The following is a 55,298-nucleotide window of genomic DNA, read 5'->3' as shown; positions in this document are numbered from 1 at the left end:
GACCCTGTTCTTCCTGCCGGCCCTCTACGTCGGCTGGTACCGGATCAAGGCTCCGGCGCTCAGGGGGCCGCCACCCGCGCCCGCGGCCTGACGGCGCCCGCGGCCGGGATGGCCTCCGGCACCACGGTCGCGCTCTCCGGCGACGCGCTCCTGGGGGGCGGGATCGCCACCGGCTTCTGGAAGGCCCGCAGGTTGCCGATGAGCTTGCGCAGCAGGCGGACCGCGGCCTCGGTTTCCTCGTGGCTCAGGGCGGCGAGGAAGTTCCGCTCGCGCTCCAGAGCCACCACGGTGATCCGCTCGTGCAGCTCGTGGCCGGCGGGCGAGAGGGCCACCAGCCGGCGCCGGGCGTCGGTCTCGTCGCCCTTCACCAGCACGAGGCCGCGCTTCTCCATCCAGGCCAGGCTGCGGCTGACCACGCCCTTGTCGAGCTGGGCCGCGCTGCAGATGTGGTGGGCCGTGACCCAGGGCTCGCCGGCAAGGCGGTACATGATCCGCCAGTCGGTGATGCCGATGCCGAAATTGCGCCGGTAGAAGGTCGAGGCGCTGCGGGTCAGGTTGTTGGAGAGGGTCGTCAGCAGGGCCGGCACGTACACGTCCGGGTCGATCGCGTCGGGCCTCGCCGCGCGGGCCTCGGTCCCGCGCGCCACTTTCGTCGCTCGACCCATCGATGAAACTCGCCCTTCGCGGCCGCACGCCCGCTGCGTCGGACACGCCTTGGTCAGAACATACTAGAGCAAATTTTGTTCATAAATCTGCGACTTTCAGGGCACACGCCGCGCGTCCCGCAAAAAGTGTCAAAATGCGGCAGCCGGATCGGCGCCGGCGCCTCAGCCCGAGGTTCCCGCCCGCTCCACGCGGGCTTCCGGGCGCGAATCGGTGCTCGCGTAGTAGGGCTTGATGTCGAGGAGCGGCGTCCCGTCGAGGCAGTCGAGGCCGCGCACCTGAAGGGTGTCGCCGTCGCGCCGGATCAGCTCCACCACCGAGAGGGCGACCGGGTTCGGCCGGGCCGGCGAGCGCAGCGAGAAGGTGCCTCGGCTGCCGTCCGCGTGGCGGGGCCGCTGGCGCACGAGGTTCCGCGCCGCCCGGTCCATCCAGTAGAGCAGGATCAGGTGGGTCGCGCCCTCGATGTTCTGGAGGGCCGGCACGTAGGCCGGGTCCACCCGCACCGTGCAGACGGCCTCCGTCTGCCGGCCGTTCTTCGGGCAGTCCGCGCGCCGCGTCCAGGGCGTGCCGATGCGGCCGATGAAGTAGAGGCCGGCGTCGAAGGCAGCCGGGAGCGTGACGGTCTCCTCGCCGGGTCGGCGCTCGAACCCGTCTTCCGTGCCCTCCGCCGCGCCGCGCTCGCCGTCCATCATGCCCTTTCGCTGCCGCTTGGCCGCCCTTCGGCCGCCCCTCGGCCGCGACGTCGCGTGGCCGGGACCCCGGTTTCGGGCAGGACGGGCCGCCGCGCAAGCCTCCGCTCCCGTGGGCGCTCCCGTGGGGGCTCCCGCGGGGGCGTCGCGTCGGGCCGCCGGGCGGTGTAGAGCCGGGAGGGGATTATCGAAGCCGGACGCGGAGGCCGCTGCGTGATCGACGACGAGTTGCGCCCGATGGAATCGGTGGCCGACCCCGCCGCGGCGGTCGACCGGCTGGCGGCGCTGCACGCCGGGGCGACGGACGCCCTGCGCGCGGCCCTCGACCGCTTCCTCGACGGCGGCCCGCCGCCGGACGCCGCCGAGCGGCTGCGCTTCCGCTACCCGGAACTGCGCGTCACCTACCTGCCTCGGGGGCCGGTGCCGCGGATCAGCCGGGCGACCGCGAAGCTTCAGGTTCCCGGCACCTACGCCACCACCGTGACGCAGCCCGACCATTTCCGGTCCTATCTCGAGGCGCAGCTCGAGCCGCTGGTGGCGGATTACGGCGTGAGCCTCGAGGTCGGCCTCAGCGCGCAGGAGATCCCGTACCCCTACGTGCTGGAGCCCGGCGCCGACCTGACCCGCGGCGGGATCGGCCCGGCCGAGCTCGCCACCTACTTCCCCGTGCCGCTTCTCTCCGTCGTCGGGGACGAGATCGCGGACGGGACCTGGCAGCAGGCGCCCGGCGCGCCGCGCCCGCTCGCGCTCTTCGACGCGATCCGGGTCGACTACTCCCTGCGCCGGCTCGTCCACTACACGGGCTGCGACTGGCGCCACGTCCAGCCCTGGATCCTGCTCACCAACTACCACCGCTACGTCGACCGCTTCGTGCGTCACGGCCTGGAGCGCCTCGCGGCGGGCGAGGCGGGGCTGGAGCAGATGATCCTGCCCGGCGGCATCGCGGTCGGCCGCGCCGAGGCGGCGGGCGCCGACCCGGCGGCCCTGATCGCCGCCTCGCCCTGGCACCGCTTCCAGATGCCCGCCTACCACCTCGTGGCGCGCCGGCCGGACGGAACGCTGGAGGGGACCACCCTCGTCAACATCGGCGTCGGCCCCTCGAACGCGAAGACCATCACCGACCATCTCGCGGTGCTGCGCCCGCATTGCTGGCTGATGGTCGGCCATTGTGGGGGCCTGCGCCAGTCGCAGCGGATCGGCGACTACGTCCTCGCCCACGGCTACCTTCGGCGCGACCGCATCCTCGACGAGCTGGTGCCGACGGACGTGCCGGTGCCGGCCCTCGCCGAGGTGCAGCTCGCGCTCCAGGCCGCGGCCGCCCAGGTGACCGGCGAGCAGGCCGAGGCGCTCAAGAGCCGCCTGCGCACCGGCACCGTCGTCACCTATGACGACCGCAACTGGGAACTGCGCTTCTCGCAGGAGCGGCGGCGCATCAATCTGTCGCGGGCCATCGGCGTCGACATGGAGAGCGGCACCATCGCCGCCCAGGGATACCGGCTGCGGGTCCCTTACGGCACGCTGCTCTGCGTCTCGGACAAGCCGCTCCACGGCGAGATCAAGCTGCCCGGCTCCGCCAACGCCTTCTACGAGCGCGCGGTGGCTGAGCACCTTTTGATCGGCCTCGCCGCCCTCGACGCGCTCCGCGCCGACCGCCAGGGCCTGCACTCGCGCAAGCTCCGCAGCTTCGACGAGCCGCCGTTCCGCTGAGCGCAACCCAAAGATGCCGACCTCGAGGCGAAAGACCTTCGCCGGCCGCTGGCCGAGCAGGTTTTTGACAAAAATCGCCCATATCTGAGTATTGTGTAATATTACTGAGCAAAAACCGGCTATCTAGACTGCATTAATCTCTCTTTGATCACTTCAGATCAGGATTCCGTCAGATTCGTCGAGTCGCGGCCCGCGCCGCGGCTCATTTGCATGAGGCGGAACTCCGATGCCCAAGCTCGCCAACCTGTCCATAGCCAGCAAGATCGGGGCGACGCTCGCCAGCCTGATCCTGGTCGGTCTCACGATCTGCGCGGTGTCCCTGCGCAACCTCTCGTCGATCGAGGAGACCGCCCGCTGGACCGCACACACCCACACCGTGATCCGAGCGGTGGACGACGCCGTCAAGTCGATGGTGGACCAGGAGACCGGGCTGCGCGGATTCCTGATCGCCGGGGACGAAGCCTTTCTCGCCCCCTACCGGAAGGGAGCGACCACCTTCGCCGAGGCGCTCGCGACGGCGCGCCGCCTCACCATCGACAACGCGGGGCAGCAGGCCCGCATCGCGGAGATGGAGACGCTGGGCCGGCGCTGGCGCGAGACGATCGCCGAGCCCGAGATCGCCCTGATGCGCGCGCCCGAGACCCGGGAGGACGCGCGGCGGATGGAGGCCGCCGGCGGCGGCAAGGCGGCCATGGACGCCCTTCGCAGCACGGCCGGGCAGGCGATGGCGGAAGAGCAATCCCTGCTCGGGGTGCGCGACGCGGCGGCCGCCGCGGCCGGCGCCTCCTCGCGGCTCGCCACCGCGATCGGGATCGTCGTGATGCTCGCCGCCGCCGCCGGCTCGCTCGTGCTGCTGCATCTCGGCATCAGCCGCCCGATCCGCGGCATGAACGCCGCGATGGGCCGCCTCGCGGCCGGGGACCTCGCCGCGGCGGTGCCGGGCGTCGGCCGCCGGGACGAGGTCGGCGCCATGGCCGACGCGGTGCAGGTGTTCAAGGACGGACTGATCCGGGCGCGGGCCCTGGAGGAGGAGACGGCGCTCGCGCGCGCCGGCGCCGAGGCGCAGCGCAAGGCGGCGATGCGCGACCTCGCGGACGGTTTCGAGCGGGCGATCGGCGGCATCGTCGAGGCGGTCTCGACGGCGGCGGGCGACCTCCAGGGCACCGCCCAAGCCATGAGCGGCAATGCGGCCGCCACCGCCGAGCAGTCGGCCAGCGCGGCGGCGGCGGCCGAGCAGGCCTCGGCCAACGTCTCCATGGTCGCCGCGGCGGCCGAGGAACTCGGCTCGTCGGTCAACGAGATCGGCCGTCAGGTGCAGGGCTCGGCGAGCCTCGCCGCCGCCGCCGCGGAGGAGGCCGCGACCACGGCCGACCTCGTCGAGGCGCTGAGTGCCGGCGCGACCCGGATCGGCGATGTGGTGGCGATGATCTCGACGATCGCCGGTCAGACGAACCTGCTCGCCCTCAACGCCACCATCGAGGCGGCCCGCGCGGGCGATGCCGGCCGCGGCTTCGCGGTCGTCGCGACCGAGGTGAAGGAACTCGCCGCCCAGACGGCCAAGGCCACCGAGGAGATCTCCCGCCAGATCGGCGAGATCCAGGGCGCGACCGGCCAGGCGGTGTCGGCGATCCGGGGGATCGCGGGCCGGGTCGGCGAGATGAACCGGGCGACCGGCACCATCGCGGCGGCGGTGGAGGAGCAGGGCTCGGCCACGCAGGAGATCGTGCGCAACGTCGGTCAGGCGGCCGGCGGCACCGGCGAGGTGACCCGAACGGTGAGCCGCGTGGCGGGCGCGGCGGGCGAGACCGGGGCGGCGGCCGGCCGCGTGCTGACCTCGGCCTCCGGCCTCAGCGCCCAGGCCGAGCACCTCGGCGCCGAGGTCAGGCGCTTCCTCGGCGAGGTCCGGGCGGCCTGAGCCTCGCGCTCAGCGCTCGCGCCGCCAGAGGCCGGCCCGCTCCGAGCGGGCCTGCTCCTCGGCGGAGAGGAGGTCCGCCGGCGCGTCCTCGCTGGCGCGGGCGCCGCCGGCCGCCAGGATCAGGGACGCGAGGTCGTCCCCGTCGATCCGGCAACGGAGGGCGGCGGAGCCGGCCGGCGCCTCGGAGCCGGGCGTGCAGATCACCTCCCGCCGGCGCAGGTAGCGGGCGAGCTGGCGGGCCAGCGCCCCGCCCTCGCCCTCGACGCCGAGGAGGCGCACCACGCGGCCCCGGAAGGCGAGGGTGCCGGTGTCGATCACTTCCGGCACGCCGCGCAGTTCCGCTCCCGGCGCGGCCGGAGCGGGGGCCGCGGGGGCGGGCTCTGCCCGCGCCGCGGAGGGCCGCTTGGCGCGGCCCTTGGCCATCTGCGCGGAGGCGCGCTGCACGAAGTCGCGGAAGATCGCGGCCGGCATGTCGCCGCCGCTGACCCGGTTCATCGCGGCGTTGTCGTCGTTGCCGACCCAGACGCCGACGACCATGTCGGGCGTGACCCCGACGAACCACGCGTCGCGGTACTCCTGCGTCGTGCCGGTCTTGCCGCCGACCGGCATCCCCGCGACGCGGGCCGCCTTGCCGGTGCCCCCGTCCACGACCGCCTGGAGCGAGTCGAGCATCATCGCGCGGGTGTCGCGGGGCAGGCCCGGCGCGGCCTTCGGGTCGGGGTGGACGTAGAGCGGCTGCGGCGCGCCCCCGCGGATCGCGTGGACGCCGTAGGCCTCGAGCGGCATCCGGTCGGCGAGCACGCCCGCGTAGGCGCGGGTCATCTCCAGGAGCGTCACCTCCGCCGAGCCGAGGGCGAGGCTCGGCACGTTCGGCAGGTCCGAGGCGACGCCGAGGCGGCGGGCCGTGTCGATCACCGCCGGCACGCCGACCTCGTCGGCGAGCTGCGCCGCGATCGTGTTGATCGAGAGGGCGAAGGCGGTCGAGAGCGGCACCGCGCCGCGGAAGCGGTTGTTGGCGTTCTGCGGCTCCCAGTCGCCGATCTGCACCGGGCGGTCGACGAGGACGCTCTCGGGCGAGAAGCCCTTCTCGTAGGCGGTGAGATAGACGAACAGCTTGAACAGCGAGCCCGCCTGGCGCTTCGCCTGGGTGGCGCGGTTGAACTGGCTGTCCTCGTAGTCGCGGCCGCCGACCATGGCGAGGATCGCCCCGTCCTTCGAGAGGGCCACCAGAGCCGCCTGGCCGGCCTTCTTCTTCGCACCCTCCGCGTCGAGGCGGCGGGCCACGACGCCCTCGGCGAGGCTCTGCAGGTCGAGGTTGAGGGTGGTGCGCACGGTCACGTCGCCCGGCGTGTCGGCGAGGCGCTTCACGTCGCCCGCCACCATGTCGAGGAAGTAGTTGGTGCCGGGCGGCGTCTCGGGGGGCGTGCGCAGCGTGATCGTCTGGGCGCGCGCCTTGTCGGCCGCCTCGGCGGTGATGGCGCCGGTCTCGACCATGGTCTGGAGCACCACGTCCGCCCGCTCCTTGGCGCCGCCGAAATTGCGGGTGGGCGCGAGCTGCGAGGGCGCCCGCACGAGGCCGGCCAGCATCGCCGCCTCGGGCAGGGTGAGCGCCTTGGCGGGCTTGCCGAAATAGCGCCGCGCCGCCGCGTCGATGCCGTAGGCGCCGGCCCCGAAATAGGCGGTGTTGAGATAGCCGAGCAGGATCTCGTCCTTCGACATCTCGCTCTCGACGCGCAGAGCCAGGAACGCCTCCTGGATCTTGCGGCGCAGCGTCTTCTCCTGGTTGAGCGAGGTCAGACGGACGTATTGCTGCGTGATGGTCGAGCCGCCCTCGCGCACGCCGCCGCCGAGCGCGTTGCGCCAGGCCGCCCGCAGGAGGCCGCGCAGGTCGACGCCCCAGTGGCCGTAGAAGCGCCGGTCCTCGATGGCGATGATCGCCTGGGCGAGGTGGGGCGGGAGGTCGGCGGCGGTCAGCTTCTGCCCGCGGAAGGCCCCGCGGGTCGCGAAGACGCGCCCGTCGTCGGCCTCGACGGTGAGCGCCCGCTGGCCCGGGTCGAGGGCCGCGCCGCCGAGCGGGGGCAGGGTGAGGAAGCTCGTGACGACGAGGAACAGGAGGCCGACGAGCGGCAGGGCGACGAGGAGCGCCGCCGCCGCGAGGACCGGCCGGCGCGCGAGCCTTGCCCGCCAGCCGCGGGCTTGGACCGGCGCGGCCGCGTCCCCGGCGTCCGGGGGGACGGCGCGGCCGGGCCCCGGGCGGCGCAGGCGCGCCGACAGGCCGCGCAGGAGCGGGCCAGTGCCGGCCGCAGCGGCCCGGGTCCGCGCCCCGGCGCCGCGGGCCGCGCCCGCCGCCAGGATGCCGAGCTGGCGCCCGAGGACGCGCGCCGCCGCGGCGGCCTCGCGGGCGGCGGCGCGGGTGTCAGGGGGGGCCTCTCCGCCCCGCGCGCGATCGTGATCCGTCGGGCCCATCGTGCTCCGGAAGCGGCCAGACCAGGGCCGCGGCGACCTTGTAGACCGGATCCTTCGCCCGAGGCTACGCGCGAACGCCTGTCCCGGCGGCGGCGAGACCGCGGCATCTCAGACGATGCCGAACTCCTCGCGCTTGTGATGGAAATTCGTCGCGCTGAGACCGCGCCGCATCGCCGCGATGTAGAGGGCGGCGTCGGCTGTCAGGATCTCCTCGCCCGGCGAGAAGATCCCGAGGATCGCCGCATCTGTCACGCCGAGCCGAAGGTATTCCGGCTGTTGCGTCACCAGCCGGCTGTGGATGTAGCGTTCCGGGTTCCGGCCAACGATCTCGCGGAACTTCTCCATGATGCGGCCTCGTTCGGGCTCGCGATGGTGCCGCAGGAGGTTCGCGGCCTCGGAGACGGTGTTGGGCAGGAGCAGGAGGTCAGGATCGGGGCCGAGCAGCAGGAGGAGCAGTTCGAAGTCCTCGCAGGTGAACTCGGTGAGATTTTTGTGCTTGGGGATGATGTCGGCCGAGGTCACGCCGACCGCCAGCAGGACGATGAGCTGGGTGTCGAGGATGATGCGCGGGCTCATTCCTCGGCAAATTCGCGGATCTTGATCGAGGGCACACCGTCACCGGAATTCGGCACCCGGACGATCTTGTAGCTGCGCTTGTAGGGCGCGCCGGCCGTGAGGGCCGCGATCTGGCCCACCTTCCCCGCCACGTTCGGGCGCACGAGGCCGAAGGTGATGAGCCAGGCCTCGTCGACCCTGTCGAATTCGACCTCCTCCAGCCTGATCTCGGAGATCGGCTCGTCCGAGAAGACCAGGGACAGGTATTCCCTGGCTTTCGCGACGGCTTCCTTGACGTCCACGTTTCGTCTCCGGTCAGAATCGGCGTCCGTCCGCGGCCGCCGATCAGCCTAGCACGCTGCTCGGTCGCGCCGAGAGGCGCAAGAGCCCCTTTTCAGCCCACTCGCGGCGCCGGCATCGGCCGGCCCGCCTCCTCGTGCCGGCCGCGCAGGCGGAAGGCGAGGATCAGGAGCATGATGCCGAAGGCGACCGCGTAGCCGCCCATCCACCACGTCAGCACCACCGCCGACATGCCCGGGTTGATGAGGAGGGCGATGCCGAACAGGATCGAGATCGCGCCGCCGAGGACGAGCCACCAGCGCCCGTAGTTCAGGTGGAGCTTGAACGCGGCCGCCACCATCAGGCCGCCGGCGATCAGCGCCCAGAGCGCGACGAGGTAGATGAAGGCCCAGACAGCGGCCGCCGGCATCAGGAAGGCGACGACGCCGACGACGATGTCGAGGAGCCCCCCAAGCAGCAGCATGCCCCAGCGCTCGTGCCGCTGCGCCGCCCGCACCGCGGAGACGATGCCGACCACGCCGTCCACCAGCATGTAGGCCGCGAAGAAGATCACGAAGGTGAGGATCGTGGGGAGCGGCGCCACGAGGCAGATCACGCCGAACAGGATCGCGCAGAGGCCGCGCAGAGCCACCAGCCACCAGTTGCGGGCCAGGACCGTGCTCATCGCATCGAGCCGGGCGATGCCGTCGAGCGGCAGGCCCGGAATTCCGGTGGCCGCCTGCGGTGGCGGGCCGGCCGGACGGGGAGGGTCGATCGGGGTGCCGGCTGTCATGGCGAAAGCTCCTCAGAGGTAGCGGGACGTTTGCCGCGCTGCGGAACCTCGGCCGTCGAACGCGCCGCCTGATCCGGTGTTCCCGCCGGCTCACCTGCGTCGAGGGCGTACGGAACCTTGCGGCAACTTCCGTCTTTGCAGCTGCGAGGCGGGTTATCGGGTGTTCCGGGTCGTTCGCGGCTCCGGAACGTTGGCGGACGCAGCATCCATGCTTGATGACCGGCTGGGCACGCGGCCCGAGGGCGGCGCGCGACCTCACGTTGCCGCGCCCGCAGGCGGCCGCGACGTGATCGAGGTCGGCGGCGCTGCCGAGGCGCGCGGGAAGCCGGACGGGCAGCCCGGCGACGCGCGGACTGCGGAGGCGGGCCGGGAGGGAAGCGACGCCGCAGCCAAGGAGGGCGGCGAGGAGGCGGAGCGCCCGGGCCTGATCCGGCGCCACCCCGTCCGGTTCGGCCTCGGCGCGCTCGCGCTCGTCGCGCTCGGCGTCGCCGGCTATCTCTACTGGCTCGTCTACCTGCACCCCTTCGAGTCGACCGACGACGCCTTCGTCGACGCGCGCCAGTTCACGGTCGCCCCCAAGGTCGCGGGCTACGTCGTCGACGTGCCGGTGACCGACAACCAGCACGTCGAGACCGGCGCCACGCTCTTCCGGATCGACCGGCGCGACTACGAGGTGGCGCTCGCCCAGGCCCAGGCCCAGATCGCCTCCGCCCGAGCCTCGATCCGGAACGTCGACGCGCAGATCGAGACGCAGACGGCGCAGATCGACGTCGCCAGGGCACAGGTGACCCAGACACAGGCCGCCCTCGACTTCGCCAAGGCGGACGCCGCCCGCTACAAGGACCTCGCGACGCGGGGCGCCGGCACGGTGCAGCAGTCGCAGCAATCGACCTCGAACCTGGAGCAGCAGGAGGCCGCGCTGCAGCGGGCGCAGGGGAGCGTGATCGCCGCGCAGAAGCAGATCGGCTCGCTCGAGGCACAGAAGGCGAGCGCCGAGGCGAGCCTCGCCACCGCCCGCGCCCAGGCCGCCCAGGCCGAGCTCAACCTCGGCTATACGACCGTGACCGCGGCGCAGGCCGGCCGGATCGTGCAGCTCTCCGGGGCCAAGGGCCAGTTCGCCCAGGCCGGCCAGGCGCTCGCCACCTTCGTGCCCGACGAGAAATGGGTGACCGCGAACTACAAAGAGACGCAGATCACCGACATGCGTCCCGGCCAGAGCGCGGACATCGAGATCGACGCCTACCCGAACCGCAGGATCCACGGCCGCGTCGACTCGGTGCAGCCCGGCTCCGGCACCGCCTTCAGCCTGCTCCCGGCCCAGAACGCCACGGGCAACTACGTGAAGGTGGTCCAGCGCATCCCCGTGAAGATCGTGGTCGAGGACTGGCCGGGCGACGTCTCGATCGGCCCCGGCATGTCGATCGTGCCGACGGTGCGCGTGCGATGAGCGCGGGCGCCGCCGCCTCGGACGGGGGCGGCTCGCGGGCGAGGTCCGGGTCGCTGCCGAAGGCCGCGGGCGGGCACAGCCCCTGGGCGATCGCCCTCGTCGTGTCGCTCGCCACCTTCATGGAGGTGCTCGACACCACCATCGCGAACGTGGCGCTCCGCTACATCTCGGGGGGCCTCGCGGTCGGGCCGGACGAGGCCGCCTGGGTGGTGACGAGCTACCTCGTCGCCAACGCCATCGTCCTCACCGCCTCGAGCTTCCTCGCCAAGCGCTTCGGCCGCAAGGCCTTCTTCATGTGGAGCGTGGCGCTCTTCACCGTGGCCTCGATCCTGTGCGGCTTCGCCTGGAACCTGCAGTCGCTCCTCGTCTTCCGGGTGCTGCAGGGGCTCGGCGGCGGCGGCATGGCGCCGCTCGCCCAGTCGATCCTGGCCGATTCCTTCCCGCCGCAGAAGCGTGGCCAAGCCTTCGCCCTCTACGGGCTCGCGGTGGTGGTGGCGCCCGTCGTCGGGCCGACCCTCGGGGGCTGGCTCTCCGACAACGTGTCCTGGCACTGGTGCTTCCTGATCAACGGGCCGATCGGCCTCCTGGCGCTCGGCCTGATGTACCTCCTCCTGGAGGATCCGGACTCGGCCAAGCAGGAGCGGCGCCGGCTGCGGCGCGAGGGCGTGCGCTTCGACCTGATCGGCTTCCTGCTCGTGGCCACCTTCCTCGGTTCGCTGGAGGTCGTGCTCGACGAGGGTCAGCGGAAGGACTGGTTCGGCTCGAACCTGATCGTCACCTTCGCGATCCTGAGCGTCGTCGCCTTCGTGCTGATGATCCCGTGGGAACTGACCCGCAAGAACCCGGTCGTGGACCTGCGGCTCCTCGGCAAGCGGCAGTTCGGTGCCTGCTTCCTCGTGATGCTCGCCACCGGCGCGATCCTGATCGCGACGACGCAGTTCATCCCGCAGATCGTGCAGGACTATTTCGGCTACACCGCGACCCTCGCCGGCCTCGCCCTGGCGCCGGGCGGCCTCGTCACCGTGTTCATGATGCTCGTGATCGGCCGCGTCTCGGGAACGGTCCAGCCGAAATACCTGATCGCCGCGGGCGCCACCATCGTCGCCCTCGCGATGTACGACCTCACCCGGCTCTACGGCGACAGCACGTTCTGGTTCTTCGCGTGGTCGCGCATCTACATCGGCATCGGCCTGCCGATGATCTTCATCTCGATCACGGCGGCCTCCTACGAGGGCATCGACAAGTCGCAGACGGACCAGGCCTCGGCGCTCATCAACGTCGCCCGCAACGTCGGCGGCTCGATGGGCGTCTCCCTCGCCCAGAACGTGCTGGCCTACCGCCAGCAGTTCCACCAGAGCCGGCTCGTCGAGCACGTCTCGCCGGCCGATCCCGCCTACCAGGAGACCCTCGCCCGTGCGACGCGTTACTTCGCCCAGCACGGGGCGGCCGGCGTCGACGCGCAGGGGCAGGCCACCGCCTGGATCGGCCAGCAGCTCGCCCGGCAGGTGGCGTTCTGGGCCTATATCGACGTGTTCTGGACGCTCGCCCTGGTCTCGGCCTCGGCGGTGCCGCTCGCCATGATCCTGAGCCGGGTCAGGCGCGAGGGCGGCCCGCCGGCCGCCCACTGAGCCCGGCGCGGATCGTCAGCGCGCCTCGGGCAGCGAGGCGTCGGTGACCTTCAGCCGCACCTCCGGCGCGGGCGCGGAGCGCTCGGCCGGCGCCTTCTCGGCCAGCGTCTCGGCCTGGGCGTTGAGCGTCTCGGCCAGGGCGGCCACGCCCTCGTACTGGTTGAGGCGGCGGTCGATCATGTCGTCGATCCGCTCGTAGACCTCGGCCACGGTCAGGCCGCGCCGGCCCTTGCCGGACTTCTCGGTGAACAGGCTGCGGTTCGCGCGGGCCGCGCTGCGGAACTCCTTGGCCGCCATCTTGCCGGGCTGCTCGGCGCTGAGCGCCAGGAAGCGGCCGGCGCTCGACGTGCCGAAGAAGTGGGCGAGGTAGAGCTCCGAGGTCTTGAGGTCGCGCCCGATCCGGGCCTCGATCCGGGCGCGGTCGCGCTTGATCAGCTCGGCCGCCATCAGGCAGGCCACGTAGGGGTCGCGCCGCAGCCGGAGCACCCGCTCGCGCATCCCGTCGCCCGCGACGGTGATGGCCGCGCCGCGGCCGGTGACGGCGGCGGCCTCCTCCTCGTAGCCGTAGCGGGCGCCGAAATCGCGGATCATCTCGAGCCAGGTGGCGGAGAGGAACTGGAACAGGCCCTCGGCGGAGGAGGTCGCGGCCTTCGCCTTGGTGGAGAAGCTCGACTCCTTGTCGGCGAGCGCCATCATGTAGACGGGGTCGACGCCGGCCTCCGCGGAAGCGCGCAGGATCGTCTCCACGATGTGGCGCGGCACGCTCATCTCGCCGAAGCGCAGCACCTCGTCGCCGGAGCTGGCGCGGGGCTGCGGCAGGGCCGCGAGGTCGCTCTCGATGAGCGCCGTGGTGGCGGGCTCCTGGTCGAGGAGCGGCACGCCGCCCCAGTCGGCCGGCCGCTCCGGCGCCGTCCGGGCCGCGAGGTCCCGGGCCGCGAAGGCCCGCTCGTCGATGCGGTCGTGAGCGGAGGCCGGGGCCAGCGCGCTCTGCGGCAAACTGAAGCCGACGAGGCCGGCCAGCAAAGTCGTGACCACACGGCGGCGAATATTGGCACTGCGCCGGCCCTGTCTTGCGGGCTCGACTCGCAGCAGCCACGCTACGGTCCGGTCCTGATCCACAGTCTCGCTTGACACGAGACATCTCACGTCGTCGGCGCAAAGCGCCGGCTCCGGGAAAACCCCCATCATTCTTCCTTTGTCGTGCCGCGGCTTGCTTGGGCGCGGCTTCGATCAAGTGGCGGCTATGTCGCCGCCCGCTGTGTCCACAATGGGACGACGCGGTGATTCAACCGTGGCACCCTTAAGGGTCGGTTAACCCTGGATTTTCACGAATTTTGAACGATCCGTTCGGGCGCGGTTCAGGCGAACGGGGGCAGAAATTTGTCCAATCGGGGCTTGGAACGAAGCCTGACAGAGCCAGTTACCTAGGGCCTACGCGGGGCTGGCTCTTCGTGCCTATCCGACGCCCCCGCGTCTTCACAGCAAGGAAGTCCGTTTCCGATGAGCATGCAGACCGGTCGCCGCGTCGGCGTTGCGTTCGTTGGCATGGGTGGCGCCGTCGCCACCACAGCGATCGCCGGCATCGAGATGATCAAGTCCGGATCGAACAGGCTCGACGGGCTGCCCCTGGCGAACGTGCCGGTGGCCGGGATGGCGGACTACAAGGACCTCGTGTTCGGCGGCTGGGACCTCAACGGCGACGACCTCGCCTCGGCGGCCTCGGGCCACGGCGTCCTCACCAAGCAGGACATCGAGAACGGCGCCCAGGTCCTGAAGGGCATCACTCCCTGGCCGGCGGTCGGCAGCGCCAAGTTCTGCAAGAACATCGACGGCGGCAACCGCATCGTCGCCAAGGACCACCGCGAGACCGTCTCGATCATCGCCAACGATCTCCGGCGCTTCCGCCAGGAGAGCAACCTCGACGAGGTGGTGGTGGTGAACCTCGCCTCGACCGAGCGCTGGCCGGACCTCAGCGAGCCCGTCCTGAACTCCTCGGCGGCCTTCGAGAAGGGCCTCGACGCGAGCGACGAGTCGATCAGCCCGGCGATGCTCTACGCCTACGCGGCCATCAAGAGCGGCGTGCCCTACGCGAACTTCACCCCGAGCGTGGCCGCCGACGTGCCGGCCCTGCTGGAGCTCGCCAAGGACCTCAACGTCCCGGTGGCCGGCAAGGACGGCAAGACCGGGCAGACCATGATGAAGACGGTGCTGGCCCCGGCGCTGAAGGCCCGCGCGCTCCACGTGGACGGCTGGTTCTCCACCAACATCCTGGGCAACCGCGACGGCCTCGCCCTCAACGATCCGAGCTCGCTCCAGTCGAAGCTCAACACCAAGGGCACCGTGCTCGACTCGATCCTCGGCTACCCGGTCGAGGACCACCTCGTGCACATCCACTATTACCGCCCGCGCGGCGACGACAAGGAAGCCTGGGACAACATCGACGTCACCGGCTTCCTCGGCCAGCGCATGCAGATCAAGGTCAACTTCCTCTGCAAGGACTCGATCCTCGCCGCGCCGCTCGTCATCGAGATCGCCCGCGTGCTCGACCTCGCCAAGAAGCGCGGCGACGGCGGCGTGCAGGAGCAGCTCTCGACCTTCTTCAAGGCGCCGATGGTCAGGAACGGCCACGGTCCGGAGCACGCCTTCGGCAAGCAGGAGAAGATGCTTCTCGACTGGCTCGGCGTGCACTGATGTCCGGCCCCGCCGCGGGCGCCGCAGCGCCCGTCGCGCTCCGCGAGCTTCTCGTCGAGCTGAACGATCTCAAGCGCGTGCGCTCGGCCGGGCGCCCGGGCTCCGTCGCCGAGCGCCTGTTCGCGCAGGGCTGGAGCGCCCTGACCGGGGGCGCCGCGCCGGAAGCGGTGGCCCTGGAGATCACAGCGAAGACCCTGGCGGCCTGCCGCCTCTGCGACCTCGACGCCGCCTTCCTGGAGGCGGCCGGCCTCTCCGACGAAGCCGTCGGCGACGTCCTCGTCACGGGTTTCGACGCGGTGACGGGCGAGGTGGACGAGGCTCTGCGCGGGCGCCTGCGCGAGCGGCTGCGCACCCGCGCGAGCCTGGAGGCGGGGCCTGTACCGGGCTTCGTCGCGGCGCTCGCGCAGCAGCCGCGGGCTGGCGTGACCTGCCCGGGCAAGCCCCGCATTCTCCTGGAGCCGCCGGAGAACCACGCCGAGCACTGCCTGATGGTGGCCGTCTACGGCGTGGTGCTGAGCCCCTTCTACCGGGCGGACCCGACCACGGTGTTCCTCGCGGCGATGGCGCACCACTTCCACAACGCGGCGATGCCGGACGCGGGCTTCACCGGCGAGATGCTGCTCGGCGACCATCTCGGCCCGATCATGGCGCGCACCGCCGGCTGGGCGCTCGGCGAGCTCGATGCCCGCCTTCGCGCCGAGGTCGAGCGGGCGCGGGCGGTGCTGCCGGACGACGCCACCGCGGAGGGTCGGGCCTTCCACGCGGCGGACGCGATCGACCGGGTCCTGCAGATCGCCCAGCACCTGCGCGCGGCGAGCCTCACCATGGGCACCGTGCTCGACGAGATGGAACTCGTCCATGCCGGCCCGGTGAAGGGGTTCCATGATCGGGTGCTGAAGGATATGCGCATCCCGTGATCGCACACGCGACGGGGGCGGGTAGAGAGAGCATGATCCCCTTCACCCTGACCTCGCCCGAGACCGGCAACGCGCTCCGCTCCGACACGCCGCACTCGCTGCGCGACGCCGAGACCGGCGCGCGCTGGCCGGTGCTCGACGGCATCCCCTACCTGCGCATCGGGCGCGAGGCGCTGATCGCCGAGGTGCTGGCGCATCTCGACGAGGAGGCGCCGGGGAACGGCCGCGAGAAGGCGCTGGTGGCGCTCCTCGCCGACCAGGACGATTGGTGGACCGGGCCGCCGGCCGACCCGGCCGACCTCGCCGCCCTTGTGCACGGGCGCGAGGAGGCGACCCTGCGCGACGCGGTGCGGCTCCTCGGCTGGGGCCGCGTCGGCGACTACTTCCTGCACCGCTGGAGCGACCCCACCTACCTCGCCGGCCTCGCGCTGCTGGAGGCGCACTGGAACGAGCCGGCCTGCGTCTTCGAGTTCGCCTGCGGCATCGGGCACTACCTGCGCGCGCTGCAGCGCCACGGCGCCAAGGTGGCGGGCGCGGACGTCGTCTTCGCCAAGCTCTGGGTCGCCCGGCACTGGGTGGTGGGCGAGAAGGCGCAGCTCGTCTGCTTCGATGCCGGCTCGCCCCACTGGCCGGTGAGCGGCGCTCCGGTCGATCTCGTCGTCTGCAACGACGCCTTCTACTTCCTCGACGACAAGGCCGGCCTGCTCGAATGCCTGCGCCAGAACGCGGGCGACGACGGCTGGCTGGCGCTCAGCCACATCCACAACAGCGACCGGCCGGGCTTCTCGGCCGGCCGCGCCGTCTCGGCGGAGGACATCGAGGAGCTGTTCCCGGACGCCCTCGTCTACGATGACGCCGAGCTGACCCGGGCCCTCGTCGAGACCCGCGCCCCGGCGCCCCGGCTCCCGGCCGAGATCCGGAGCTGCGAGGCGTTCTCGGTGGTGGCCGGGCCCGGCATGCGCCCGGCGCCGCGCTCCGTGGTGGACGGGCTGTCCCTGCCGCGGGAAGGCACGCAGCTGCGCCTCAACCCGCTCTACGTGCCGGACGGCGCGGGCGCCTACGCGATCCGCTGGCCCTCCGAGCGCTACGAGCAGGAATACGCCGCGCAGGTGACCTACCCGATGCGCTCGCCGGGCCCCGAGGCCCTCGACTGGGTCGGGCCGCCGAGCGCCCCCGAGGCGGACCGGGTGCGGCGGCGCGAGTTCGTCGACCTGCCGGAGCGCTGGTGATGGGCGACAACGTCGGCTGGGGCATCGTCGGCTACGGCTGGGTCGCGCGCGACTACATGGCGCCGGGCATCCGCGCGGCCGGGCACCGGCTGGTCGCCGTGTGCGACCCCGGAGAGGGTTCCCGCCGGGCGGCGGAGTCGGAAGGCGCGCGCGCCTACGGGGACCTCGCCGGGCTGATCGCCGATCCCGAGGTGGAGGCCGTCTACGTCGCCACCCCGAACCACCTGCACCGCGAGGCGGTGGACGCCCTCGCCGTCGCCGGCAAGGCCGTGCTCTGCGAGAAGCCGATGGCGGCGCAGCTTCCCGACGCCGAGGCGATGGCCGATGCCGTCCGGCGGCACCGCGTCTTCTACGGCACCGCCTTCGACCAGCGCCACCACCCGGGCCACCGGGCCATGCGGGCGCTGATCGAGGCGGGGCGCCTCGGCACCGTGACGGCGGTTCGCATCGTCTACGCCTGCTGGCTCGACCGGGCCTGGACCTCGGTCGCGGGGCTCGACAACTGGCGGATCGACCCGAGCCAGGCCGGCGGCGGCGCCCTGATGGACCTCGCGCCCCACGGCATCGACCTCGTCGATTTCCTGGCCGGCGAGTCGCTCGCGACCATCACGGCCCTGACCCAGGCCCGCGCGCAGGACTACGCCGTCGACGACGGCGCCCTGCTGATCGGGCGCACCGGCACCGGCGTGCTGGCCAATCTCCACGTCGCCTACAACTGCCCGGACGCGCTGCCGCGCCGGCGGCTGGAGGTGGTCGGCACGAAGGGCATGCTCGCGGCCGTCGACACGATGGGGCAGGTGGCCGGCGGCAGCCTCGTCTTCACGGACGGCGCGAGCGGACGCTCGGAGCCGGTGGCCTTCGACACGCAGGCCTCGCCCTTCCTGGAGCAGGTGCGCGCCTTCGGCTCGGCGCTGCGCCGCCCGGAGGAGCGCGCCGCCTACTCGGTCGAGCGCGACCTTCACACGATGCGGCTGGTGGCGGCGGCCTACGCGAGCGAGCGCGGCGCCGCCGCGCCGGGCCGGTGACGCGTCGGGACGAGTGCGGGGAACATCGAGGACCATGACCGAGCACGACCAGGACGACCGCGCCCGCCACGCCCGCCTCCGGGCGCCGCGCCCCTACCGCTTCGGCGCACCCCGCCGGATCGAGGGCCTGCCCGCGAGCCTGCCGGAGCCGGTGCGGGCCTATCTCGACGTGCTGCCCGAGGGGCGCATCGTCGGCTTCCCGCTCGCCCCCCTCGACCGCACCGGCATCCCGGTCTGGTTCGTCTCGCTGTTCCTCGACGATCCCTACTTCGTCGGCGCCATGCCGAGCGGCATCGGCTACGGCGCCACCGACGACGAGGCCATCATCGGGGCGGTGGCCGAGATCGCCGAGAACCTGATGCCCTCGGTGGCGCTGATCCCCCGCAGGAAGGAGCGCGCCTCCTACGACGACCTCGTGCGCGTCTACGGCGCCCGCTCGGTCGCCGACCCGCTGACCCTGTGCCTGCCGGCCGGCTCGCCCGTCGGCCGCGGCACCGTGCTCGAATGGACCGCGGCCACCCGCCACCCGACCGGCGAGACGGTGCTGATGCCGCTCGACGTCGCGGCGACGGATTACTTCGAGCTGTCAGAGGGTTACAAGCCGTTCACGAACCTCATCACGAACGGCCTCGGCGCCGGGCCGGACGTGCCCTTCGCCCTCGGCCACGGCGTGCTCGAACTGCTGCAGCGGGACGGCAACGGGCTGCTCTTCCGCGCCCTCGACCAGGGCGTGATGCTCGATCTCTCGGAAGGGCTTGGGCCCGAGACCTCATCCATGCTGGCAAGGCTGGAATCGCTCGGCATCCGGGCCCTGCCGAAATTCGCCACCGACCAGTTCGGCCTGACGAACCTCTACGTCGTCGGCCACGACGCCAATCCCGCCGACGCGCCCGTGCCGATCGCGCTCTCGGCCTGCGGCGAGGCCTGCGACCCGGACCGCGAGCGGGCCCTGCGCAAGGCGCTCCTGGAGTTCCAGGCCGCGCGCGTGCGCAAGGCGTTCGGCCACGGGCCGCTCGCCTTCGCCGAGCGGGTGACGCCGCCGGGCTACGTCCGCGCCTTCATCGACAAGGCCCTGCCGAGCCTCGACCTGGAGGAGAGCCGGGCGCTCAAGGCCATGCTCGAGTGGATCGTGCTGCCGCCGGACGACCTGCACGGGGTGCTCGCGAAGACGGTCTACGCGGAGCGCTCCACCAAGCGCTTCTCCGAGCTGCCGACGACGCCCGCCGCGGACGGGCACGCCCGGGGCGCCATCGCCTGCGCGCGGCTGGCCGAGGCCGGCTTCGACATCCTCTACGTCGACTGCTCGCCGCCGGGCGGCGGGGTCGGCGTCGTCAAGGCGATCGTGCCGGGGCTCGAGGTCGAGACCATGAGCTACTACCGGATCGGCGAGCGCAACGCGGCCAAGCTCATCGCGCGCGACCACCCGCTCGTCCGCTTCGGCACGCCGAGCGAGACCCTGCGCGAGATCCGCCTGACGCCCGAGGCGATCGAGCGCCTCGGCGGCCAGCCCCTGTTCGACGTGGCGCTGGCCGAGCAGATCGTCGGCAGCCATTATCCCCTCTACCGCGAGCCGGAATCGCACCACGCGCCGTTCCGGCTCGAGCAGAGGGGACGGGCCGCATGAGTCTTCGCTTCGCCTACAACACCAACGGCGCGGCCAACCACCGCCTCGACGACGCGATCGACCTGATCGCCGAGGCCGGCTACGACGGCGTCGCGCTCACCCTCGACATCCACCACCTCGACCCCTTCGCCGAGACCTGGGCGCGGGAGGCCGAGCGGGTGGCGAGCCGGCTCGAGCGCCTCGGCCTCGGCTCGGTCATCGAGACGGGCGCCCGCTTCCTCCTCGACCCGAAGGCCAAGCACGAGCCGACGCTGGTGACGGCCGACGCCGCCGCGCGGGCGCGCCGCATCGGCTTCCTGAAGCGGGCGATCGAGATCGGGGCGATCCTCAAGTCCGAGGCCGTCTCGTTCTGGGCCGGCGTGCCGAAGCCCGGCGTCGACCCGGCCGAGGCGCGGCACTGGCTGAGGGACGGGCTCCACGAGGTTGTGGCCTGCGCCCGCGAGAACGGCGTCGTGCCCTGCCTGGAGCCCGAGCCCGGCATGCTGATCGAGACCCTCGACGACTTCGCCGGCCTGCAGGCCGAGGGCCTGTGCCTCGCCCTCGACACCGGCCACTGCCTCGTCACCGGCGAGCGCGAGCCGGCCGCGGCGGTGGCGGAGTTCGCCCCCCGCATCGGCACCGTCGCGATCGAGGACATGGCCCGCGGCGTCCACGTCCACCTGCCCTTCGGCGAGGGCGACATGGACGTGCCCGGCGTGCTCGACGCGCTGGAGGGCATCGGCTTCGGCAAGCTCGTCTGCGTCGAGCTCTCCCGCGAGAGCCACCGGGCCGACACCATGATCCCGAAGGCGCTCGACTACCTCAGGAACTGCCGCCGGCCCGGGCCGGAGCTGCCGCCGCCCGACATGACCGCACGGGAAATCCCTGTCCGATGAGGATCTGCTTCGTCAGCCGCCGCTACTTCCCGGCGATATCCGGCATGAGCGTCTACGCGCAGAACCTGCTCCGGGAACTCGTCGGCGCCGGCCACGACGTCACGATGATCAGCCAGTACCGGGGCGACGCGTTCGGCACCCGCGTCTACGGCGGCGGGCCGCCCCCGCCGGTGCCGGGCGTGCGCGTGATCGGCCTGGAGCAGGTCGGCGAGCAGACGAACGGCGATTTCGAGCGCGACGTCGAGACGATGGTCGTGACCATCGCGGCCGAGCACGCGCGCGCCCCCTTCGACGTGCTGCACGCCCAGTACGGCTACCCCACCGGCTGGGCGGTGCTCCTGGCCTCGCGCCGGCTCGGCGTGCCGAACGTGGTGTCGATCCAGGGCGGCGACGGGCACTGGGTCGGCTCCTGCTGCGAGACGCACCGGCGCGCCATGTGCGCGGTGCTCGACCACGCCAACGCGCTCCTCATCGGCGGCCGCTCCTTCGTGGAGGAGGTCTGCGACCGGCTCGGCACCGATCCGGCCCGCTTCACCATCGTGCCGGGCGCCGTCGACACGGCGCGCTTCGCGCAAGGCACGGCGGACGGGCTGCCGGAGCCGCACGACGGGCCGGTCCGGCTCCTCTACCATGGCCGCGTCGACCGCCGGAAAGGCGTCCTCGACTTCATCGATGCGCTCGCCGCCCTCAGAGCGCGCGGCACGCCGTTCACCGCCACGATCTCGGGGATCGGGCCCGACGTGGAGGCGTCGCAGGAGGCCGCCGCCGCGCTCGGCTTGCCCGAGGAGGCGCTGCGCTTCACGGGCTACGCCGACTACGCGAGCGTGCCCGACCTCTACCGGCAGGCCGAGATCTTCGCCTCGCCGACCTACGCGGAAGGCTTCTCGAACACGATCCTGGAGGCGATGGCGGCGGGGCTCGCCGTGGTCTCGACCCACTCGGTCGGGGTCTCGGACTGCCTGCGCGACGGCGAGAACGGGCTCCTGACGCAGCCCGGCGACGTGCCGGCCCTGACCGAGGCGCTCGCCCGCGTGATCGCGGACGCGGGTCTGCGCGCGCGGATCGCCCGGGCGGGGCTCGAGGAGTGCCGCCGGGTCTATTCCTGGACGACGGTCGGCCGCCAGATCATGGAGGTCTACGCCGCGGTCGCGGGGCAGGGGCCGGCCACCGGCTTCTCCCCGGACCTGCCGCTCGATCCGAACTGCCGGTTCCGGAGCGAGCCGCACCTGCTCTGAAGGCCGCATGCCCAAAGCGCTCGCCCTCTCGCCCCATCTCGACGACGCCGCCTTCTCCTGCGGCGGCACGCTGGCGATGCTCGCGGCCAGCGGCTGGCAGGTGGTGATGGCCACGCTCTTCACCGGCAGCGTGCCCGAGCCGCGCGGCTTCGCGCTCGCCTGCCAGCTCGACAAGGGTCTGCCCGCGGAGGCCGACTACATGGCCCTGCGCCGGAAGGAGGACGTGGCCGCCGCCGCCGCCCTCGGCACCGCCGCCCCGCGCCATCTGCCGTTCCGCGAGGCGCCGCACCGCGGCTACGGCTCGGCGCCGGAGCTGTTCGCGGCCCTGCGCCCCGACGACCGCGTCGCGGCCGGGCTCGCGCCGGCGCTGGCGGAGCTGATCGCGGCGGAGAAGCCCGATCTCCTCCTCGCGCCGCAGGCGATCGGCGGTCATGTCGACCATGTCCAGGCCGTGCGCGCCCTCGACGCTCTGGCCTGCCCGCTGCCCGTGCTGTGGTGGCGGGACTATCCCTACACCGTGCGCGACGCCGCGCCGAAGGAGCCCCTGCGGGACCGCTTCGCGACCCTCGGCTCCCGCGAGATCCGGCTGAGCCCGGAGGCGGGATCCCGCAAGGAGGCCGCCTGCGCGGCCTACGCGACGCAGATCGGCTTCCAGTTCGGCGGGCGAGAGGGGCTGTCCCGCCGCCTCGCGGCGGAGGGCGGAGTCGAGCGCTTCCGCGTCTCCGGAACCCTGCCGGACGATCTGCCCGGCCGCGATGGCGCCTGAGCCGGCCGCCCCGAAGAGCCTCGGCGACCCCGCGGCGCTGGCGACGCGGCGCGCGATACTGGAGACGCCCGGCGGCGCGCCGCACATCGAGCCCCTGCGGGCGCTCGCCCGCATCATCGCGGCGGAGCGGTCGGCGCCCGTGCCGGATCCCGACCCGCTCGACGGCGGCGTGGCGGCGCGGCTGCTCCTCCTCCTCGAGACGCCCGGCCCCGCGATCTTCCGCACCGGCTTCGTCTCCCGCGACAACGCTACGGGGACCTCCGCCAACCTGTTCCGCTTCCTGGCCGAGGCCGGCATCGCCCGGCGCGACACGCTGATCTGGAACGCCGTGCCCTGGGTGATCCACGCGGAGGGCGCCCTCAACCGGGCCCCGAAGCGGGCCGAGATAAGGGCCGCCGCACCCTACCTCGCGCCCCTCCTCGACCTCCTGCCCGGCCTCGCCGCGGTGGTGCTCGCCGGGCGCTTCGCGGGCGAGGCGCGGCCGGCCATCGAGGCCCTGCGCCCCGGCCTGCCCGTCGTCGCGGTCCCGCATCCGAGTCCGACCTACGTCTGCACCGCGCCGAGCGTGAGCGCGCGGATCCGCGCCGGGCTCGCCGAGGCCGCCGCCCACCTCGCAGGCCCGCGCTTCACGCAACGGTGATGCGCGCGGGCCCGGCCGCGCCCGGCGTCCGGACGGGGACGGGGCGCCCGGATCCGGGGCGCCTCGCTGGCCTTTGGACCTCATTGCCCCTAAATGCCTCGCCAACGGGCCGCGGCCCGGCACAGGCCGGGGGATCGACTCACGCCCGTACAGGCCGGGGCGCTGCACCCGGCGGAGGCGAACGCCGAGCACCATGAATTTTGTCGGACAGCATCAGAAGGCGCTCGACGACGCCGAGGCGATCGAGGCCGACCGGTCGGCGGAAGCCGCCGGCGTGCCGCAGGTCGCCCGGAGCTCCGGCCTGCGGGGCCGCTACGCCTGGATCGGCACCGCCGCGAGCGTGATCCTGTTCGCGGTCTCGATCGGCGTCCTGTGGAAGCTCGTCCAGACCGTCACCTGGTCGGAGCTGCACGCGGCCTTCACGGCGGCGACGCCGAAGCAGCTCGGCCTCGCCTTCCTGTTCGTCTGCATCAGCTACCTCTTCCTCACCGGCTACGACGGGCTGGCGCTCCGCCAACTCAAGCTGAAGGTGCGCTACCGGATCACCGCACTCGCCTCCTTCACCAGCTACGCGGTGAGCTTCACCCTCGGCTTCCCGCTGCTGACGGCGGGCACGATCCGCTACTGGATCTACGCCCGCGAGGGCCTGTCCGCCCCCAAGATCGCGGCGCTCACCGTCATCGCGGGCTTCACCTTCTGGCTCGGCATGGGCGTGGTGCTGGGGCTCAGCCTGATCATCGAGGCGGGCCAGCTCGCCGGGCTCACCTTCACGTCGATCCGCCTCAACCAGGGGCTCGGGCTCGCCGCGCTGGCGGCCGTCCTCGGCTATCTCGCCTGGGTCTCGTTCAAGCGCCGCAGCGTCAAGGTCCGGGGCTGGCGGCTGGAGCTGCCCGGCGCCTCCGTCTCGTTCAGCCAGATGCTGGTCGGCATCGGCGACGTCTGCGCGGCGGCGGCCGTGCTCTACGTGCTGCTGCCCCCCGGCCTGACGATCGGCTTCACGACCTTCCTCGCCGTCTACGTGCTCGCCGCGATGCTCGGCATCGCGAGCCACGCGCCCGGCGGCCTCGGCGTCTTCGAGGCGACGATCCTGCTCGCCCTGTCGAGCCTGCCGCGGGACCAGGTGCTCGGATCGCTGCTGCTGTTCCGGGTCTGCTACTACCTCGTACCCTTCGTGTCCGCCCTCGCCATGCTCGGCGCCTACGAGATCTTCAAGCGCGCGCAGCAGGTGCGCCGCGGCGCCGATCCGGACGGGCGTCCGTGACGGCTTCCCTCCGCCGCTGAGGCGCGGGCCATGGCCGACGGGGCGCGCAGGGCCGCCTGGACCGCTTCGGGGGTGAGCGCCGGCGCGCTCGCCGCCGCCGCCGCGCTGCACGGCGGGCCCGACCTCGTCGTCGTCGGGGCGGCGCTCGCCGCCTTCGTCCTCGGCGGCGCGGTCGGCGGGCGCGAGCGCGGGCGCGTCGCCGTCCCGGCCGAGGCCGCGAGCCCGCCCCGCCACGCCATCGCCGAGGCCCTGCTCGCCAACATCCCGGACCCCGTCATCCTGATCGACCGCCGCTCCGTGGTGATCGAGGCGAACCCCGCCGCCCGGGAATTGCTGCCGAACCTGAAGCTGCGCCACCCGCTCTCCTTCGCCCTGCGGGCGCCGGACGTCATCGACGGCATCGAGGAGGTGCTGCGCACCGGCCAGCCCCTCAAGACCGGCTACGCCACCCGCGTGCCGACCGAGCGCAGCTTCGAGGTGCAGATCGGCGCCCTGCCGATGCCGCAGGCGGGCGGCCAGCCGAACGTGGTGCTGTTCCTGCGCGACCTCACCTCGGCGCAGCGGCTCGAGGCGATGCGGGTCGATTTCGTCGCCAACGCGAGCCACGAATTGCGCACGCCGCTCGCCTCGCTCCTCGGCTTCATCGAGACCCTACAGGGGCCGGCCCGCAACGACGGGGCCGCCCGCGAGCGCTTCCTCGCGATCATGCGCACCCAGGCGCAGCGGATGACGCGGCTCATCGACGACCTCCTCTCCCTGTCGCGGATCGAGCTGCGCGAGCACGTCGCCCCGACCGAGACGGTCGATATCTGCCAGATCGCCCGCCAGATGGTGGACGCGCAGGCGCCGCTCGCCGCCGAGCGCGGCGTCGCCGTGACCCTGGAATCGGCCGGGGATGCCTGCCCGGTCCTCGGCGAGCGGGACGAACTGCTGCGGGTGGTCGAGAACCTGATCGAGAACGCCGTGAAGTACGGCGGCGAGCGCGTCGCCGTGGCGGTCGCACGGGTGCCGCAGGGGCGGCGCAGCGTGCCCGAGATCGAGCTCACCGTCAGCGACGACGGGCCCGGCATCCCGCCCGAGCACATCCCGCGGCTCACCGAGCGATTCTACCGGGTCGACGTCGCCTCGAGCCGCCAGCAGGGCGGCACCGGCCTCGGGCTCGCCATCGTCAAGCACACGCTGAACCGCCACCGCGGGCGGATCACGATCGAGAGCGAGATCGGCCGCGGCACGGTGGTCCGCGTCCGCCTGCCGGAGCGGGAACAGGGGGATGCGGGCACCGGTTCCTGAAGCATTCCCGACGCTTCGAGGATGTCCCATGAGCCCGAACGACCCGGCCATGCAGGCGTGCATCGACGCCTGCCTGAGCTGTTACCGGACCTGCCTCGGCGAGGCTTCGAACCACTGCCTGGTGGCGGGCGGCAGGCACGTGGAGCCGGAGCATATGCGCCTGATGCTCGCCTGCGCCGAGACCTGCCGCACCTGCGCCCACCTGATGCTGCTCGGCACGCCCCCGAGCACCGGCACACCTGCGCGGCCTGCGCCGCCCTGTGCGAGGCCTGCGCCGCCTCCTGCGAGCGGGTCGGGGGCATGGAATCCTGCGTCGCCGAGTGCCGCCGCTGCGCCGAGAGCTGCCGCAAGATGGCGGGTTGAGACCGGGAGCCCCTTGACCTTCCCATCATGGGAACCCCCACATGCTGAGGACCGGATGAACGAACGACGTCAAGATCCATGTCCCCGTCTCCCGCCTCACAGCCTCCGCCGGCAGCCATTCCCGGCGCGCGCACCCTCGGCTTCCCCGTCTCCGGCCTGTCCTGCGCCTCCTGCGTCGGCCGGGTCGAGCGCGCGCTCTTGGCCCTCCCGGGCGCGCGCGACGTCGCCGTCAATCTCGCGGCGGGCCGCGCCAGCCTGACGCTCGGGGCGGAGACGGCACCGGGCGCGCTCGCCGAGGCCGTCGCCGCCGCGGGCTACGCGGTGCCCGAGGCCGAGACGGTGCTGCGCGTCGAGGGTCTCTCCTGCGCCTCCTGCGTCGGCCGCGTCGAGCGGGCGCTCGCCGCAATCCCCGGCGTCGCGGGCGCCAGCGTCAACCTCGCCACGGCCGAGGCGCGGGTGCGCCACGCCGAAGGGCTCGTCGGTGCGGCCGACCTTGTGGCCGCGGTCGAGGCCGCGGGTTACGCGGCAGGGTCGGTGGCCGCGTCCGAGGCGCCGGCGGCCGCCGACCGGAACGAAGCGGAGGCGGCCGGCCTGCGGCGCGACCTCCGGGCCGCCGCGCTCCTGTCGCTGCCGATCGTCGTCCTCGACATGGGCGGCCACCTCGTGCCCGGCTTCCACCACGCGCTGGCGGGGCTCGTCGCGGAGCGGACCCTGGCGCTCGTCCAGGCCGCGCTCGCGACGCTCGTCCTCGCGGGGCCCGGCCGGCGCTTCTTCGCCCGCGGCGTGCCGGGCCTGATGCGCGGGCACCCCGACATGAACGCCCTCGTCGCCCTCGGGGCCGGGGCGGCCTACCTCTACTCCCTCGTCTCGGCGCTCGCGCCCAACCTCCTGCCGGCGGGCAGCGCGCATCTCTACTTCGAGGCGGGCGTCCTCATCGTCACCCTGATCCTGCTCGGCCGCTTCCTGGAGGCGCGCGCCAAGGGCCGCACGGGGCAGGCCATCGCCCGCCTCCTCGGCCTCGCGCCGAAGACCACCCGCGTCCTGCGCGACGGTGCCGAGACCGAGGTCCCCCTCGACGCCCTCCGGGTCGGCGACATCGTGCGGGTCCGCCCGGGCGAGCGCGTCGCGGCGGACGGCACGGTCGTGGCGGGGGCGAGCTTCGTCGACGAGAGCATGGTCACGGGCGAGCCCGCGCCGGTCCGCAAGGCGCCGGGCGCGGCGACGGTCGGCGGCACGCTGAACGGCTCCGGCGGGTTCGACCTGCGCGTGGAGCGCGTCGGCGCCGATACGGCGCTCGCCCAGATCGTGCGGATGGTGCAGGCGGCCCAGGGGGCCAAGCTCCCGATCCAGGCGCTCGTCGACCGCGTCACCGGCCGCTTCGTGCCCGCCGTGATGGCGATCTCCGCCGCGACCTTCCTGGCCTGGCTGGCGCTCGGCCCCGAGCCGGCGCTCGGCCACGCCCTCGTCAACGCCATCGCGGTCCTCATCATCGCCTGCCCCTGCGCGATGGGCCTCGCGACGCCGACCTCGATCATGGTCGGCACCGGCCGCGCGGCCGAGCGCGGCGTGCTGTTCCGCAACGGGACCGCGCTGCAGGCTCTGCGCGGCGTGCGCGCGATCGCCCTCGACAAGACCGGCACGCTCACCGAGGGGCGCCCGCGCCTCACCGACCTCGTGCCGGCGCCGGGGATGGACGAGGCCGAGGTGCTGGCGCTCGCCGCCAGCGTCGAGGCCCGCTCGGAGCACCCGGTCGCCGAGGCGATCGCCGCGGCCGCCCGCGAGCGGGGCCTGGCGCTGGCCGCGGTGGAGGATTTCGAGGCCGTCCCCGGCCACGGCGTCGCCGGCCGGGTCGGCGGGCGCCGGGTAGCGGTGGGCGCCGGGCGCTACATGGAGCGCCTCGGCATCGGCACGCAGGCCCTGGCGGCGGAGGCGGAGCGCCTCGCGCAGGCCGGCGCCAGCCCGCTCTACGCGGCGGTCGACGGGCGGCTGGCCGCCCTCGTCGCGGTGGCCGACCCGGTCAAGGCGGGCGCCGCCGAGGCGGTGGCGGCCGTGCGGGCGCGCGGCGTCGCCGTCGCGATGGTGACGGGCGACGACCGGCGCACCGCCGAGGGCGTGGCCCGCCTCCTCGGCATCGCGGAGGTGGCGGCGGAGGTGCTGCCCGCCGGCAAGGTCGAGGCCATGCAACGCTTGCGCGCGGCGCACGGGGCGGTGGCCTTCGTGGGCGACGGCATCAACGACGCGCCGGCGCTCGCCGAGGCCGATGTCGGCATCGCCATCGGCACGGGCACGGACATCGCGGTGGAGAGCGCCGACGTGGTGCTGATGTCGGGCGACCTCGGCGGGCTCGTCACGGCGCTCGACCTGTCGCGGGCGGTGATGCGCAACATCCGCCAGAACCTGTTCTGGGCCTTCGCCTACAACGCCGCCCTGATCCCGGTGGCGGCGGGCGCTCTGACCCTCTTCGGCGGCCCCGCCCTGTCGCCCGTCCTGGCGGCCGGGGCGATGGCCCTGTCGAGCGTCTTCGTCGTCGGCAACGCCCTGCGCCTTCGCCGGTCCGGGCCTCGGCGCCCGGGACCGCCGGCGGGCGGCGCCCGCCTCGTGGAGCGGCCCGCGTGAGCGCGCGCGAGCCGGGCCGGGTCACGATCGGGGAGGCGGCCCGCCGCACCGGCGTGTCCGCCAAGATGATCCGCTACTACGAGTCGATCGGCCTGCTGCCGGCGCCGGTCCGGGCGGAGAGCGGCTACCGCACCTACGGTCCCTCCGACCTGCACACGCTGCGCTTCGTGCGCCGCGCCCGCGACCTCGGCTTCTCGATGGAGGCGATCGGCGACCTCCTCGCGCTCTGGCGCGACCGCGACCGGTCGAGCGCGCAGGTGAAGGCCATCGCCCTCGATCACGTCGCCGCGCTCCGCCGCCGGATCCGGGAACTGGAGGGCATGGCCGGGACGCTGGCCGACCTCGCGGAAAGCTGCTGCGGCGACGACCGGCCCGACTGCCCGATCCTCGACGACCTCGCCGAGAGTCCGCGCGCCGAGAGTCCGCGCGCCGAGAGTCCGCCCACCGAGAGCCCGCCCGCCGGAGCAGCGCGCGCGCCGGACCGTTGACCGCGGGGTTGGCCTCCTGTTTGCTGGGATCGAGCCCGGCGCGCGGGACGAGGGCTGTCCGGCCGCGCCGCCCGGACCCTCCGCCACCTCCTTCGCCCTCACAGACATCGGAAGCCATGCCCGTCGTCGACCGCATCGGCGCCCTCGCGGACGAGATGACCGCGTGGCGCCACGACCTGCACGCCCACCCGGAACTGCTCTACGACGTGGAGCGCACGGCGGGCTTCGTCGCCGAGAAGCTCGCGGGCTTCGGCTGCGACGCGGTCGTGACCGGCATCGGCCGCACCGGCGTCGTCGGCGTCATCCGCGGGCGCGGCACCGCCTCGAACCGGGCGATCGGCCTGCGCGCCGACATGGACGCCCTGCCGATCCGGGAGGTGCGGGACCTGCCCTACCGCTCGACCGTGCCGGGCCGCATGCACGCCTGCGGGCACGACGGGCACACGGCGATGCTGCTCGGCGCCGCCCGTTACCTCGCCGAGACGCGCAGCTTCGACGGCACCGCCGTGATGATCTTCCAGCCCGCCGAGGAGGGCGGCGGCGGCGGCGAGGCGATGGTGCATGACGGGCTGATGGAGCGCTTCGGCATCGAGGCGGTCTACGGCCTGCACAACGTCCCGGGCCTGCCGGTCGGCCGCTTCGCGATCCGGCCCGGGCCGATCATGGCCTCCACCGACCGCTTCACCATCACGATCCGCGGCCGCGGCGGGCACGCCGCCCTGCCGCAGCACGCCGTCGACAGCGTCCTCGTGGCGAGCCACGTCATCGTCGCCCTGCAGACGGTCGTCGCCCGCTCGGTCGACCCGCTGCAATCGGCGGTGGTCTCGGTCTGCGCCCTGGAGGCCGGCGAGGCGTTCAACGTGCTGCCCGACAGCGTCACCCTGCGGGGCACGCTGCGCGCCCTCTCGCAGGACGTGCGGGCCACGATCAAGGAGCGGGTCGCCGCGATCGTCGCCAGCGTCTCGGCCGGCTTCGGCGCGGCGGGCGAGATCGACTTCAGCGGCAGCTACCCCGTCACCGAGAACCACCCGGCCGAGACGCAGTTCATGGCCGACGTCGCGGCCGGCATCGTCGGCGAGGACCATCTCGACCGGAACGTAGCGCCGCTGATGGCGGCCGAGGACTTCTCCTACATGCTCGCCCACCGGCCCGGCGCCTACATGTTCCTGGGCAACGGACCGAGCGCCGGGCTGCACCACCCGGAGTACGATTTCAACGACGCGGCCGCCCCCTACGGCGCCTCCCTCTGGGCGCGGCTGATCGAGACCGGCCTGCCGCTGAAGGGGTGAGGCGAGGGCGGGGTCGGGGCCCCGCCGTCACCGCCCGTAGCGGCTCTTCAGGAGGCCGTAGACGAGGCGCGCGGTCTGGACCTCGCCGCCCTCGGGCCGGCCCGCCTTGGCCGAGGGGTTCCAGCCGTAGAGGTCGAAATGGACGTGGGCGCGCGTGCGCGGCGCGAAGCGGCGCAGGAACAGGGCCGCCGTGATCGCCCCCGCGAAGGGGCCGCCCGAGACGTTGTTGAGGTCGGCGACCTTCGAGTCGAGGAGGCTCGCGTAGGGCGCGTGCAGCGGCAGGCGCCAGACCGGGTCGGCGGCCTCCTGCCCCGCCGCGGCGACGGCGGCGGCCAGATCCTCGTCCTCGGTGAAGAAGGCCGGCAGGTCCGGCCCGAGGGCGACGCGGGCGGCGCCCGTCAGGGTCGCGAAGTCGATCAGGATCTCGGGCTCGTCCGCGTCGGCGAGCGCCAGGGCGTCGGCGAGGATCAGGCGCCCCTCCGCGTCGGTGTTGCCGATCTCGACCCTGAGGCCCGCGCGGCTCGCGAGCACGTCGCCGGGCCGGAAGGCGGCGCCCGAGACCGCGTTCTCGACCGCCGGAACGATCACGCGCAGGCGGAGGCGGAGCCCCGCGCCCATCACCATGTCGGCGGCGGCGAGCGCGGCCGCCGCCCCGCCCATGTCCTTCTTCATCAGGAGCATGCCGGCGGAGGGCTTGATGTCGAGCCCGCCCGTGTCGAAGGCGACGCCCTTGCCCACCAGGGTGACGCGCGGCGCGTCCTCCGGCCCCCAGGCGAGGTCGATCAGGCGCGGCGCCCGCACCGAGGCGGCGCCGACCGCCTGGACGAGGGGGAAGTCGCGCGCCAGCGCCGCGCCCTCGACGACGGCGATTCCGGCCCCGTGGCGCCGGGCGAGGTCGCGGGCTTCCGCCTCGATCTCGGCGGGCCCGAGGTCGTTGGCCGGGGTGTTGATGAGGTCGCGCCCGTGCGCCACCGCCGCCGCGATCCGGCCGATCTCGGCGGCGTCGGCGCCCTCCGGCGCGACGAGGCGGGGCCGCTCGCCCGGAGCGGCACGGTAGCGCCCGAAGCGGTAGCTGCCGAGGAGCCACGCGAGCGCCGCCTCGGCCGGGTCGATCCCGGCCTCCTCCAGCCGGTAGCGGCCCGGCGGCAGCAGCGTCGGGAGCCGTCCCGCGGCGAGCCGGTCGCGCCCCGGCCCCTCGGTCTCGCCGAGGCCGAACAGCACCCGCGCGAGGGAGCCGTCCGCGCCCGGCAGCAGCGCCAGCCGCCCCGCCTTCGGCGCGAAGTCCGTGGCCTTCAGGTAGGCCCGGTGGACCGGGGAGAGGGCGGCCTCCAGGGCGGGCCAGTCGGCGGTGCCGACGCAGCGGACCGGGATGCCGGGCGTGCCGGCGGGCAGGAGTTCGGGCGGGGCGGAGTTCGTCATGCGCGCGGGAGGAGGGGGCCTTAACCGGAGATTAGGGTTAACGGTCTATCACCCGGAGGGCGGGCGCGTGAAGCGCGGCCGCGAGCCTGTCCGGAGCCTAGCATGATCACGGCGCGATCGATCGCACGAGCGGCCTCGGCGGGGACGGCCCGGCCGCCCGGCCCGGCGCGCCGGGCGCCGCTCGCCGCGGCCATCCTGCTCGGGCTCCTCGCCGCCGGCTGCCAGTCGCGCTCGCCCGAGACCACCGGCTCGATCGGCGGGCTGCCGTCCTTCGGCCTCGGGGGCGCCCCGCGGGCCGAGCGGACGATCTCGCGGCGGGAGGTCGAGGTCCTCGGGGAATCCTACGCCTCGAACCCGAACGACCTCGGCACCGCCATGCGCTACGCGCAAGGGCTGCGCGCCGTCGGCCAGCGCACGCAGGCGGTGGCGGTGCTGCAGCAGGCCGCCCTGCGCAACCCCAAGAACGTCGCGGTGCTCGCCGCCTACGGCAAGACCCTCGCGGAGGTCGGCCGCTTCGAGGAGGCGGCCGACGTCCTGCAGAACGCCCACACGCCGGCCCAGCCCGACTGGCGCGTTCTCTCGGCGCAAGGGTCGGTCGCCGACCAGGTCGGCGACCACGCCCGCGCCCAGAGCTTCTACGAGGCCGCCCTCAAGATCCGGCCGAACGAGCCGGCGGTGCTCTCCAATCTCGGCCTGTCCTACGCGCTCTCGCGCCAGCTCGACCGGGCGGAGACGACCCTGCGGCTCGCCGCCGGGCAGCCGGGCGCCGATGCCCGCGTGCGCCAGAACCTCGCCCTCGTGCTGGGGCTCAAGGGCCGCTTCCCGGACGCCGAGGCGGAGCTTCGCCGCGACCTCACGCCGGAGGAGGCCGCCGCCAACACGCAGGCGCTGCGCACGATGCTGGCGCAGTCCGGCAGCGCGAAATCCGCCCAGGCCCCCCGCAAGCCCGCCCCGCGGGGCTGAAGGCTTTCGGACCCGGCGCGTCCGGCGCCGCGGGCGCTCTGTCCGCCGCGCCTCGGCGAGGCGCGGGAGGGCCGAGCCGGCCGGGCCCGCCTCCGCGCCGGGCGCGACCTCAGCGGAACAGCTGGATCAGGGCCGGCGTCAGGATGACCACGAACAGCACCGGCAGGAAGAACAGGATCATCGGCACGGTGAGCTTCGGGGGAAGCGCGGCCGCCTTCTTCTCGGCCTCGTTCATGCGCTGATCGCGGCTCTCCTGCGAGAGCACGCGCAGGGCCTGGCCGACCGGCGTGCCGTAGCGCTCGGCCTGGATCAGGGCCGTGCTGACCGACTTCACCGCCTCCAGGCCGACGCGGGACGCGAGGTTCTCGTAGGCCATGCGCCGGTCCGGCAGGTAGGAGAGCTCGGCCGTCATCAGGGCGAGCTCCTCGGCGAGCACCACGGATTGCGCCGCGACCTCGGTGCTGACCCGCCGGAAGGCGTTCTCCACCGCCATGCCGGATTCCACGCAGATCAGGGTGAGGTCGAGGGCGTCCGGCCAGGCGAGGCGGATCTCGGCCTGGCGCTTCTTGGACTTGTTCACGAGGTAGAGTTCCGGCGCCTTCATGCCGAGGAGCGTGGCGGCGATCACGAGGCCGAGCCTCACCAGGAAGGGCTGGTCGAGCACCTCCAGCACGAACAGGTAGAAGGCCGCGCCCAGGCCCAGCACGACCGGCGAGACGAGGCGGAAGAACAGGAACCCGGTCTCCGCCCCGACCCCGCGATAGCCCGCCATCATCAGCTTGCGCTTGGCGGTCTCCGTGCCGAGCCAGCGGTGCAGGTCGAACTGCTCGACCACCCGCTTCATGTAGGCTTTCGGCTCCACCCGCAGGGTGGCCTTGGTGTTGAGGCGCTCGCGCTCGCGCTTGCGCATCAGCTCCCGCTCGTCGCTGACGAGCTTCATCCGCTTGGCGAGCACGTCCGGCTCGAGGAGGGGCTGGATCACCGCGAAGGCCGTGGCCGCCACCGCGACGCCGGTCAGGGCCACGCCGATGACGCGCGGGTCGGTGAGCTTGCCGACGATGTTCTCGACCATGACCGGACCCTGCGCGCGCTAGAAGTCGAAATGGATCATCTTCTTCATCGTGAAGATGCCCATCGACATCCACACGGCGCTGCCGGCCAGCGCGATCTTGCCGACGTCGGTCGTCCACAGCATCGAGATGTACTCGGGGCTGGTGATGTAGGTGATGCCCGCGACGAGGAAGGGCAGGCAGGCGATGATGCCGCCCGAGGCCTTCGCCTCCATGCTCATCGCCTGGACCTTGGCGGCCATCTTGCGCCGCTCGCGCAGCACCCGCGACAGATTGTTGAGCGCCTCCGAGAGGTTGCCGCCCGATTGCTGCTGGATGTTGATGACGATCGCGAAGAAGTTCACCTCGGGCACGGGGACCCGGTCGTAGAGGCGCGTCACCGACTCGCTGAGCGACAGGCCCATCGTCTGCGCCTCGATGATCTGCCGGAACTCGCTGCGCACGGGCTCCTCCGCCTCCCGCGAGACGATGCGGAAGCAGTCGTTGACCGGGATGCCGGTCTTGATGCCGCGCACCACCACGTCGACGGCGTTCGGCAGCTCGAGGACGAACTTGTTGATGCGGCGCTTGCGCAGGTGCTTGAGCAGCAGGAGCGGCAGGCCGATGCCGCCCGCGAAGGCGCCCCCCAAGCCCGCCACCGGGTTCTCGGTCATCGTCAGGATCACGAGGCCGAGCACGAGGCCGAGCACCGCCGAGACCGTGTGGTAGGTCCGCTTGCTCCAGCTCAGGCCCGCCCGGGCGATCTTGAGCTCGAGCGTCACCTTGGTGCCGCGGCCCTTGGCCTCGATGTCGTCGAGGGTCTTGGCCACCTGCTCGCGGCGGTTGACCGCGACGCCGCGGGTGGCCGCCGCCGAGGCGGAGGCCGAGACTGTCTTCAGGCGCTGGGCGGCGCGCCGCTCGCCGCTGAACAGCGGCAGGATGACCGCGTAGGCGACGGCGCCCGCCGCGAGGGCGGCGAGGCCGGCCGCGACCGGAAGGTTGACGGCGCCCATCAGGCGGCGGGCCCGGCTTGGTCGGCGGCGGCGTCGAGCGCCGCCGCGAGGGCGCGCTCCTCGCCGTAGTAGCGGGCGCGCTCCCAGAATTTCGGGCGCCCGATCCCGGTCGAGCGGTGGCGGCCGATCAGCTTGCCGTTCGCGTCCTCGCCCAGGATCTCGTAGAGGAAGAGGTCCTGCGTCGTGATGACGTCGCCCTCCATCCCGAGGACCTCGGTGATGTGCGTGATGCGCCGCGAGCCGTCGCGCAGGCGGGTCGCCTGGATGATCACGTCGACCGAGCCGCAGATCATCTCGCGCAGGGTCCGGGCGGGCAGGGAGAAGCCGCCCATCGTGATCATCGACTCGATGCGCGAGAGGCACTCGCGCGGGGAGTTGGCGTGCAGCGTCCCCATCGAGCCGTCGTGGCCGGTGTTCATGGCCTGGAGGAGGTCGAACGCCTCCGGGCCGCGCACCTCGCCGACGATGATCCGCTCGGGCCGCATGCGCAGGCAGTTCTTCACGAGGTCGCGCATGGTGACCTGGCCCTGGCCCTCCATGTTGGGGGGCCGGGTCTCGAGCCGCACCACGTGGGGCTGCTGCAACTGCAGCTCCGCCGCGTCCTCGCAGGTGATCACGCGCTCGTCGTGCTCGATGAAGGCGGTGAGGCAGTTGAGCAGCGTCGTCTTGCCCGAACCCGTGCCGCCCGAGATGACGATGTTGCAGCGGACCTTGCCGATGATCTTGAGGATCTGCGCGCCCTCGGGCGAGATCGCGCCGAAGCGCACGAGCTGGTCGAGGGTGAGCTTGTCCTTCTTGAACTTGCGGATCGTGAGGGCCGGCCCGTCGATGGCCAGCGGCGGCGCGATCACGTTGACCCGCGAGCCGTCCGGCAGGCGCGCATCGCAGATCGGCGAGGCCTCGTCCACGCGCCGGCCGACCTGGCTCACGATGCGCTGGCAGATGTTCATCAATTGCTGGTTGTCGCGGAAGCGGACATTCGTGAGCTGGATCTTGCCGCTCACTTCGATGAAGGTGCGGCTGGCGCCGTTGACCATGATGTCGGCGATGTCGTCGCGGGCGAGCAGCGGCTCCAGCGGCCCGTAGCCGAGCACGTCGTTGCAGATGTCGTCGAGCAGCTCCTCCTGCTCGGCGATCGACAGGACGATGTTCTTGAGCCCGATGATCTCCGAGACGATGTCGCGGATCTCCTCGCGGGCGGTCTCCGCGTCGAGGCGGGCGAGCTGGGCGAGGTCGATCGCCTCGATCAGCGCGCCGAAGATCATGCTCTTCGTGCGGTAGTAATCCTCGGAGCGCTGGGCCTCGGGGGCGGGCGCGGCCGGGGGGTCCGGCCGGCGCGGGGCCGCGGGCTCCGGCACTTGGAGCGGGGCCGCCCTCGCCGGCGCCGGCGCGGCGGTCGGAGCGGCGGCGGCGCCCTGCCGTCTACCGAACATGGGACGCGTCCCCGTCTTCTCTGGCGGCGGAAAGGCTCACGCGGGCCCCCTCAGGACGCCTTGCGGCGCGCGAGCTTGGCGCGGATCGGCTCCAGGAGCGGCTCGAGCAGGCCGGCGCGCCCGCGCCGCACCTCGGGCCGGCCGAGGATGGCGGCCGCGAGGTCGGCGAAGATCTCGGCCGCCTTCGAGCCAGGCTGCACCTCGGCGACCATCTGGCCGTTGTTGGCGGCCGCGCCGAACAGGGCCGGCTCGAACGGGATGCTCGCGAAGAGCGGCGTCTCCAGGGCCTTGGCGAACTCCGCCGCGCCGATCTCGGGTCGCTTGGGCATGCCGACGCCGTTGAGCACGACGCGCGGGCCGCGGTCGTTCGGGCGGCCGTTGCGCAGGCTCGCGACGAGGTTCTTGGCGTTGCGCAGCGAGGCGAGGTCGGGCCCGGCCACGATCAGGATCTCGTCGGCGGCCACCAGCATCCGCCGCGACCACGCCGACCAGAGGTGGGGCACGTCGAGCACGATGCAGGGCACCGCCGCGCGCAGGTGGTCGATCAGCCCGTCGAAGGCGGTCTCGGCGAGGTCGATGGTCCGGTCGAGGCTCGCGGGGGCGGAGAGCAGGGAGAGGTTGTCGCTGCACTTCGAGAGCAGGCGCTCGACGAGGGCGGCGTCCAGGCGCTCGGGCGCGAACACCGCCTCGGCGATGCCCTGGGGCGGATCCTGGTTGAAGTTGAGGCTCGCGGTGCCGTAGGCGATGTCGAGGTCGGCGATGACGGTCTGGGTGCCCTGGCCGCGGGCGATCGACCAGGCGAGGTTGTGGGCGACCGTCGAGGCGCCGATGCCGCCCTTGGCGCCGAACACCGCGATGGTGCGCCCCACCGGCTTGACCCCCGGCGCCGAGAACAGGTCCGAGACCGCGGCGATGAGGCTCAGCGGGTCGACCGGCGCCATCAGGTAGTCGCTCACCCCGCGCTGGATGAACTGGCGGTAGAGCAGCACGTCGTTGACGTGCCCGATCACCAGGACCTTGGTGCCGGGGTCGCAGACCTCGGCGAGGGCGTCGAGGCACTCCAGCGGCTTCGACTTCGCGCCCTGCGTCTCGATCAGGATGACGTTGGGCGTCGGCGCCTGCCGGTAGGCCTCGACGGCGGCGGGGCCGCCGCCCATCTGGACCTTGACGTGGGCCTTCTGCATGCGCCGGTCGCCGCCCACGCTCTCGATCAGCGCGGCGGTCTCGGCCGTCTCGCAGAAGGCCTGGAGCGTGATCCGCGGCACCGGGGCGATGATGCGCTCTGGCGTCTCGGCGTGGTCCGACATGGCGGTGTTCCGGCTCCGAAGTCCTGATGGTGCGGGTGCGCTCGCGGTCGGCTCGGGCCCTCTCGGTGCCCGGGCGCGCCGCGGGGCGCGCTCAGTTGCCGACCTGCGACTTCACGCTGGCCTGTCCATCCTGCCGCCATGTGGTTGACGGATCCTTGCCGTCGCGCAGGTCGGTGATGTCCTTGACGCGGCGCGGCGTGTCGATGCGGCCCTCGGGCCGCCCGCGCACGAGGTCGATCGGGTCGGCGACGCTGGCGGCGAGGTTCGACTGCGTGGCGCAGCCGAGATTCCAGCTCGGCTCGTTGCTGAGATTGTAGGCCGGGTCGCTCACGCCGAGGTCGCGCGGCCACAGCCCGCACTGGCTCGTCACCCGGGCCTCCATCCGCTGGAAGCTGAGGCGGATCGGCGCGGCGAGCCGGGGGGCCGCGACCGCGTAGCCCGTCACCGCGACGGAATCGGGCGGGACGCCGCCCTCCGCCCCGACGCGCCGGATCGCCGCCGCCGTGCGCTCGACCGCCGCGCCCACCGCGGGGGAGACGCCGCGGGGCAGGTCGACGACGAGGCGCCCGCGCCCGTAGCGCCGGAATTCCAGCAGGAAGGCGTCGAGGTCGGCGGCCTGGCGCGGGTCGAGATGGCCGGTGCCGGTCGGGAAGATGTCGAGGCTGCGGGTCCCGTCCGCGAGGGCGATCGGGTGCCGGGCCCGGTAGTCGACCGGCGCGAGGGAGCCGGTCGTGGTCACGCGCTCGGCGCGGCAGGCCCCGAGGAGGGCGGCGAGCGCCGTCACCGCGGCGAGGGCTAGCGGCGTGCGGGGAAGGGCGGGCAGCGTCATCGTTCGCGCAGGTCCTGTGGTCGGCCCGGGGGTTCGGCCCGTTGGCCGCGTGCGGCCGGGATCGGTGGGGTTGCGGCCTCAGTCGGTGATGAAGCCGACGCGGCCCCGGTAGCCGGCGCCGAGCGGGGCGGCGCCGGCGACGCCGTAGAGCCGGTTGATGCGCCCGAGCAGGACCGCCTGCCCGTCCTGCGCGTCGACGAAGCCGTCGTCCGGCCGCGAGACCTGGCGGGGCTCCATGGCCTTGGCGATGAAGGGGGTGACCATGATCATCAGCTCCGTCTCCTGGCGCTGGTAGTCGCGGGAGCGGAACAGGGCGCCGAGGATCGGCAGGTTGAGGAGGCCGGGCAGGCCGCTGATCGCCGCCTTGTTCTTCTGCTGGATCAGGCCGGCGGTCATCATCGTGGCGCCGGAGGCGAGCTCCACCGTCGTCTCGGAGTTGCGCACCGTCAGGCCCGGCACGGCGGTCGTCGAGTTGCCGCTCGTGAAGGTGTAGGAGTTCTGCGGGTCGATCTCGCTGACCTCGGTGCCGACGCGGATCGAGATGCGGTTCTCGGCGAGCACCACCGGCGTGAAGTTGAGGCTGACGCCGTACTTCTTGAACGCGATGCCGACGACGCAGGTGGGCTGGCCGCCGAGGATGGTGCTCGGGGTGCAGCTCTGGCTCGACGGGACCGGGATCTCGCCGCCCGCCGTGAACTTCGCGGCCTCGCCCGAGATCGCGGTGAGCGTCGGCTCGGCGAGCACCCGGGAGACGCCGGCCTGCTCGAAGGCGCGCAGCGTCGCCGTGAGGCTCGCGCCGCCGCTGCCGTTGATGGTCGCCGAGGCGAGGTTGCCCGTGGGGAACTGGCCGCCCGAGAGGGAGAGCGGCGTCGCGTTGACGAGGTTGAGGTTCGACCACGAGCCGTTGAGGTTGATGCCAAACTGCTTCAGCACCGTGCGGGAGACCTCGACCACGGTGACGCGCAGCATCACCTGGTCCTTGTTGCGGATCGTCAGGTTGTTGATCACCGTGCCCCGGCTGGTGCCGGCGCCGGTGCCCGCCACGCCGACGAAGGCGTTGGCGATGTCGATGGCCTGCGCCGCCTCCGAGGCGGAGCCGACCATGCCCGACAGGAGCACCGAATCGCCGTTCGAGCGGATGTCGAAGCGGCCGCCGGGGATGCTCTGGGCGAGCGTCTGGCGCAGGATGCTGAGGTTGAGGTCGCGCGCCACCGTCACGTCGAGCGCGGCGATCTGGGCGCCCGCCGCGTCGAGGATGAAGATCGAGGTGGTGCCGTTCTCGATGCCGATCACGAAGACCTTGCGGGTGGAGCGCACGACCGCGTTCGCGACCTTGGGATTGGCCACGAACACCTCCTTGGCGTCCCGCGGCAGGTCGACGATCATGGAGCGCCCGGCGGTCAGCTCGAGCTTGCGCGAGGCCGAGGCCTCGGCGGCGCCGACGGTCAGGACGGGCGCGGCCCCGAGGCCCGGGTCCGGGCGGCCCTGCGCCGAGGCGCCTGCCGGCCCGACGAGGCCGGCGACGAGGCCGGCGAGGACCAGGGCTGCCCTGAGGCGGCGGGACGGCGTCATCGCGGAAACCTCGGTTCTGACGGAGCGCGGCATCGCGGTCACTTGCCCTGCTGGCGCGAGACGCCGAAGCGCACGACGGTGAGGCCGGCATCGGCCTGGGGCTTCGCCTCGGGCTCGGCGCCGCGCCCGGAATCGGCGAGGCTGCGCAGGGCCAGCGAGAGCGCGCCGACCTTCTGGGCGAGGGTGATCGTCTCGGCCTGGCTCGGCGTCAGCGCGAGGGTGGCGGTCTCGCCGGTGACGACGTTGGTGCCGTTCTTCTCCTGGATGAGCTGGCCGACGGCCAGGACCCGGATGTCCTGCAGGAGGATCTCGGAGCGCTGCACCTCGCCGCCGCCGCGGGAGGCATCCTCGTCGCGGAAGGTGCGGATCACGTCGACGTAGTCGTTGGGCAGGATGAAGCCGCCCGCCGAGTTCGAGCCGCGGCTGTCGGTGACGATCGCCACCGCGCGCAGCCCCGGGGGCAGGATCGAGGACATGAAGCCGCTGCCGGCCTTGGCGAGCTTCTGCTCGCGGATCGGCTCGCCGGGCAGGAAGCCGGCGCGCAGGACGGAGCCCGCCGTCTCCTCGATGCCCTTGGGCGAGGCGCTGCGGGTGATGTAGCCCGCCGCCACCGCGTCCTGCGGCCACCTCTGCCAGCGCAGGTCCGCGGGCTGGAGGGTCTGGCCGAGCGGGAGCTCGGCCGCCGCGACCAGCACCTCGGCGGTGGGCATCGGGGGCGGCGCCTCGGCCTGGGCGACGGGCGCCGGCGGCGGCTCGTCTCCGCTCATCATGTACGCGGCCCCGCCGCCCGCGACGAGGGCGATGGCGAGGACGGCGAGCCGGGCTGGTTTCATCGTCGGGCCGGAAGAGGGCGACGGCGGGAGCGCCGTCTGTCCGGATCAGATTGGGCCCGAAATCGTCAAATTACGGTTAAGGAGAGGTGACCGGCCCCGGGTCGCGACGCGACCCCGAACGGCACACGGCGTCCCGGCCGGGATCAGCCGGCGAGCGCGCGGGCCCAGAGCACGGTGTCGGGCACGACGATCAGCGCGGCGAAGGCCAGCGCAATGCCGTAGGGGACGCCGGTCTTCGCGTCGTGGAGATGCAGCGCGAAGGGCAGCCGGGCGATCGGGTAGGGCAGGGGATGGGCGCGCGCGGCCAGCAGCCCGAGGGTCAGGACGCCCCCCGCGACGCCGGCGATCAGGAGATAGTCGGCGAGCTGGTCGAAGCCGAGCCACAGCGCGGTGGCGGCCGCGAGCTTGGCGTCGCCGCCGCCGATCTTGCCGAGCGCGAACAGCGTGAAGGTGACGGTGAGGACGAGGAGGCCCGCGCCCACGTGCTGGCCGATCTCGGCCCAGCTCATGATGCCGGTGGCGGCCACGAGGGCGAAGGCGGCGACGAGGCCCAGCGAGATCCGGTTCGGGATCAGCATGGTCAGCAGGTCGTTCGCCGCGGCGTACGCCATGAAGAACGGGAAGACGACGAGCAGGCCGAGGGTTGCCAGGTGGGTCGCCATCGCGGGTTTGCCTTGTCGTCCGGCCGAGGCGCTGCGTTGAGGATCCGGGGGATCCGGCGGCCTCGCGCCGGCCCGGGAGTGCGGGCGGCCGGAGACGGCGGGCGCGTCGCGCCACGCCGCTTCCGGCCGATGCGCCGATGCGGCTCGATCAGTTCGCGACGAGCTGGTTCGAGACGGCGGTGAAGGTCTTGGTGAGCTTCGTGCCGAGGGTCTGCAGAGCGGTGATGATGACGACGGCGACGAGGGCGGCGATCATGCCGTACTCGATGGCGGTGGCGCCGGACTCGTCGGCGGCGAAGCGATTGAAGACGTTCTTCATGGTCTGTGATCCCCAGATTCAACGACTGAGCGGTGAGCCGTCGAAGATCTCTTCTCTCGATCGGCGGCAGGACGGAGATTGGCCGATGCGCCTTGCGATTGCGTTAAATCCGGTCTGAAATCAGCCCCGTCGCGGCCGGTCATCGGGCATGGTGAAAGAAGGGTGACTGCGAAGCCGCCAATCCGGCATCTGATCGCGCGTCTCTACAATCTGCGATTGATTTGCGAGACCTTGTATTGCGCTCCTCCGGGCCGCCGGTCCTGATGGCCCGCACTTTCGGCAACTCAGGCTCCGCCGCCTGCCGCGAAGGAGAGGGCTGGACGCGCCGAGGCCGTCGCCGGCATCCCTTAGCGGTTCCTTCACCATTCCGATGTTTCCTCGGTACTGTCAGCGGCCCCGCCCGCTCGGCGGCCCGGCCCGGGCGGCCGGCTCGGGGCGCGCGCCCCGAGTCACCGTCCGATGCGCAGCCGAACCAGCCTTCCGTCGATGCGGACCGCGCTCCCCTGCGCCCTCGCACTGATCCTCCTCGCCCTGCCGGCCCGGGCCGAGAGCGACGCGGCGGTGATCACGGTCCTCGTCGACAACGCGAAGGTGATGCGGCTGCCGGAGCGGACCCAGACCGTGGTCGTCGGCAACCCGATCATCGCCGACGTGACGCTCCAGAAGAACGGCGTCGTCGTGCTGACGGGCAAGAGCTACGGCTCCACGAACCTCATCGCCCTCGACGCCGCCGGCGCGATGCTCGCCGAGTCGCAGATCCGCGTGGAGGCGCCCCAGACCGCGGTCATCACCGTGCAGCGGGGGCTCGATCGCGAATCGTACTCGTGCACGCCCAACTGCCAGCCCTCGATGCAGCTCGGCGACTCGCTCAAGTATTTCGGCGAGGTGTCGCAGCAGGCCGAGAACCGGCGCAAGCTCGCGACCGATCGCTGAGGCCCGGCCGCCGCGGGCGGCAGCCCACACGCACTCGGCGAATGCCGCAACGCTTCGGCAATTCTTGATCGGTAATTTCGGTCGCGTCGAGCGGTCTCGCTCCCGCGTCCGGACAGAGCCATGTCCCTTCCCAACCCACCGACCGGTCGGCCCCTCCCGCACGCCGCCCCGCCCGCCGCACTCGCGGCGCGCGCGGCCGCCCGGATCGCCCTCAGCCTGCGGGCTCGCCTCGCCGGCTTCGGGCAGGCGCAGAGGGGGGCGATCGCGGTGGAGTTCGCCCTCCTCATCCTGCCCTTCCTCGCGCTCCTGTTCGCGATGATCGAGGTGGGCGTGACCATCCTCGTCAGCCAGGATCTGAGCGCGCAGCTCGCGAACGCGAGCCGGCAGATCTACACGGGCGATTTCCAGAGCAAGCCCGGCAACAAGGCCGCGGATTCTCCGACGGCGATCGATAACCTGAGGGTGGCCCTGTGCCAGAACGGAGGCAAGCCGGCCCCGACCATGTTCGACTGCAACAACGTCAAGGTGAACGTGCTCAGCGCCTCGAACTTCGCGAGCTCGGCCGCCGACCCCACGACGGCCGATCCAACCGGCAAGAAGCGCGTCTGGAGCCCGACCTTCGGCAAGCAGTACGCCTGCGGCCGTGCCAACGAGATCATGGTGGTGCAGGCGGCCGTCGAGTATCCCGTCTTCCTCTCGCAGCTCTACGCCCCGGCCACGCTCCTGGCGAGCGGACGGCGTGTCATCCAGGCGGCGGCCGCCTTCCGGATCGAGCCGCTCAATACCGATCCCTGCACATGACACGCATCGTCCGCATCCGCCGCATCCTGCGCCCCTGCACGGCGCTCGCCCGGGCGCGCGGCGGCGCGATCGCGGTGGAGTTCGCGCTGCTCCTGCCCTTCATGCTGGCGATCTACATCGGTCTCGCCGAGGTCGGCCGCGGCATCCAGGCCAAGCGGAGCCTCGCGCAGTACGCGCGCACCATCGCCGACCTGACCGGCCGCGGCTCGCCCCCGGACATGAGGCCGATCTACGAGGCGGCCAACCTCGTGGCACGTCCCTTCGACAGCGCCAGCATCGTGGCGCAGATCAGCACCATTGGCGTCTACAAGAAGGACAATGCCTACGTGGCCATGGTCTGCGCCACGTCCAGCAACAAGGGCACCGGCACGCGCAAGGTCAAGGACATCATCGCGGCGGACAAGAGCCACGGGAACACCTTCCCGGACACGTTCAAGGAGAAGTTCATCAGCGGTACCGCCGCGCTCCAGAACCGCTACATCCTGGCGGAGGTGTCGGGCGACTTCACGCCGATGCTCGCCACGACGCTCCTGCGCTTCACCGGCGTGTCCCTGACGAGCAAGTTCCAGGAGGTGATCGCCTGGCCGCAGCGCACGGAGGACGAGGTCATCCTGCCCCAGGGCGCCGCCTGCCAGGCCGAGATCCCGACCTGATCCACAGCGCGCGGCGGATGCCGCGCCGGCCGGGCCGGGCCGTCCTACAATGATTGGTTGTAGGCTCCGACCTCCGGGTTCTCGCGGAGCACGCCGTCCACCGCCTTGAACATGGCGCGCAGGCGCTCCTCCGAGACCGGGCTCTCCACCACGACGACGAGCTCGGGCTTGTTCGAGGAGGCGCGCACGAGGCCCCAGGTGCCGTCCTCGGTGGAGACGCGCACGCCGTTGACGGTGACGAGATCGGTGATCCTGGCCCCCGCCACCGTCTCGCCGGCCTCCTTCATGGCCTTGAAGCGGGCCGTCACCTTGTCGACGACGCCGTACTTCACCTCGTCGTCGCAGTGCGGCGACATGGTCGGCGAACCCCAGGTCTTCGGCAGGGCCCGGTAGAGGTCGGCCATCGAGGTTCCGGGGTTGCGGTCGAGCATCTCGAGCACCGCGATGGCGGTGAGGAGGCCGTCGTCGTAGCCGCGGCCGATCGGCTCGTTGAAGAAGAAGTGGCCGGACTTCTCGAAGCCGGCCAGCGCGCCGAGCTCGTTGACGCGGCGCTTGATGTAGGAGTGGCCGGTCTTCCAGTAATCGGCCTTCACGGCCTGGGCCTGCAGCTCCGGGTCGGTGTTGTAGAGGCCGGTCGACTTCACGTCGACGACGAAGGTCGCGCCCGGATGCAGCTTCGAGAGGTCGCGGGCGAGCATCACGCCGATCTTGTCGGCGAAGATCTCCTCGCCCTCGTTGTCGACCACGCCGCAGCGGTCGCCGTCGCCGTCGAAGCCGAGGCCGACATCGGCGCCCGTCTCCTTCACCTTGGCGGCGATGGCGTGGAGCATCTCCAGGTCTTCGGGGTTCGGGTTGTAGCGCGGGAAGGTGTAGTCCGGATCGACGTCGAGGGGCACCACCTCGACGCCGAGGCTCTCCAGGAGCTTGGGCGCGAAGGCGCCGGCCGTGCCGTTGCCGCAGGCGGCCACCACCTTGAGCTTGCGCGAGATCGGCTTGGCGCGGGACTTCAGGTCCGCCAGGTAGGTCTCGGCGAAGCCCTCGACGAACTCGTAATTGCCCCCGTCCCGGTAGCGGTAGGTGCCGCCGAGGACGATCTCCTTGAGGCGGCCCATCTCCTCGGGGCCGAAGGTCATCGGCCGGTTGGCGCCCATCTTCACGCCGGTCCAGCCGTTGTCGTTGTGCGAGGCGGTCACCATCGCCACGCAGGGGCAGTCGAGGGCGAACTGGCCGAAATAGGCCATCGGCGAGAGCGCGAGGCCGACATCCTTCACCCGCAGGCCCGCCGCCATCATGCCGGCGATCAGGGCGAGCTTGATGGAGGAGGAGTAGGAGCGGAAATCGTGGCCCGTCACGATGTCAGGCCGCACGCCCATCTCGTGGACCAGGGTGCCGATGCCGAGCCCCAGCGCCTGCACCCCCATCAGGTTGATCTCCTTCGGGAAGAGCCAGCGCGCGTCGTACTCGCGGAAGCCGGTCGGCTTCACGAGGGGCAGCTGCTCGAACGCGAAGGTGTTGGGCGTGAGCGAAGCGTGCGGCTTGGGAAACATCGCGGGCCCTCGACGGCGATGGAAGGGATGGGGAGGGGCATAGCCGAAGGCCGGGGAAAGGAAAAGCTGCGCCGCGGGGGCCGGTCGGCCTCCCGCGGCGCGTCGTCGGCGAGGCCGCGCTCAGGCGGCGCGGATCTCGGCCAGGAAGGTGTCGACCTGCTGCTTCAGCTGCAGCGACTGGGCCGAGAGGTCCTGGGCCGAGCCGAGGACCTGGGCGGCGGCGCTGCCGGTCTCGCTCGCGGAGGCCGAGACCCGGGCGATGTTGCCGGAGACGTCGCGCGTCCCGCGCGCCGCCTCGCCGACGTTCCGGGCGATCTCGTGCGTGGCGGCGGTCTGCTCCACGATGGTCTCGGCGATGGTGCCGGAGATCTCGTTGACCGACACGATGGTGCGGCCGATCTGGCGGATCGCGGCGGCCGCGCTGCCCGAGGCGGCCTGGATCGCCGCGATCTTGCCGCCGATCTCGTCGGTGGCGCGGCTCGTCTGGGAGGCCAGTTCCTTCACTTCCGCCGCCACCACCGCGAAGCCGCGCCCCGCCTCGCCGGCCCGCGCCGCCTCGATCGTGGCGTTGAGCGCCAGCAGGTTCGTCTGCGCGGCGATGGCGGAGATCATGGTCACCGCCGTGCCGATCTCCTCGGCCGCCCGGGTCAGCGCGTCGATGGAGGCGCTCGTGGCGTCGGCCTCCCGCAGGGCGGCGCCGGCGACCTCGGCGGAGCGGGCGACGCTGCGCTCGATCTCGCTCAGCGAGGCCACCATCTCCTCGGTCGCCGCCGCCACCGTCTGCACGTTCGTCGAGGTCTGCTCGGCCGCCGCGCTGGAGGCCACGGCGCGCTGGTTGGTGTCCTGCGCCACGCCGGTCATCGCGTGGGCGGTCGCGTCGAGCTCGGTCGCCGCCGAGGTGACGATCCGCAGCGACCCGCTCACGTCCTGCTCGAAGTCCCGCAGCAGCCGGTCGCGCCGGGCGAGGCGGTGCTCGCGGGCGGCGAGGTCCGCGGCGGCGCGGGTCTCCATCTCGGCCCGGACTGCGGCGTTCTCGCGGAACACCTCCACGGCGCGGGCCATCTGGCCGAGCTCGTCCGCCGCGTCCCGCGAGGGCACCACGACGTCGAGCCGGCCGGCCGCGAGCTGGCTCATCGCGCCGGTCATGCCGCGCACCGGGCGGATGATGCCGCGGGCGATCAGCGCGGCCAGCAGGAGGCCGAGGGCGACCACGAGCCCGCCCAGGCCCGCCTGGATCAGGCGCGCCTGGGCGACCGCGCCGTCGGTCTCCGCCCGGAGGGCCTTGAGGGACCGCTCCATCGACGCCGCGGCGTCGGCGCCGCTGGTGCCGATCCGCGCGAGCTTGGGCGCGATGGCCGTCTCGAACAGCGCCGCGCTCGCGATCATCGCGTCGGAGGTGGCGCGGAAATCGTCGCGGTAGCCGCCCAGAGCGGTCCGGACGGCGCCGACGGCGCCGGCGTGCCGCCCGCCCCGGTCGAGGGCGGCGAGGGCGCCGATCGCCGCCTCCGCCCTGGCGACGTTCGTCGCGAAGGTCGCCGGCCCCTTCGGGTCCTGGGTCGCGAGGAAGCGCCAGTTCGAGACCCGCACCAGCAGCACGGCGCTCTCGAGGGCGGCGGCGGAGGCGCCCTCCGCCTCGCTGCCGCCCGCCCGGACCTCGGCCAGGAGCGCGTTCATCGCCTTGGTCAGGGTGTCGCCGCCGCTGAACAGCCGCGCGCGGCCGTCGCGGACCGTGCCGCCCAGGCTGCCGAGGCGGATCGCGTCCGGCTTCAGGGATTCGGCCGTCTCGGAGATGGTCCGGTACAGGGCGCGCCGCTCGTCGGACTGGGTCCGGGCCGCGAGATCCGCGCTGATCTCGCCCATCCGGGCGGCCGCCTCCTGCATCGCCGCGGCGCTCTCCGCCCGCTGCGTGGCGCGGAGCTGCTCGGCCTGGCCGCTGAGGCGGTCGGCGTAGCGGTTGACGCCGGCGAGCGCGGTCGCATCCGTGCTCAGGCGAAGCATGTCGTCGTACTGCTCGCTGAGGACATCGGATTCATAGTAGCCGATGCCGCCGAGCGCCGCGGAGAGCAGCACGAGTACGCCGAACCCTCCGTAGAGGCGCGTCCGGATTCCTGCCTTCATGTTCGCCTCTTCCTTCAGTCGAATCTCGATTGCACGCGAACCGGTTTTTCGGTGCACGGAGCTCGACTGAGACCTTGTCACGGGCGCGTTTCAACGTTGGTTAACGAAACGTTTGTCCGGAGCCGCAACGGGGCGAGAAATCTGTTCTTTCCTCCACGCATCGGGAGGACAGCCCGCAAAATTCGACCTGCCGGCTGGTCGCCTCCCGGCTGCCTGCCGGCTGGCCGCCTCCCGGCTCCGGCACACGCGAAGGGGGGAGCCCCCCGGCGTTGCAATGGTGGGCCGTCCCCTGTATGAGCGGCGCGCGTCCCTAAGACACCCTTGGAGGCAGGGGCGCGTCGGGGTTCCCTCGGGCCGTCCGTTCGGACGGCCTTTGTCGTTTCCCCGGCTCGATCATCGAAGTTTGAAGGATCACGCCATGAGCGCAGTCAAGCCGCTTGAGGCCGTGGCACGCGACCGGGTCGGCAAGGGGGCCGCCCGGGCCGTTCGTCGCCAGGGCCAGATTCCCGCCGTCATCTACGGCGGAGGCCAGGCCCCGCAGGCCATCGCCGTCGACCTCATCCGCACCCGCACCCTGATCTACGCGGGCGGCTTCAAGACCACCGTGTTCGAGATCGCCGCCGGCGGCCGCAAGACCCGCGTGATCCCGCGCGACTTCCAGCTCGACCCGGTGACGGGCGTGCCGATGCACGTGGACTTCCTGCGCGTCGTGGCCGGCCAGACCGTCACCGTCGAGGTGCCCGTGCACTTCCTCAACGACGACAAGGCGCCGGGCATCAAGCAGCGCGGCGGCACCCTCAACATCGTGGCGCACACGCTGGCCCTCGATGTCGCCCCCGACCAGATCCCCGACGCGATCGAGATCGACCTGACCGGCCGCGACATCGGCGACGTGATCCACGTCTCCGACGTGAAGCTGCCCTCCGGCGTGACCTACACCGGCGAGGCGACCGACACGGTGGCCAACATCGTGCCGCCGACGGTGCTCGGCGCCGAGGTCGAGGCCGAGGAGGCCGCGATCGCCGAGGCGCAGTCGGCCGAGTCCGCCGAGGACAAGGCGGAGGAGGCCGGCGAGGCCGAGGGCGAGAAGCCGGAGGCGTGAGCCCCGGGGCCGCGAGGCCCCTCGACGTCCGTGCACGGATGCCCCGGCCGCGAGGCCGGGGCGTTCGCGCGTCTGGAGAGACGCGAATTGGGAGACCGCAGCGATGCGCCTCATCGTCGGCCTCGGAAATCCCGGCCCGCGCTACGCGAGGAACCGCCACAACATCGGCTTCCTGGCGCTCGACGAGATCGCCCGCCAGCACCGGGCGAGCCCGTTCCGGCGCCGGTTCCAGGGCGAGGCGGCCGAGGCGGTGCTCGGCTCCGAGCGCGCCATCCTGCTCAAGCCCCAGACCTTCATGAACGAGTCGGGCCGCGCGGTCGCCGAGGCGCAGCGCTTCTACAAGATCGCGCTCGGCGACGTGATCGTGCTCCACGACGAGCTCGACCTCGCCCCCGCCAAGCTGCGGGTGAAGCTCGGCGGCGGCAATGCCGGCCACAACGGCCTGCGCTCGATCACGGCGCAGTGCGGCAACGACTACCGGCGCGTGCGCCTCGGCATCGGCCACCCCGGCGACAAGGCGCTCGTCCACGCCTACGTGCTCAACGATTTCGGCAAGGCCGAGGAGCCCTGGGTCGAGGACCTCTGCCGGGCGGTGGCCGACCACGCGCCCCTGCTCGCCGCGGGCGAGGACGCGAGCTTCCAGAACAAGGTCCACCTCGCCATGGAGGGCCGCGGCTGGGGCGAGGTGAAGACCGTGGGCGCCCGCAATTGACACGAAAACACGGGGACACGATATCGGCCTGCGGAGGCCGGCGATATCGCGCGGCCGTCTCGTGGTGAGCCCGCAGATCCTTGACGCGTGCTACAGGGTGCTCGGCCGCGAGCGCCGATTCGCGCCGCCCACGGAGGTCGCCCGGTACCTGTCGGTTTTTCACCCGTTCTGCACGGCGCCGCTCGACCCGCGGACGCACCGCGCGGCGAGGTCATCGAGATGCGCCACCGGCTCGCAGGGTGGGACTGCGTCGCCGTCGCCTCCGCCCTGCAGGCGCGCTGCGAGCACGTCGTTTCCGAGGATCTGAACGACGGTCAGGTCGTCGAGACGCTGACGGTCGTCGGCCCCTTCACACCCCACGCCCGCGCCACCCTGGCGCTCACCTGACGGACCTCGACCCATGGGCTTCAAATGCGGCATCGTCGGCCTGCCGAACGTCGGCAAGTCGACCCTCTTCAACGCGCTGACGCAGACGGCGGCCGCCCAGGCGGCGAACTACCCGTTCTGCACGATCGAGCCGAATGTCGGCGAGGTGGCGGTGCCGGACGGCCGCCTCGACGCGCTCTCCGCCATCGCCGCCTCGAAGGAGATCATCCCGACGCGCCTCACCTTCGTGGACATCGCCGGCCTCGTGCGCGGCGCCTCGAAGGGCGAGGGGCTCGGCAACCAGTTCCTGGCCAACATCCGCGAGGTCGACGCCATCGCCCACGTGGTGCGCTGCTTCGAGGACGGCGACGTCACCCACGTCGAGGGCAAGGTCGACCCGGCGGCCGACATCGAGACGATCGAGACCGAGCTGATGCTCGCCGACCTCGAGAGCCTGGAGAAGCGCGTCGTGGCGCTGGAGAAGAAGGCCAAGGGCTCCGACAAGGAGGCGAAGGAGTTCCTCGACCTCGTCAACCGGGCGCTGCCCCTCCTGCGCGACGGCAAGCCCGCCCGCATGGTCGAGCGCAAGCCCGAGGAGGAGCGCCTGTTCCAGCAGCTCGGCCTGATGACCGCCAAGCCCGTCCTCTACGTCTGCAACGTCGACGAGGCCGACGCCGACACGGGCAACGCGCATTCCGACGCCGTGATGGCCCGCGCCAAGGCGGAAGGAGCCGTGGCGGTGGTGGTCTCGGCCAAGATCGAGAGCGAGATCGCGGTGATGCCGCAGGCCGACCAGGCCGAGTTCCTGGAGGCGGTGGGCCTGACCGAGCCCGGCCTCAACCGGGTGATCCGCGCGGGCTACGACCTCCTCGGCCTCATCACCTACTTCACGGTGGGCCCGAAGGAGGCCCGCGCCTGGACCATCACCAGGGGCACCCGGGCGCCCGCGGCGGCGGGGGTGATCCACACGGATTTCGAGAAGGGCTTCATCCGCGCCGAGACCATCGCCTACCCGGACTACACGGCGCTGAAGGGGGAGGCGGGCGCCCGCGACGCGGGCAAGCTGCGCCTCGAGGGCAAGGACTACGTGGTGCAGGACGGCGACGTGCTGCACTTCCGCTTCGCGAACTGAGACGGAGGCCGGCGCGGCGATGCCCGAGATCCGCTTCGAGGATTTCTCGACGGGGCAGGAGATCGAGAGCCCGTGGCTCACGGTCACGCGCGAGGACATGATCGCCTTCGCGAGGGAGTTCGACCCGCAGCCCTTCCACGTGGACGAGGCGGCGGCCGCCCGCAGCTTCGTCGGCACGCTGATCGCCTCCGGCTGGCACACCGCCTCCCTCGGCATGCGGCTCCTCCACGCGAGCGCCTTCCGGGGCGCCACCTCGATGGGCTCGCCGGGGATCAATGCGCTCGGCTGGGTGAAGCCGGTGCTGCCGGGCGACGCGATCCGGGCCGTCGTGCGGGTGGAGGATTGCCGGCGTTCGGGCTCGCGGCCGGACCGCGGCTTCGTGCGCTTCGCCCTGCGCGTCCTGAACCAGCGCGACGAGACCGTGATGACGCAGACCTTCACGGTGATCTTCGCCCGGCGGGGCGCCCAGCCGCTGCCGCCGCGCGCGGTGGTCCTCTCCCGGCCGGAGCCGGCCGCGGAGCCCGGGGACGCCGAGATCCTGCCGTTCCTCGGTGCGGCCGAGCTCGGCGTGCCGCGGCACCTCGGCCCGCACCTGTTCACGGCGGAGGCCATCGTCGCCTTCGCCCGCGCCTACGACCCGCAAGCCTTCCACACCGATCCCGAGGCCGCCCGCCACACCCATTTCGGCGCGCTCTGCGCCTCGGGCTGGCACACCGCCGCCGTGTGGATGAAGCGGATGCTCGCGACCACCGCCCGCGACGCCGCCTTCACGGCGCAGCGGGGCCCGGTGCCGCAATTCGGTCCCTCGCCCGGCTTCCGCGACCTGCGCTGGCTCGCCCCCGTCTACGCGGGCGACACCCTGACCTACGCCACGACGCTGACCGACAAGCGCGCTTCCGCCAGCCGCCCCGGCTGGGGCCTCGCCACGATCCGCAACACCGCCCGCAACCAGCACGGCACCGAGGTGTTCGCCTTCACCGGGATGGTGTTCTGGCAGTGGGAGCCGTGAGGCGGACGCGGAGATCGCGGATCCACCCGCCGGCCCGGTTATGCGAAAATCTCTTTCGACAGTGGTGGCGCGGGCTTAAGCTTCGGACATGACGATCTACGGCTACGCCCGTGCCTCGCAGCAGGAGCGGACGCTTGACGCTCAGCTCGGCGCGCTCAAGGCTGCCGGCTGCGAGACGGTGTTCCACGAGACCGCGTCCGCCGCGCGCGCCGGTCGCCGCCAGCTCGACCGGCTTCGGGCCGGGAGCCGTCTACAAGACGCATAGCGGCCTGATCGGCGCCTTCGGTCGGGAGCTGGTGCTGACCGGCACACTGCCCGACCGGCTCGGCCGCGCGCTGTCCAAGGTTCACGACATGCGCCTGCTCGGGGACTATTCCGGGGAGCGGCCCGACGGAACGGCGGCGCTGTGGGCGGCCGATCAGGCCGAGGCGTTCGTGACGGCCATCGCCGCACGATTCGGCGGACACGGACGGTGAGGCGTGGCTGGGCCTCGGCCGGAGCCCGTTTGCCTCACGCCGCCTTGCGCCGCTCCGGGTAGAGCGCCAGCAGCCCCTCCGCGCTCGGCTCGGCCACGCCCCGCTCGGTGATGATGCCGGTGACGAGGCGGGCCGGGGTCACGTCGAAGGCGGGGTTCGCCACGGGGCTGCCGGGCGAGACCACCTCCACGGTGGCGAAGCCGCCGTCGGCCAAGCGGCCGGTGAGGTGGCTGACCTCGCGCCCGTCGCGCTCCTCGATCGGGATCTCGGCGACGCCGTCCGAGAGCGTCCAGTCGATCGTCGAGAAGGGCAGGGCCGCGTAGAAGGGCACGCCGTTGTCGTGGGCGGCCAGCGCCTTCAGGTAGGTGCCGATCTTGTTGCAGACGTCACCGCTCGCCGTCGTGCGGTCCGAGCCGACGATGCAGACGTCGACGCCCCCGTGCTGCATCAGGTGGCCGCCCGCGTTGTCGGCGATGACGGTGTGGGGCACGCCGTGGGCGTTCAGCTCGAAGGCGGTGAGCGCCGCACCCTGGTTGCGGGGCCGCGTCTCGTCCACGAAGACGTGCAGCGGCACGCCCGCGTTGTGCGCCACGTAGATCGGGGCGAGCGCCGTGCCCCAGTCGACGGTGGCGAGCCAGCCCGCGTTGCAGTGGGTCAGCACGTTGATCGGGCGGCCCAACGCCTTCGCCCGGTCCGCGAGCAGGCGGGCGCCGTGGCTGCCGATGGCGTGGCAGCTCGCCACGTCCTCCTCGGCGATGCGGCCGGCCTCCGCGAAGGCGTGGGCGAAGCGCTCCGGCGCCTGGACCTGGCGGAGGTTCGCCGAGACCCGGTCGAGCGCCCAGCGCAGGTTGATCGCGGTCGGCCGCGTGGCCGCGAGCGTCACCACGGCGCGGTCGATGCCGTCATTCGAGGCGTCCTCGCGCATGGCGAGCGCCAGACCGTAGGCGGCGGTGACGCCGATCAGCGGCGCGCCGCGCACCACCATGACGCGGATCGCCTCGGCGGCCTCCGCGAGGGTGGCGAGCCGCCTCACCTCGAAGGCGAAGGGCAGGCGGGTCTGGTCGATCACGCTGACGCTGACGCCGTCCGTCCCGGGCCAGATGGTGCGGTAGGGCTTGCCGTCGATCTTCATGCGCCACGGTCTCGCACATCCGGGCGCCGATTGCACCCGTGCCCGAGAGCGGCACGGGGTCCCGGCCCGGCGCCTGCCCGCATAAGCCCTTGAACCGGCACGCGGTGAGGCTTCTTCAACCTTAAATGGCCGTTAACGGAATGGCCGTAGCGTCGGGCCTAGCGTTCCCTCTCTGTGCCCGGTCCCGCATGCGCTCGCTTCGCCGCTCCGCATCGCCCTACGACACCTTCGTCGACACGCTGCGGCCGTTCCTGGCACGGCGGATGACGGAGCTCGGCGGCTTCCTGCTGTTCGGCGGCGCCGTCGCCCTGACGGTGGCGCTGGCGACGTGGTCGATCGACGACCCGAGCCTCAACCACGCCACCGACCAGCGCGCCCACAACGTGCTGGGCGCCCCCGGGGCCGTGGTCTCGGACCTCGCCATGCAGCTCCTCGGCCTCGGCGCGCTGGCCTTCGCGCTGCCGCCGGCCCTCTGGGGCCTGCGCCTGATGCGGACCCGCGACCTGCCGAAGGGCGGCCTGCGGATCGCGCTCTGGATCATCGGCTTCTGCGCGGCGAGCGCGGTGGCGAGCGCCCTGCCGCCCACCGCCCGCTGGCCGCTGCCGACCGGCCTCGGCGGCGTCACGGGCGACGCGCTGATGTCGGCCGCCCGCACCATCCTCGGGGCGATCTCGGGGCCGGGCGCGGCGCTGGTCGGCTTCGTCTACGCCGGCATCGCCATCCTCAGCCTCACCGGCGCCTGCCGCGCCGGGGCGGGCGCGGAGGAGGGCGAGGAGGACGACGCCCCCTACATGCCCGCGCGCGAGCCGGCGCGGCGCGCGCTGCCCGGCCGCCCGGACAGCCGCTCCGAGAGCCGGCACGATTCGGACGAGCCGAGCCTCGGCATCGTCTCCCTCGGCGCCGTGGCGCAGGCCGTCATGCAGGGCCGCGCCGCCCTCGGGGCGCGCCTCGACGCGTGGCGCAGCCGCGAGCCGGCCGGCACCGACGGCCTCGCCTACGCGGGCGCCTCGCCGAACCTCGCCGCGCGCCGCGCCTTCGAGGCGGACGAAGCCCCATGGGCCACGCATCTTCCGGCCTCGCACCTCCCCGCGCCGCAGCTTCCCGCCTCGCCCGCCACCGGCCGCCGCGAGCCCGTCTTCGACGAGGAGCCGCGCCCGGTCCGGCGCCCGGCCGGCCCGAGCGAGCCGCTCCACGACGACCTCGACGAGGAGGCCGACAACCGGCCCCCGGCGCGCGCGCCCGTGCCCGCACCCGCCGCGGAGGAGCCGCCGCGCTCGCGCGTCTCGGCCCCCGCCGCGGCGCCGATCCCGGCCCGCCGGCCGCCCCCGCCGCCCGCGATGGACCCGGAGGATTACGAGCACCCGGCGCTCGAGCTGCTGGCCGAGCCGCGCGGGCCTTCAGCCGCGAGCCTCGTCTCGGCGGACGCGCTGGAGCAGAACGCCACGCTGCTCGAGGCGACGCTCGGCG

General features: G+C 72.8%; 51 protein-coding genes and 1 pseudogene (1 of these 52 running past the window's edge). 32 read left to right on the top strand and 20 right to left on the bottom strand.

Annotated features, from left to right (window positions below; all coding sequences use genetic code 11):
* Positions 1 to 91, top strand: the end of a protein-coding gene (locus MOX02_RS03015) for an efflux RND transporter permease subunit (RefSeq protein WP_147024249.1). It extends 3,002 nt beyond the left edge of the window; 91 of the gene's 3,093 nt are visible here — the last part of the coding sequence; the start codon falls outside the window, past its left edge; its stop codon occupies positions 89 to 91.
* Here MOX02_RS03015 and MOX02_RS03010 read toward each other — a convergent pair.
* Together MOX02_RS03010 and tsaA are read right to left on the bottom strand one after the other, a co-directional pair.
* Positions 60 to 647 (bottom strand): MarR family winged helix-turn-helix transcriptional regulator, encoded by a 588-nt coding sequence (locus MOX02_RS03010; RefSeq protein ID WP_170267632.1) that lies wholly within the window; start codon positions 645 to 647, stop codon positions 60 to 62. The two genes, MOX02_RS03015 and MOX02_RS03010, sit on opposite strands and share 32 nt — an antisense overlap.
* A gap of 180 nt (positions 648 to 827) precedes the next feature.
* Entirely contained in the window at positions 828 to 1,355 is a 528-nt protein-coding gene (gene tsaA / locus MOX02_RS03005) for a tRNA (N6-threonylcarbamoyladenosine(37)-N6)-methyltransferase TrmO (RefSeq protein WP_373866710.1), read from the bottom strand.
* 210 nt (positions 1,356 to 1,565) lie between these two features.
* Between tsaA and MOX02_RS03000 the strand changes: the two genes are divergently transcribed.
* On the top strand, positions 1,566 to 3,059 hold the full coding sequence (locus tag MOX02_RS03000; RefSeq protein ID WP_147024247.1) for an AMP nucleosidase: 1,494 nt from the start codon (positions 1,566 to 1,568) through the stop codon (positions 3,057 to 3,059).
* A gap of 226 nt (positions 3,060 to 3,285) precedes the next feature.
* The gene (locus MOX02_RS02995; protein WP_147024246.1) at positions 3,286 to 4,974 is read left to right on the top strand and encodes a methyl-accepting chemotaxis protein; all 1,689 of its coding nucleotides are present in this window, start codon (positions 3,286 to 3,288) and stop codon (positions 4,972 to 4,974) included.
* 9 nt (positions 4,975 to 4,983) lie between these two features.
* Here the strand turns inward: MOX02_RS02995 and MOX02_RS02990 are convergent, their stop codons facing one another.
* From MOX02_RS02990 to MOX02_RS02975, 4 genes are all read right to left on the bottom strand, one after another.
* The gene (locus tag MOX02_RS02990; RefSeq protein ID WP_147024245.1) at positions 4,984 to 7,440 is read right to left on the bottom strand and encodes a PBP1A family penicillin-binding protein; all 2,457 of its coding nucleotides are present in this window, start codon (positions 7,438 to 7,440) and stop codon (positions 4,984 to 4,986) included.
* A gap of 108 nt (positions 7,441 to 7,548) precedes the next feature.
* Positions 7,549 to 8,016, bottom strand: coding sequence for a PIN domain-containing protein (locus MOX02_RS02985; protein WP_147024244.1), 468 nt, complete (start codon positions 8,014 to 8,016; stop codon positions 7,549 to 7,551).
* Positions 8,013 to 8,297, bottom strand: a complete 285-nt coding sequence (locus MOX02_RS02980; protein ID WP_147024243.1) for a hypothetical protein — start codon at positions 8,295 to 8,297, stop codon at positions 8,013 to 8,015. Before MOX02_RS02980 ends, MOX02_RS02985 begins: the two co-directional genes overlap by 4 nt.
* A gap of 92 nt (positions 8,298 to 8,389) precedes the next feature.
* Entirely contained in the window at positions 8,390 to 9,067 is a 678-nt protein-coding gene (locus MOX02_RS02975) for an HdeD family acid-resistance protein (RefSeq protein WP_147024242.1), read from the bottom strand.
* A 208-nt stretch (positions 9,068 to 9,275) separates the two neighbouring features.
* Between MOX02_RS02975 and MOX02_RS02970 the strand changes: the two genes are divergently transcribed.
* On the top strand, positions 9,276 to 10,514 hold the full coding sequence (locus tag MOX02_RS02970; RefSeq protein ID WP_147024241.1) for an HlyD family secretion protein: 1,239 nt from the start codon (positions 9,276 to 9,278) through the stop codon (positions 10,512 to 10,514).
* Positions 10,511 to 12,142, top strand: a complete 1,632-nt coding sequence (locus MOX02_RS02965; RefSeq protein WP_147024240.1) for a DHA2 family efflux MFS transporter permease subunit — start codon at positions 10,511 to 10,513, stop codon at positions 12,140 to 12,142. The genes MOX02_RS02970 and MOX02_RS02965 overlap by 4 nt, the downstream gene beginning before the upstream one ends.
* A 15-nt stretch (positions 12,143 to 12,157) precedes the next feature.
* On the opposite strand, the gene MOX02_RS02960 is transcribed toward MOX02_RS02965, so the two are convergent.
* Complete coding sequence (locus tag MOX02_RS02960; RefSeq protein WP_170267639.1) at positions 12,158 to 13,327, bottom strand: transglycosylase SLT domain-containing protein; 1,170 nt, start codon at positions 13,325 to 13,327, stop codon at positions 12,158 to 12,160.
* A gap of 315 nt (positions 13,328 to 13,642) precedes the next feature.
* On the opposite strand from MOX02_RS02960, the gene MOX02_RS02955 reads away from it, so the two are divergent.
* The 15 genes and pseudogenes from MOX02_RS02955 to MOX02_RS02885 all read left to right on the top strand — a co-directional run bounded on the left by MOX02_RS02955 (position 13,643) and on the right by MOX02_RS02885 (position 30,451).
* On the top strand, positions 13,643 to 14,833 hold the full coding sequence (locus MOX02_RS02955; RefSeq protein ID WP_147024238.1) for an inositol-3-phosphate synthase: 1,191 nt from the start codon (positions 13,643 to 13,645) through the stop codon (positions 14,831 to 14,833).
* Complete coding sequence (locus MOX02_RS02950) at positions 14,833 to 15,750, top strand: hypothetical protein (protein WP_147024237.1); 918 nt, start codon at positions 14,833 to 14,835, stop codon at positions 15,748 to 15,750. Before MOX02_RS02955 ends, MOX02_RS02950 begins: the two co-directional genes overlap by 1 nt.
* A 32-nt stretch (positions 15,751 to 15,782) precedes the next feature.
* Positions 15,783 to 16,979, top strand: coding sequence for a class I SAM-dependent methyltransferase (locus tag MOX02_RS02945; RefSeq protein WP_147024236.1), 1,197 nt, complete (start codon positions 15,783 to 15,785; stop codon positions 16,977 to 16,979).
* Complete coding sequence (locus MOX02_RS02940; RefSeq protein ID WP_147024235.1) at positions 16,979 to 18,004, top strand: Gfo/Idh/MocA family protein; 1,026 nt, start codon at positions 16,979 to 16,981, stop codon at positions 18,002 to 18,004. Before MOX02_RS02945 ends, MOX02_RS02940 begins: the two co-directional genes overlap by 1 nt.
* 34 nt (positions 18,005 to 18,038) lie before the next feature.
* Positions 18,039 to 19,628, top strand: a complete 1,590-nt coding sequence (locus MOX02_RS02935) for a YcaO-like family protein (protein ID WP_147024234.1) — start codon at positions 18,039 to 18,041, stop codon at positions 19,626 to 19,628.
* Positions 19,625 to 20,503: a sugar phosphate isomerase/epimerase family protein gene (locus tag MOX02_RS02930; RefSeq protein WP_147024233.1), complete on the top strand. Its 879-nt coding sequence runs from the start codon at positions 19,625 to 19,627 to the stop codon at positions 20,501 to 20,503. The genes MOX02_RS02935 and MOX02_RS02930 overlap by 4 nt, the downstream gene beginning before the upstream one ends.
* Positions 20,500 to 21,738 (top strand): glycosyltransferase family 4 protein, encoded by a 1,239-nt coding sequence (locus tag MOX02_RS02925; RefSeq protein WP_147024232.1) that lies wholly within the window; start codon positions 20,500 to 20,502, stop codon positions 21,736 to 21,738. The genes MOX02_RS02930 and MOX02_RS02925 overlap by 4 nt, the downstream gene beginning before the upstream one ends.
* 7 nt (positions 21,739 to 21,745) lie before the next feature.
* Positions 21,746 to 22,504, top strand: a complete 759-nt coding sequence (locus MOX02_RS02920; protein ID WP_147024231.1) for a PIG-L deacetylase family protein — start codon at positions 21,746 to 21,748, stop codon at positions 22,502 to 22,504.
* Positions 22,494 to 23,144 carry a uracil-DNA glycosylase gene (locus MOX02_RS02915; protein WP_147024230.1) on the top strand — a complete coding sequence of 217 codons (651 nt, stop codon included), beginning with the start codon at positions 22,494 to 22,496 and terminating at the stop codon, positions 23,142 to 23,144. Before MOX02_RS02920 ends, MOX02_RS02915 begins: the two co-directional genes overlap by 11 nt.
* A gap of 193 nt (positions 23,145 to 23,337) precedes the next feature.
* Entirely contained in the window at positions 23,338 to 24,405 is a 1,068-nt protein-coding gene (locus MOX02_RS02910; RefSeq protein WP_147024229.1) for a lysylphosphatidylglycerol synthase domain-containing protein, read from the top strand.
* Positions 24,406 to 24,435: 30 nt separating this feature from the next.
* Positions 24,436 to 25,695 carry an ATP-binding protein gene (locus MOX02_RS02905; protein WP_147024228.1) on the top strand — a complete coding sequence of 420 codons (1,260 nt, stop codon included), beginning with the start codon at positions 24,436 to 24,438 and terminating at the stop codon, positions 25,693 to 25,695.
* A 28-nt stretch (positions 25,696 to 25,723) separates the two neighbouring features.
* Positions 25,724 to 26,058 (top strand): annotated as a pseudogene (locus tag MOX02_RS32005) (four-helix bundle copper-binding protein).
* Between the two features lie 78 nt (positions 26,059 to 26,136).
* A complete protein-coding gene (locus MOX02_RS02895; protein ID WP_147024227.1) occupies positions 26,137 to 28,674 on the top strand; it encodes a heavy metal translocating P-type ATPase in 2,538 nt (845 codons plus the stop codon).
* A 65-nt stretch (positions 28,675 to 28,739) separates the two neighbouring features.
* Entirely contained in the window at positions 28,740 to 29,162 is a 423-nt protein-coding gene (cueR, locus tag MOX02_RS02890; RefSeq protein ID WP_147024319.1) for a Cu(I)-responsive transcriptional regulator, read from the top strand.
* 116 nt (positions 29,163 to 29,278) lie between these two features.
* Positions 29,279 to 30,451, top strand: a complete 1,173-nt coding sequence (locus MOX02_RS02885; RefSeq protein WP_147024226.1) for a M20 aminoacylase family protein — start codon at positions 29,279 to 29,281, stop codon at positions 30,449 to 30,451.
* Positions 30,452 to 30,478: 27 nt separating this feature from the next.
* Here MOX02_RS02885 and MOX02_RS02880 read toward each other — a convergent pair whose 3' ends face one another.
* Entirely contained in the window at positions 30,479 to 31,870 is a 1,392-nt protein-coding gene (locus MOX02_RS02880; RefSeq protein WP_147024225.1) for a leucyl aminopeptidase family protein, read from the bottom strand.
* A gap of 102 nt (positions 31,871 to 31,972) precedes the next feature.
* Between MOX02_RS02880 and MOX02_RS02875 the strand changes: the two genes are divergently transcribed.
* Complete coding sequence (locus MOX02_RS02875; RefSeq protein WP_147024224.1) at positions 31,973 to 32,833, top strand: tetratricopeptide repeat protein; 861 nt, start codon at positions 31,973 to 31,975, stop codon at positions 32,831 to 32,833.
* A 109-nt stretch (positions 32,834 to 32,942) separates the two neighbouring features.
* On the opposite strand, the gene MOX02_RS02870 is transcribed toward MOX02_RS02875, so the two are convergent.
* From MOX02_RS02870 to MOX02_RS02830, 9 genes are all read right to left on the bottom strand, one after another.
* Positions 32,943 to 33,905: a type II secretion system F family protein gene (locus MOX02_RS02870; protein WP_147024223.1), complete on the bottom strand. Its 963-nt coding sequence runs from the start codon at positions 33,903 to 33,905 to the stop codon at positions 32,943 to 32,945.
* A gap of 18 nt (positions 33,906 to 33,923) precedes the next feature.
* Complete coding sequence (locus MOX02_RS02865) at positions 33,924 to 34,895, bottom strand: type II secretion system F family protein (RefSeq protein WP_147024222.1); 972 nt, start codon at positions 34,893 to 34,895, stop codon at positions 33,924 to 33,926.
* Positions 34,895 to 36,328, bottom strand: a complete 1,434-nt coding sequence (locus MOX02_RS02860) for a TadA family conjugal transfer-associated ATPase (protein WP_147024221.1) — start codon at positions 36,326 to 36,328, stop codon at positions 34,895 to 34,897. Before MOX02_RS02860 ends, MOX02_RS02865 begins: the two co-directional genes overlap by 1 nt.
* Before the next feature lie 50 nt (positions 36,329 to 36,378).
* Positions 36,379 to 37,635 carry a CpaE/TadZ family protein gene (locus MOX02_RS02855; protein ID WP_147024220.1) on the bottom strand — a complete coding sequence of 419 codons (1,257 nt, stop codon included), beginning with the start codon at positions 37,633 to 37,635 and terminating at the stop codon, positions 36,379 to 36,381.
* A gap of 91 nt (positions 37,636 to 37,726) precedes the next feature.
* On the bottom strand, positions 37,727 to 38,464 hold the full coding sequence (locus MOX02_RS02850; protein WP_147024219.1) for a CpaD family pilus assembly protein: 738 nt from the start codon (positions 38,462 to 38,464) through the stop codon (positions 37,727 to 37,729).
* Between the two features lie 78 nt (positions 38,465 to 38,542).
* The gene (locus MOX02_RS02845; RefSeq protein WP_147024218.1) at positions 38,543 to 40,036 is read right to left on the bottom strand and encodes a type II and III secretion system protein family protein; all 1,494 of its coding nucleotides are present in this window, start codon (positions 40,034 to 40,036) and stop codon (positions 38,543 to 38,545) included.
* Between the two features lie 38 nt (positions 40,037 to 40,074).
* A complete protein-coding gene (cpaB, locus tag MOX02_RS02840; RefSeq protein ID WP_147024217.1) occupies positions 40,075 to 40,869 on the bottom strand; it encodes a Flp pilus assembly protein CpaB in 795 nt (264 codons plus the stop codon).
* Positions 40,870 to 41,012: 143 nt separating this feature from the next.
* On the bottom strand, positions 41,013 to 41,531 hold the full coding sequence (locus tag MOX02_RS02835; protein ID WP_147024216.1) for an A24 family peptidase: 519 nt from the start codon (positions 41,529 to 41,531) through the stop codon (positions 41,013 to 41,015).
* A 148-nt stretch (positions 41,532 to 41,679) separates the two neighbouring features.
* Positions 41,680 to 41,850 (bottom strand): Flp family type IVb pilin, encoded by a 171-nt coding sequence (locus MOX02_RS02830; protein WP_147024215.1) that lies wholly within the window; start codon positions 41,848 to 41,850, stop codon positions 41,680 to 41,682.
* A 486-nt stretch (positions 41,851 to 42,336) separates the two neighbouring features.
* Between MOX02_RS02830 and MOX02_RS02825 the strand changes: the two genes are divergently transcribed.
* The 3 genes from MOX02_RS02825 to MOX02_RS02815 all read left to right on the top strand — a co-directional run bounded on the left by MOX02_RS02825 (position 42,337) and on the right by MOX02_RS02815 (position 44,237).
* Complete coding sequence (locus tag MOX02_RS02825; RefSeq protein WP_244948424.1) at positions 42,337 to 42,783, top strand: pilus assembly protein N-terminal domain-containing protein; 447 nt, start codon at positions 42,337 to 42,339, stop codon at positions 42,781 to 42,783.
* 120 nt (positions 42,784 to 42,903) lie between these two features.
* Positions 42,904 to 43,584, top strand: coding sequence for a TadE/TadG family type IV pilus assembly protein (locus tag MOX02_RS02820; RefSeq protein ID WP_147024213.1), 681 nt, complete (start codon positions 42,904 to 42,906; stop codon positions 43,582 to 43,584).
* The gene (locus tag MOX02_RS02815) at positions 43,581 to 44,237 is read left to right on the top strand and encodes a TadE/TadG family type IV pilus assembly protein (RefSeq protein ID WP_147024212.1); all 657 of its coding nucleotides are present in this window, start codon (positions 43,581 to 43,583) and stop codon (positions 44,235 to 44,237) included. Before MOX02_RS02820 ends, MOX02_RS02815 begins: the two co-directional genes overlap by 4 nt.
* A gap of 44 nt (positions 44,238 to 44,281) precedes the next feature.
* On the opposite strand, the gene MOX02_RS02810 is transcribed toward MOX02_RS02815, so the two are convergent.
* On the bottom strand, positions 44,282 to 45,784 hold the full coding sequence (locus tag MOX02_RS02810; protein WP_147024211.1) for a phosphomannomutase/phosphoglucomutase: 1,503 nt from the start codon (positions 45,782 to 45,784) through the stop codon (positions 44,282 to 44,284).
* Positions 45,785 to 45,904: 120 nt separating this feature from the next.
* Positions 45,905 to 47,902 carry a methyl-accepting chemotaxis protein gene (locus tag MOX02_RS02805; protein ID WP_147024210.1) on the bottom strand — a complete coding sequence of 666 codons (1,998 nt, stop codon included), beginning with the start codon at positions 47,900 to 47,902 and terminating at the stop codon, positions 45,905 to 45,907.
* Positions 47,903 to 48,320: 418 nt separating this feature from the next.
* Between MOX02_RS02805 and MOX02_RS02800 the strand changes: the two genes are divergently transcribed.
* From MOX02_RS02800 to MOX02_RS32910, 7 genes are all read left to right on the top strand, one after another.
* Positions 48,321 to 49,004, top strand: coding sequence for a 50S ribosomal protein L25/general stress protein Ctc (locus MOX02_RS02800; RefSeq protein WP_147024209.1), 684 nt, complete (start codon positions 48,321 to 48,323; stop codon positions 49,002 to 49,004).
* 103 nt (positions 49,005 to 49,107) lie between these two features.
* Positions 49,108 to 49,716, top strand: coding sequence for an aminoacyl-tRNA hydrolase (gene pth / locus MOX02_RS02795; RefSeq protein ID WP_147024208.1), 609 nt, complete (start codon positions 49,108 to 49,110; stop codon positions 49,714 to 49,716).
* Between the two features lie 219 nt (positions 49,717 to 49,935).
* Entirely contained in the window at positions 49,936 to 50,103 is a 168-nt protein-coding gene (locus MOX02_RS02790; protein WP_147024207.1) for a PIN domain-containing protein, read from the top strand.
* A gap of 13 nt (positions 50,104 to 50,116) precedes the next feature.
* Positions 50,117 to 51,214: a redox-regulated ATPase YchF gene (ychF, locus tag MOX02_RS02785; RefSeq protein ID WP_147024206.1), complete on the top strand. Its 1,098-nt coding sequence runs from the start codon at positions 50,117 to 50,119 to the stop codon at positions 51,212 to 51,214.
* 19 nt (positions 51,215 to 51,233) lie between these two features.
* Positions 51,234 to 52,223 carry a MaoC family dehydratase gene (locus tag MOX02_RS02780; protein ID WP_147024205.1) on the top strand — a complete coding sequence of 330 codons (990 nt, stop codon included), beginning with the start codon at positions 51,234 to 51,236 and terminating at the stop codon, positions 52,221 to 52,223.
* Between the two features lie 88 nt (positions 52,224 to 52,311).
* Positions 52,312 to 52,488: a recombinase family protein gene (locus MOX02_RS32915; protein WP_147024204.1), complete on the top strand. Its 177-nt coding sequence runs from the start codon at positions 52,312 to 52,314 to the stop codon at positions 52,486 to 52,488.
* A 31-nt stretch (positions 52,489 to 52,519) separates the two neighbouring features.
* Positions 52,520 to 52,699, top strand: coding sequence for a hypothetical protein (locus MOX02_RS32910; RefSeq protein ID WP_147024203.1), 180 nt, complete (start codon positions 52,520 to 52,522; stop codon positions 52,697 to 52,699).
* Positions 52,700 to 52,733: 34 nt separating this feature from the next.
* Here the strand turns inward: MOX02_RS32910 and mtnA are convergent, their stop codons facing one another.
* Complete coding sequence (gene mtnA / locus MOX02_RS02765; protein ID WP_147024202.1) at positions 52,734 to 53,831, bottom strand: S-methyl-5-thioribose-1-phosphate isomerase; 1,098 nt, start codon at positions 53,829 to 53,831, stop codon at positions 52,734 to 52,736.
* 188 nt (positions 53,832 to 54,019) lie between these two features.
* Here mtnA and MOX02_RS02760 point away from each other — a divergent pair.
* Positions 54,020 to 55,298: DNA translocase FtsK 4TM domain-containing protein (locus MOX02_RS02760; protein ID WP_174804870.1), on the top strand; the 1,279-nt coding region annotated here is incomplete at its 3' end.

The organism is Methylobacterium oxalidis (assembly GCF_007992195.1).
GTDB lineage: Bacteria > Pseudomonadota > Alphaproteobacteria > Rhizobiales > Beijerinckiaceae > Methylobacterium > Methylobacterium oxalidis.
Note: the sequence above shows the minus strand (reverse complement) of the source record. Positions and strands in the feature narration are given on the sequence as shown.

What these genes read in the sequence shown, in the direction of transcription:
- MOX02_RS02865 (WP_147024222.1), bottom strand. Translation starts at nt 34,895, where the DNA reads ATGGGCGCCGTCAACCTTCCGGTCGCGGCCGGCCTCGCCGCCCTCGCG.
- MOX02_RS02990 (WP_147024245.1), bottom strand. Translation starts at nt 7,440, where the DNA reads ATGGGCCCGACGGATCACGATCGCGCGCGGGGCGGAGAGGCCCCCCCT.
- MOX02_RS02920 (WP_147024231.1), top strand. Translation starts at nt 21,746, where the DNA reads ATGCCCAAAGCGCTCGCCCTCTCGCCCCATCTCGACGACGCCGCCTTC.
- MOX02_RS02820 (WP_147024213.1), top strand. Translation starts at nt 42,904, where the DNA reads ATGTCCCTTCCCAACCCACCGACCGGTCGGCCCCTCCCGCACGCCGCC.
- tsaA (WP_373866710.1), bottom strand. Translation starts at nt 1,355, where the DNA reads ATGATGGACGGCGAGCGCGGCGCGGCGGAGGGCACGGAAGACGGGTTC.
- MOX02_RS32915 (WP_147024204.1), top strand. Translation starts at nt 52,312, where the DNA reads ATGACGATCTACGGCTACGCCCGTGCCTCGCAGCAGGAGCGGACGCTT.
- MOX02_RS02835 (WP_147024216.1), bottom strand. Translation starts at nt 41,531, where the DNA reads ATGGCGACCCACCTGGCAACCCTCGGCCTGCTCGTCGTCTTCCCGTTC.
- MOX02_RS02930 (WP_147024233.1), top strand. Translation starts at nt 19,625, where the DNA reads ATGAGTCTTCGCTTCGCCTACAACACCAACGGCGCGGCCAACCACCGC.
- MOX02_RS02800 (WP_147024209.1), top strand. Translation starts at nt 48,321, where the DNA reads ATGAGCGCAGTCAAGCCGCTTGAGGCCGTGGCACGCGACCGGGTCGGC.
- MOX02_RS02905 (WP_147024228.1), top strand. Translation starts at nt 24,436, where the DNA reads ATGGCCGACGGGGCGCGCAGGGCCGCCTGGACCGCTTCGGGGGTGAGC.
- MOX02_RS02925 (WP_147024232.1), top strand. Translation starts at nt 20,500, where the DNA reads ATGAGGATCTGCTTCGTCAGCCGCCGCTACTTCCCGGCGATATCCGGC.
- MOX02_RS02955 (WP_147024238.1), top strand. Translation starts at nt 13,643, where the DNA reads ATGAGCATGCAGACCGGTCGCCGCGTCGGCGTTGCGTTCGTTGGCATG.
- MOX02_RS02810 (WP_147024211.1), bottom strand. Translation starts at nt 45,784, where the DNA reads ATGTTTCCCAAGCCGCACGCTTCGCTCACGCCCAACACCTTCGCGTTC.
- MOX02_RS02850 (WP_147024219.1), bottom strand. Translation starts at nt 38,464, where the DNA reads ATGACGCTGCCCGCCCTTCCCCGCACGCCGCTAGCCCTCGCCGCGGTG.
- MOX02_RS02780 (WP_147024205.1), top strand. Translation starts at nt 51,234, where the DNA reads ATGCCCGAGATCCGCTTCGAGGATTTCTCGACGGGGCAGGAGATCGAG.
- MOX02_RS02875 (WP_147024224.1), top strand. Translation starts at nt 31,973, where the DNA reads ATGATCACGGCGCGATCGATCGCACGAGCGGCCTCGGCGGGGACGGCC.
- MOX02_RS02845 (WP_147024218.1), bottom strand. Translation starts at nt 40,036, where the DNA reads ATGACGCCGTCCCGCCGCCTCAGGGCAGCCCTGGTCCTCGCCGGCCTC.
- MOX02_RS02830 (WP_147024215.1), bottom strand. Translation starts at nt 41,850, where the DNA reads ATGAAGAACGTCTTCAATCGCTTCGCCGCCGACGAGTCCGGCGCCACC.
- MOX02_RS02815 (WP_147024212.1), top strand. Translation starts at nt 43,581, where the DNA reads ATGACACGCATCGTCCGCATCCGCCGCATCCTGCGCCCCTGCACGGCG.
- MOX02_RS02885 (WP_147024226.1), top strand. Translation starts at nt 29,279, where the DNA reads ATGCCCGTCGTCGACCGCATCGGCGCCCTCGCGGACGAGATGACCGCG.
- MOX02_RS02910 (WP_147024229.1), top strand. Translation starts at nt 23,338, where the DNA reads ATGAATTTTGTCGGACAGCATCAGAAGGCGCTCGACGACGCCGAGGCG.
- MOX02_RS02860 (WP_147024221.1), bottom strand. Translation starts at nt 36,328, where the DNA reads ATGTTCGGTAGACGGCAGGGCGCCGCCGCCGCTCCGACCGCCGCGCCG.
- MOX02_RS02950 (WP_147024237.1), top strand. Translation starts at nt 14,833, where the DNA reads ATGTCCGGCCCCGCCGCGGGCGCCGCAGCGCCCGTCGCGCTCCGCGAG.
- MOX02_RS02790 (WP_147024207.1), top strand. Translation starts at nt 49,936, where the DNA reads ATGCGCCACCGGCTCGCAGGGTGGGACTGCGTCGCCGTCGCCTCCGCC.
- MOX02_RS02825 (WP_244948424.1), top strand. Translation starts at nt 42,337, where the DNA reads ATGCGGACCGCGCTCCCCTGCGCCCTCGCACTGATCCTCCTCGCCCTG.
- MOX02_RS02975 (WP_147024242.1), bottom strand. Translation starts at nt 9,067, where the DNA reads ATGACAGCCGGCACCCCGATCGACCCTCCCCGTCCGGCCGGCCCGCCA.
- MOX02_RS02855 (WP_147024220.1), bottom strand. Translation starts at nt 37,635, where the DNA reads ATGTCGGACCACGCCGAGACGCCAGAGCGCATCATCGCCCCGGTGCCG.
- ychF (WP_147024206.1), top strand. Translation starts at nt 50,117, where the DNA reads ATGGGCTTCAAATGCGGCATCGTCGGCCTGCCGAACGTCGGCAAGTCG.
- MOX02_RS02935 (WP_147024234.1), top strand. Translation starts at nt 18,039, where the DNA reads ATGACCGAGCACGACCAGGACGACCGCGCCCGCCACGCCCGCCTCCGG.
- MOX02_RS02940 (WP_147024235.1), top strand. Translation starts at nt 16,979, where the DNA reads ATGGGCGACAACGTCGGCTGGGGCATCGTCGGCTACGGCTGGGTCGCG.
- MOX02_RS02965 (WP_147024240.1), top strand. Translation starts at nt 10,511, where the DNA reads ATGAGCGCGGGCGCCGCCGCCTCGGACGGGGGCGGCTCGCGGGCGAGG.
- MOX02_RS02985 (WP_147024244.1), bottom strand. Translation starts at nt 8,016, where the DNA reads ATGAGCCCGCGCATCATCCTCGACACCCAGCTCATCGTCCTGCTGGCG.
- MOX02_RS02945 (WP_147024236.1), top strand. Translation starts at nt 15,783, where the DNA reads ATGATCCCCTTCACCCTGACCTCGCCCGAGACCGGCAACGCGCTCCGC.
- MOX02_RS02895 (WP_147024227.1), top strand. Translation starts at nt 26,137, where the DNA reads ATGTCCCCGTCTCCCGCCTCACAGCCTCCGCCGGCAGCCATTCCCGGC.
- MOX02_RS02970 (WP_147024241.1), top strand. Translation starts at nt 9,276, where the DNA reads ATGCTTGATGACCGGCTGGGCACGCGGCCCGAGGGCGGCGCGCGACCT.
- MOX02_RS02805 (WP_147024210.1), bottom strand. Translation starts at nt 47,902, where the DNA reads ATGAAGGCAGGAATCCGGACGCGCCTCTACGGAGGGTTCGGCGTACTC.
- MOX02_RS02960 (WP_170267639.1), bottom strand. Translation starts at nt 13,327, where the DNA reads ATGGGGGTTTTCCCGGAGCCGGCGCTTTGCGCCGACGACGTGAGATGT.
- cueR (WP_147024319.1), top strand. Translation starts at nt 28,740, where the DNA reads ATGATCCGCTACTACGAGTCGATCGGCCTGCTGCCGGCGCCGGTCCGG.
- mtnA (WP_147024202.1), bottom strand. Translation starts at nt 53,831, where the DNA reads ATGAAGATCGACGGCAAGCCCTACCGCACCATCTGGCCCGGGACGGAC.
- MOX02_RS02880 (WP_147024225.1), bottom strand. Translation starts at nt 31,870, where the DNA reads ATGACGAACTCCGCCCCGCCCGAACTCCTGCCCGCCGGCACGCCCGGC.
- MOX02_RS02995 (WP_147024246.1), top strand. Translation starts at nt 3,286, where the DNA reads ATGCCCAAGCTCGCCAACCTGTCCATAGCCAGCAAGATCGGGGCGACG.
- cpaB (WP_147024217.1), bottom strand. Translation starts at nt 40,869, where the DNA reads ATGAAACCAGCCCGGCTCGCCGTCCTCGCCATCGCCCTCGTCGCGGGC.
- MOX02_RS02870 (WP_147024223.1), bottom strand. Translation starts at nt 33,905, where the DNA reads ATGGTCGAGAACATCGTCGGCAAGCTCACCGACCCGCGCGTCATCGGC.
- pth (WP_147024208.1), top strand. Translation starts at nt 49,108, where the DNA reads ATGCGCCTCATCGTCGGCCTCGGAAATCCCGGCCCGCGCTACGCGAGG.
- MOX02_RS02915 (WP_147024230.1), top strand. Translation starts at nt 22,494, where the DNA reads ATGGCGCCTGAGCCGGCCGCCCCGAAGAGCCTCGGCGACCCCGCGGCG.